This is a genomic window from Bacillus sp. TCT6, from assembly GCF_056033845.1.
Genome location: NZ_JBVYHX010000002.1, coordinates 115343 through 173013, shown reverse-complemented (window position 1 = coordinate 173013; position 57671 = coordinate 115343). Strand labels below are relative to the sequence as shown.

The 57671-nt window shown below is 33.2% G+C and carries 40 protein-coding genes, 6 pseudogenes and 1 riboswitch (1 of these 47 cut by a window edge); of the genes and pseudogenes, 32 read left to right on the top strand and 14 right to left on the bottom strand.

All coding sequences use genetic code 11. From position 1 onward, the window contains the following. Nucleotides 1-157 precede the first annotated feature (157 nt). Entirely contained in the window at nt 158-319 is a 162-nt protein-coding gene (locus AC0ONG_RS27765; RefSeq protein WP_061667301.1) for an aspartyl-phosphate phosphatase Spo0E family protein, read from the top strand. A gap of 285 nt (nt 320-604) precedes the next feature. Here AC0ONG_RS27765 and AC0ONG_RS27760 read toward each other — a convergent pair whose 3' ends face one another. Continuing rightward, nucleotides 605-877: an HU family DNA-binding protein gene (locus tag AC0ONG_RS27760; protein WP_474204947.1), complete on the bottom strand. Its 273-nt coding sequence runs from the start codon at nt 875-877 to the stop codon at nt 605-607. 990 nt (nt 878-1867) lie between these two features. Here AC0ONG_RS27760 and AC0ONG_RS27755 point away from each other — a divergent pair. From AC0ONG_RS27755 to AC0ONG_RS27745, 3 genes and pseudogenes are all read left to right on the top strand, one after another. Then, nucleotides 1868-3034 (top strand): serine hydrolase domain-containing protein, encoded by a 1167-nt coding sequence (locus AC0ONG_RS27755; protein WP_474205140.1) that lies wholly within the window; start codon nt 1868-1870, stop codon nt 3032-3034. A gap of 93 nt (nt 3035-3127) precedes the next feature. Next, complete coding sequence (locus AC0ONG_RS27750; RefSeq protein ID WP_474205138.1) at nt 3128-5212, top strand: serine hydrolase domain-containing protein; 2085 nt, start codon at nt 3128-3130, stop codon at nt 5210-5212. A 342-nt stretch (nt 5213-5554) separates the two neighbouring features. Next, nucleotides 5555-5722, top strand: a pseudogene (locus AC0ONG_RS27745) (GNAT family N-acetyltransferase); the annotation flags it as partial. A gap of 76 nt (nt 5723-5798) precedes the next feature. Here AC0ONG_RS27745 and AC0ONG_RS27740 read toward each other — a convergent pair. Next, entirely contained in the window at nt 5799-7292 is a 1494-nt protein-coding gene (locus tag AC0ONG_RS27740; protein ID WP_000411727.1) for a peptide MFS transporter, read from the bottom strand. Between the two features lie 226 nt (nt 7293-7518). Between AC0ONG_RS27740 and AC0ONG_RS27735 the strand changes: the two genes are divergently transcribed. After that, on the top strand, nt 7519-8505 hold the full coding sequence (locus tag AC0ONG_RS27735; RefSeq protein WP_098438124.1) for a DUF4046 domain-containing protein: 987 nt from the start codon (nt 7519-7521) through the stop codon (nt 8503-8505). A gap of 206 nt (nt 8506-8711) precedes the next feature. Here AC0ONG_RS27735 and pdxR read toward each other — a convergent pair whose 3' ends face one another. Next, a complete protein-coding gene (gene pdxR, locus AC0ONG_RS27730; RefSeq protein ID WP_098438122.1) occupies nt 8712-10103 on the bottom strand; it encodes a MocR-like pyridoxine biosynthesis transcription factor PdxR in 1392 nt (463 codons plus the stop codon). 110 nt (nt 10104-10213) lie between these two features. Between pdxR and AC0ONG_RS27725 the strand changes: the two genes are divergently transcribed. From AC0ONG_RS27725 to AC0ONG_RS27715, 3 genes are all read left to right on the top strand, one after another. Then, nucleotides 10214-11119: a DMT family transporter gene (locus tag AC0ONG_RS27725; RefSeq protein ID WP_474204943.1), complete on the top strand. Its 906-nt coding sequence runs from the start codon at nt 10214-10216 to the stop codon at nt 11117-11119. Nucleotides 11120-11736: 617 nt separating this feature from the next. Further along, nucleotides 11737-12417 carry a hypothetical protein gene (locus AC0ONG_RS27720; RefSeq protein WP_474204941.1) on the top strand — a complete coding sequence of 227 codons (681 nt, stop codon included), beginning with the start codon at nt 11737-11739 and terminating at the stop codon, nt 12415-12417. A 1-nt stretch (nt 12418) separates the two neighbouring features. Next, nucleotides 12419-12595, top strand: coding sequence for a hypothetical protein (locus AC0ONG_RS27715; protein WP_153600683.1), 177 nt, complete (start codon nt 12419-12421; stop codon nt 12593-12595). 351 nt (nt 12596-12946) lie between these two features. Here AC0ONG_RS27715 and AC0ONG_RS27710 read toward each other — a convergent pair whose 3' ends face one another. Beyond that, on the bottom strand, nt 12947-14323 hold the full coding sequence (locus AC0ONG_RS27710; protein ID WP_474204939.1) for an erythromycin esterase family protein: 1377 nt from the start codon (nt 14321-14323) through the stop codon (nt 12947-12949). A gap of 922 nt (nt 14324-15245) precedes the next feature. Between AC0ONG_RS27710 and AC0ONG_RS27705 the strand changes: the two genes are divergently transcribed. The 6 genes from AC0ONG_RS27705 (at nt 15246) to AC0ONG_RS27680 (ending at nt 22056) form a co-directional block, all read left to right on the top strand. After that, nucleotides 15246-16412: a DUF7018 domain-containing (lipo)protein gene (locus AC0ONG_RS27705; RefSeq protein WP_474204937.1), complete on the top strand. Its 1167-nt coding sequence runs from the start codon at nt 15246-15248 to the stop codon at nt 16410-16412. Nucleotides 16413-16731: 319 nt separating this feature from the next. Beyond that, nucleotides 16732-17436: a response regulator gene (locus AC0ONG_RS27700; protein ID WP_001092337.1), complete on the top strand. Its 705-nt coding sequence runs from the start codon at nt 16732-16734 to the stop codon at nt 17434-17436. Further along, on the top strand, nt 17436-18422 hold the full coding sequence (locus AC0ONG_RS27695) for a sensor histidine kinase (RefSeq protein WP_098438114.1): 987 nt from the start codon (nt 17436-17438) through the stop codon (nt 18420-18422). The genes AC0ONG_RS27700 and AC0ONG_RS27695 overlap by 1 nt, the downstream gene beginning before the upstream one ends. 142 nt (nt 18423-18564) lie before the next feature. Beyond that, nucleotides 18565-19335, top strand: coding sequence for an ABC transporter ATP-binding protein (locus AC0ONG_RS27690; RefSeq protein ID WP_098438164.1), 771 nt, complete (start codon nt 18565-18567; stop codon nt 19333-19335). Next, entirely contained in the window at nt 19310-21280 is a 1971-nt protein-coding gene (locus AC0ONG_RS27685; protein WP_474204934.1) for an FtsX-like permease family protein, read from the top strand. Before AC0ONG_RS27690 ends, AC0ONG_RS27685 begins: the two co-directional genes overlap by 26 nt. Nucleotides 21281-21312: 32 nt before the next feature. Further along, nucleotides 21313-22056, top strand: coding sequence for a lipoprotein BA_5634 family protein (locus AC0ONG_RS27680; protein WP_474204932.1), 744 nt, complete (start codon nt 21313-21315; stop codon nt 22054-22056). A 14-nt stretch (nt 22057-22070) separates the two neighbouring features. Here the strand turns inward: AC0ONG_RS27680 and AC0ONG_RS27675 are convergent. Further along, nucleotides 22071-23477 (bottom strand): annotated as a pseudogene (locus AC0ONG_RS27675) (IS4 family transposase); the annotation flags it as partial. A 137-nt stretch (nt 23478-23614) separates the two neighbouring features. On the opposite strand from AC0ONG_RS27675, the gene AC0ONG_RS27670 reads away from it, so the two are divergent. Both AC0ONG_RS27670 and AC0ONG_RS27665 read left to right on the top strand, forming a co-directional pair. Continuing rightward, nucleotides 23615-24052 (top strand): GNAT family N-acetyltransferase, encoded by a 438-nt coding sequence (locus AC0ONG_RS27670; RefSeq protein ID WP_474204930.1) that lies wholly within the window; start codon nt 23615-23617, stop codon nt 24050-24052. A gap of 277 nt (nt 24053-24329) precedes the next feature. Then, nucleotides 24330-24683 (top strand): SdpI family protein, encoded by a 354-nt coding sequence (locus tag AC0ONG_RS27665; RefSeq protein WP_000640557.1) that lies wholly within the window; start codon nt 24330-24332, stop codon nt 24681-24683. A gap of 180 nt (nt 24684-24863) precedes the next feature. On the opposite strand, the gene AC0ONG_RS27660 is transcribed toward AC0ONG_RS27665, so the two are convergent. Together AC0ONG_RS27660 and AC0ONG_RS27655 are read right to left on the bottom strand one after the other, a co-directional pair. Then, nucleotides 24864-25178 (bottom strand): DMT family transporter, encoded by a 315-nt coding sequence (locus tag AC0ONG_RS27660; protein WP_098438108.1) that lies wholly within the window; start codon nt 25176-25178, stop codon nt 24864-24866. Next, nucleotides 25178-25519: a DMT family transporter gene (locus tag AC0ONG_RS27655; protein WP_000031243.1), complete on the bottom strand. Its 342-nt coding sequence runs from the start codon at nt 25517-25519 to the stop codon at nt 25178-25180. The genes AC0ONG_RS27660 and AC0ONG_RS27655 overlap by 1 nt, the downstream gene beginning before the upstream one ends. A gap of 1258 nt (nt 25520-26777) precedes the next feature. Between AC0ONG_RS27655 and AC0ONG_RS27650 the strand changes: the two genes are divergently transcribed. The 4 genes from AC0ONG_RS27650 to AC0ONG_RS27635 all read left to right on the top strand — a co-directional run bounded on the left by AC0ONG_RS27650 (nt 26778) and on the right by AC0ONG_RS27635 (nt 31459). Continuing rightward, nucleotides 26778-27464, top strand: coding sequence for a response regulator transcription factor (locus tag AC0ONG_RS27650; RefSeq protein WP_000444090.1), 687 nt, complete (start codon nt 26778-26780; stop codon nt 27462-27464). Beyond that, nucleotides 27461-28537 (top strand): sensor histidine kinase, encoded by a 1077-nt coding sequence (locus AC0ONG_RS27645; RefSeq protein ID WP_474204925.1) that lies wholly within the window; start codon nt 27461-27463, stop codon nt 28535-28537. The genes AC0ONG_RS27650 and AC0ONG_RS27645 overlap by 4 nt, the downstream gene beginning before the upstream one ends. Nucleotides 28538-28818: 281 nt before the next feature. Further along, nucleotides 28819-29580, top strand: coding sequence for an ABC transporter ATP-binding protein (locus AC0ONG_RS27640; protein WP_474204923.1), 762 nt, complete (start codon nt 28819-28821; stop codon nt 29578-29580). A gap of 16 nt (nt 29581-29596) precedes the next feature. Beyond that, nucleotides 29597-31459, top strand: a complete 1863-nt coding sequence (locus tag AC0ONG_RS27635) for an FtsX-like permease family protein (RefSeq protein ID WP_427339963.1) — start codon at nt 29597-29599, stop codon at nt 31457-31459. A 161-nt stretch (nt 31460-31620) separates the two neighbouring features. On the opposite strand, the gene AC0ONG_RS27630 is transcribed toward AC0ONG_RS27635, so the two are convergent. After that, entirely contained in the window at nt 31621-32214 is a 594-nt protein-coding gene (locus AC0ONG_RS27630) for a TasA family protein (protein WP_000053762.1), read from the bottom strand. 908 nt (nt 32215-33122) lie between these two features. Here AC0ONG_RS27630 and AC0ONG_RS27625 point away from each other — a divergent pair. Together AC0ONG_RS27625 and AC0ONG_RS27620 are read left to right on the top strand one after the other, a co-directional pair. Continuing rightward, nucleotides 33123-34118, top strand: coding sequence for a VanZ family protein (locus tag AC0ONG_RS27625; RefSeq protein WP_098438238.1), 996 nt, complete (start codon nt 33123-33125; stop codon nt 34116-34118). Nucleotides 34119-34173: 55 nt separating this feature from the next. After that, nucleotides 34174-34383 carry a hypothetical protein gene (locus AC0ONG_RS27620; RefSeq protein ID WP_223837305.1) on the top strand — a complete coding sequence of 70 codons (210 nt, stop codon included), beginning with the start codon at nt 34174-34176 and terminating at the stop codon, nt 34381-34383. Nucleotides 34384-35136: 753 nt separating this feature from the next. On the opposite strand, the gene mmuM is transcribed toward AC0ONG_RS27620, so the two are convergent. Both mmuM and mmuP read right to left on the bottom strand, forming a co-directional pair. Further along, nucleotides 35137-36114 (bottom strand): homocysteine S-methyltransferase, encoded by a 978-nt coding sequence (gene mmuM, locus AC0ONG_RS27615; RefSeq protein WP_097877548.1) that lies wholly within the window; start codon nt 36112-36114, stop codon nt 35137-35139. Continuing rightward, the gene (gene mmuP, locus AC0ONG_RS27610; RefSeq protein ID WP_150190398.1) at nt 36089-37498 is read right to left on the bottom strand and encodes an S-methylmethionine permease; all 1410 of its coding nucleotides are present in this window, start codon (nt 37496-37498) and stop codon (nt 36089-36091) included. The genes mmuM and mmuP overlap by 26 nt, the downstream gene beginning before the upstream one ends. 83 nt (nt 37499-37581) lie before the next feature. Beyond that, nucleotides 37582-37689, bottom strand: a riboswitch (SAM riboswitch). 343 nt (nt 37690-38032) lie between these two features. On the opposite strand from mmuP, the pseudogene AC0ONG_RS27605 reads away from it, so the two are divergent. Then, a pseudogene (locus AC0ONG_RS27605) lies at nt 38033-38283 on the top strand (IS4 family transposase); the annotation flags it as partial. Here the strand turns inward: AC0ONG_RS27605 and AC0ONG_RS27600 are convergent. Then, nucleotides 38253-38444, bottom strand: a pseudogene (locus AC0ONG_RS27600) (IS4 family transposase); the annotation flags it as partial. The pseudogenes AC0ONG_RS27605 and AC0ONG_RS27600 overlap by 31 nt on opposite strands. 397 nt (nt 38445-38841) lie before the next feature. On the opposite strand from AC0ONG_RS27600, the gene AC0ONG_RS27595 reads away from it, so the two are divergent. The 6 genes from AC0ONG_RS27595 to scfB all read left to right on the top strand — a co-directional run bounded on the left by AC0ONG_RS27595 (nt 38842) and on the right by scfB (nt 52278). Then, the gene (locus tag AC0ONG_RS27595) at nt 38842-41313 is read left to right on the top strand and encodes a transglycosylase domain-containing protein (RefSeq protein WP_474204918.1); all 2472 of its coding nucleotides are present in this window, start codon (nt 38842-38844) and stop codon (nt 41311-41313) included. A gap of 740 nt (nt 41314-42053) precedes the next feature. After that, entirely contained in the window at nt 42054-44294 is a 2241-nt protein-coding gene (locus tag AC0ONG_RS27590) for a M60 family metallopeptidase (RefSeq protein ID WP_474204916.1), read from the top strand. Between the two features lie 527 nt (nt 44295-44821). After that, nucleotides 44822-47188, top strand: a complete 2367-nt coding sequence (locus AC0ONG_RS27585) for a putative mucin/carbohydrate-binding domain-containing protein (RefSeq protein ID WP_474204914.1) — start codon at nt 44822-44824, stop codon at nt 47186-47188. Between the two features lie 104 nt (nt 47189-47292). Continuing rightward, the gene (locus AC0ONG_RS27580) at nt 47293-50028 is read left to right on the top strand and encodes a putative mucin/carbohydrate-binding domain-containing protein (RefSeq protein WP_474204913.1); all 2736 of its coding nucleotides are present in this window, start codon (nt 47293-47295) and stop codon (nt 50026-50028) included. Nucleotides 50029-50649: 621 nt separating this feature from the next. Then, complete coding sequence (scfA, locus tag AC0ONG_RS27575) at nt 50650-50811, top strand: six-cysteine ranthipeptide SCIFF (protein WP_098437708.1); 162 nt, start codon at nt 50650-50652, stop codon at nt 50809-50811. A 60-nt stretch (nt 50812-50871) separates the two neighbouring features. Next, nucleotides 50872-52278 carry a thioether cross-link-forming SCIFF peptide maturase gene (gene scfB, locus AC0ONG_RS27570; protein ID WP_474204910.1) on the top strand — a complete coding sequence of 469 codons (1407 nt, stop codon included), beginning with the start codon at nt 50872-50874 and terminating at the stop codon, nt 52276-52278. Nucleotides 52279-52422: 144 nt separating this feature from the next. Here scfB and AC0ONG_RS27565 read toward each other — a convergent pair whose 3' ends face one another. Continuing rightward, on the bottom strand, nt 52423-52818 hold the full coding sequence (locus tag AC0ONG_RS27565) for a DUF3221 domain-containing protein (RefSeq protein WP_053512733.1): 396 nt from the start codon (nt 52816-52818) through the stop codon (nt 52423-52425). Nucleotides 52819-53131: 313 nt separating this feature from the next. Between AC0ONG_RS27565 and AC0ONG_RS27560 the strand changes: the two genes are divergently transcribed. Beyond that, entirely contained in the window at nt 53132-54037 is a 906-nt protein-coding gene (locus tag AC0ONG_RS27560) for an Rpn family recombination-promoting nuclease/putative transposase (RefSeq protein WP_053512732.1), read from the top strand. A gap of 140 nt (nt 54038-54177) precedes the next feature. Here AC0ONG_RS27560 and AC0ONG_RS27555 read toward each other — a convergent pair. After that, nucleotides 54178-55011, bottom strand: a pseudogene (locus AC0ONG_RS27555) (NAD(P)H-dependent flavin oxidoreductase); the annotation flags it as partial. 122 nt (nt 55012-55133) lie between these two features. Continuing rightward, nucleotides 55134-56571, bottom strand: a pseudogene (locus AC0ONG_RS27550) (IS4 family transposase). Between the two features lie 212 nt (nt 56572-56783). On the opposite strand from AC0ONG_RS27550, the gene AC0ONG_RS27545 reads away from it, so the two are divergent. Next, nucleotides 56784-57356: a histidine phosphatase family protein gene (locus AC0ONG_RS27545; RefSeq protein WP_071729429.1), complete on the top strand. Its 573-nt coding sequence runs from the start codon at nt 56784-56786 to the stop codon at nt 57354-57356. A 183-nt stretch (nt 57357-57539) separates the two neighbouring features. Then, a protein-coding gene (locus tag AC0ONG_RS27540) for a hypothetical protein (protein ID WP_000532580.1) crosses the window boundary here: on the top strand, nt 57540-57671 show its beginning. The gene runs 252 nt beyond the window's last position; the window shows 132 of its 384 coding nt (coding positions 1-132); it begins with the start codon at nt 57540-57542; its stop codon lies off the right edge, out of view.

The following is a 57671-nucleotide window of genomic DNA, read 5'->3' as shown; positions in this document are numbered from 1 at the left end:
TCATGGAATAATTTAAATGCATTTATGCATATATATAATTTTATTGTATTATAGGCACGTCTGAATTTCTTTCGATTTCCAAAATTTCCAGTTTCTTTATTTTAATATCTATACTATAATTTAACTGCTAAATCGTAAAAAAGGAGTTCTAATAGATATGGAGATGAGAAACTTACAAAAACTAATTGAAGACAAGAAAGTAGAATTAATTAAACTTGTAGATAAATATGGATTTAGACATCAGCAGGTGCTAAGTTTAAGTCAAGATATAGATAAGTTAATAAATCAGATTATTTATATAAATCACAAATATAAGTAGAACCCTATATTTATAATTGCAGTTTAATGAGAATTACTTTGGAATATTTTAATTTGAAAGCAAAATAGAGAATATTGAATTAGAGGAAACTTTTCATTTTGCACCAAAATATAAAAAATGTATGCTCTAAACCACATGTGCAGAGGATATGCAGCAGAATTTATTATTAATTCGCACCGTGAAATGATTAATAGATATATAATAATTAAACGTACAAAATAGAATTGATTAAATAAGAAACAGGATCTGATATCCATATATCAGATCCTGTTTCACTATATATAATTATTTCACTGCTTCCTTTAGTTCTTTTCCAGCTTTAAAAGCAGGTGCCTTTGAAGCAGCGATTTGCATCTCTTCACCTGTCTGTGGGTTACGTCCTGTACGTGCAGATCTTTCACGCACTTCAAATGTACCAAATCCAAGGATCTGTACTTTCTCTTGATTAGCTAGCGCATTTGTTATCGCATCTAACACAGCTTGTGTCGCTGCATCTGCATCTTTTTGTGTAAGTTCTGATTTTTCTGCTACTACTTTTGTTAATTCTGTCTTATTCATTTTCTGCACCTCTTTATATGTAATTAGGTGACTATTATAACGTGCTTATAATCTTGATGCAATTATTAATATGTATAGAAAAGTCCTAGCAAAAACTAGGGGGACAATTCCTGTGTGATAGTATTAAAAAAGACAATGTATTTATCGGACAATTAATATTTTATAATTCACAAAATCACTGAACTATCCCTAATATCGATATAATAAAAAACAGATATTGTTATAGGTGATGCAACAGGAAAATACAATCTCCAAGAAGTTATAACGAGAGCGGAAGTAACTCAATTTGCTGCTCAGACTGATAGAATGGAGTTAACAAAAGTAATTAGACTAGTATGGATGTCCATTTTAATAATTTGCTTGTGAATTTTTACGCAACTAAAGGATAAACAAAAAAGGTCCTTAACAATTTGTTAAGGACTGCGGAATAAAACCGCAAGTTGGGTTGAGACCCAATCCAGTTTGTAGAAAATAAATTGCAATTATAATAGCAATTGCATTCCCAAAAGCAATGTTTCAAATGAATTTTATCATACCTGTAACTGCATTGGTATCAATAAAATATGGATTGGATTACAAATAGTGGTTTCGAATATTAGAAAGAGTTTAAAAGTTTATTATTCATGAGGAATAGAAGCGATTTTGAACGTAAGAAATTTGTAAGGAAGAGGTAAGAAAAAAGAGATTTTCATTGTGTATGATTAAAATGTAAAGAAGAGTGAGAGGAGGAATAAATACCGTATATTTATATAAGAAAACAAATCAATTAATAAGACTTGTATGAAAGAAAAATTACAAAAGTTAACATACATCTGAAAAAAAGATAGGCTATTTTTTAGGTCAGAAAGTCGTTTGTGAAATAGTGGGTATAAGAATGATTACAAATTCAATATCGCCCTTTTGTCATTAGTTAAGATGAAAGCTATGTGATTAGTTTGAAAACAGTAAAAAACCATTTATACAATATGAATAGGGGAGAGGAATATTTTGATGAAAAAGCACTGTCAAATTACATGTACAGGTTTAGCCCTTTTAATAACTGGGGGTTCCTTGTTTTATACAAATCCAATCTCAAGTGTAAAAGCGGAGTCCATTCAAAATGTATCTAGTTCGTTACAAACAAGCCACCAAAGAAATCGAAATTCCGTCAAAGAGGCAATGCGGAATACATTGAAACTTGGATATCCAGGGATACTTGCTAAAACTTCTGAGGGTGGAAAAACATGGAGTTATGCGGCTGGTGTAGCTGATCTGAGTAACAAGAAACCAATGAAAACAGATTTTCGTTTTCGAATTGGCAGCGTGACAAAGACGTTCACTGCAACAGTTGTACTTCAATTAGCAGGAGAAAACCGCCTAAATCTAGACGATTCTATTGAAAAATGGTTGCCTGGTGTCATTCAAGGAAATGGATATGATGATAAACAGATTACTATCCGGCAATTATTGAACCACACAAGTGGTATCGCTAATTACACAAGGTCAAAGGATTTTAATATGTTGGATACAAAAAAATCTTATACTGCTGAAGGATTAGTAAAGATGGGAATATCCATGCTTCCAGATTTTGCTCCAGGAAAGAGTTGGTCGTATTCAAATACAGGGTACGTATTACTAGGGATCCTTATTGAAAAAATAACTGGGAGCAGCTATGCGGAAGAGATTGAAAATCGAATTATTGAACCACTTGAATTATCGAATACATTCTTACCCGGAAATTCAAGCGTGATTCCAGGAACCAAACATGCCCGTGGATATATCCAATTAGACGGAGCAAGTGAGCCAAAAGATGTTACTTATTATAATCCAAGTATGGGGAGCTCGGCCGGAGATATGATTTCTACAGCTGATGATTTAAACAAATTCTTTTCTTATTTACTTGGGGGCAAATTACTGAAAGAACAGCAACTAAAGCAAATGCTTACAACAGTTCCTACAGAAACAGATGAACTTGGCGATTCCGGGCTTGGAATTTTCAAAATGAAGCTTTCAAACGGTGAATCGATATGGGGGCATGGAGGAACCATTCCTGGCTTTTTAACTTTTGCTGGGGGCACACTTGGAGGCAAGCATACATTGGCCGTCAATTTGAACAGTCTTAAAGCGGATACCCCTGATCCTTTTAAAAATATTTTACTTGCTGAATTTAGCAAGTAGGTCAAAAGGGAAAACGGATAAGTTTTATCATATTTTCATAGTGAAACAAATAAATAATGAAAACGTTCACTTATCGAAGGAGGTAATTCCGTGATGAAAAATAAGCTAACTGGTGTGTTAGCCACTGCATTAGCGGTAACTATGATTCTACCAACAGGAGCGAAAGCATTTTCTGAAAGTGAGACTACAGTTGTAACTGGTGAAGAAGTAGCTAGTCAGGAACTGAAGAAGATTGCAGCAGAGAAGGCGGAGCTACTTACAAAGTCTCATGAAGCGAATAGCGTGCAGTATGCGCTAATTGATAATGGAAAACTTATCTTGTCGGGTCAGGCTGGCAAGAATGATATGGAAGGGGAAAAGCTGCTAACCAAAGATACTCAATATGGGATTGGTTCAGTCAGTAAAATGTATGCAACAGCGGCTGTAATGAAATTGGTCGATGAAGGGAAAGTCGATTTGGATGCTCCTGTTGTCCGCTATGTTCCTGATTTTAAGATGAAAGACGGTCGATACAAACGTATTACACCGCGTATGTTATTGAATCACTCCTCTGGATTGCAAGGTTCTACGTTAGGTAATGCATTTTTATTTAACGATAATGATACCTATGCCCATGATACCTTGTTACAGCAATTGTCAAATCAAAACTTGAAGGCGGACCCTGGTGCTTTCTCGGTATACTGTAACGATGGCTTTACGCTGGCTGAAATTTTGGTGGAAAGAGTTAGTGGTATGGGCTTTACCGAATTTCTACATCAAAGCTTTACAGGGCCCTTAAAGATGAATTATACGAAAACGCCGCAGGACAAATGGAGAGACGAAAATCGGGCGGGACTATATTTCCCGGCGTACCAAGGACAACTTCCAATTGAATCGGTGAATGTAATTGGTACGGGAGGCATTTCTTCCACGGCTGAAGATATGGTGCGATTCTCACAATTATTTATGGGACAGGGAAAAGGGATTCTCTCTGATAAGGTAGTCGAGGCAATGGAGCAAGAGGAATATAAAAAAGGAATATGGCCAGGGGATGGAGATAATATTTTTAACTATGGCCTTGGCTGGGATAGTGTGAGACTATACCCATTTAGTGAATATGGGATCAAAGCATTGGCTAAGGGCGGCGATACGGCACTGCAACATGCTATATTAGTCGTGCTTCCGGAACAGAAAATAGCAGCGGCAGTATTGACATCTGGTGGACGGAGCTCTACAAATCAACTATTGGCAACTGAATTGCTACTCGCTACGCTTAAAGAAAAAGGTACTATTAAGGAAATCAAGCCGAACAAATCCTTTGGTAAGCCGGTCAAAGTCAAAATGCCTCAAGGCGTAGCAAAGAAAGCAGGATTTTATGGCAATAGCGAAAATCATTTCAAAATTGAAATTACGAACAACGGGGAACTGTTCTTACCATCTAATCGAGAAGAAAAATATGTATATACTGCTGATGGAAGCTTTATTAATGAGAAGGGGACTTCCAAGCTCAACTTTGTAACCGAGAAGAATGGAAGGACTTATTTGAAGGAGAGCTCATATAAATCGCATCCAGGTTTAGGGCAAAGTGTGATGACCCACTATTTAGCTGAGAAACTAGAAGACAACGTGCTATCGAAGAAAACCGCTGCTGCATGGGCAAAGAGGGAAGGTGTCAAGTTCTATCTTGTAAACGAGAAATTTAGTTCTATTCAATATCTCGTTCAACCGAAACTTCTTAGTACTCAAATTACTCGCGAGAAAGGCCCGGCAGGCTATTGGGATGGGAGAAAAATTACAGGTCCGAATACCGCAACGCATCAGCTCCAAATTCCCGTAATGAATGGCCGTGATACAACGGAAACACACTTCTATACAGAAGGTGGAAATGAATATATGGAGATGGCTGGGTTGCTATACGTAAGTGAATCAAATGTAAAACCAATTGATATAGGCCAATCATCCCAAGTTACGTTGGGAGCAAATGGGCATGCGAAATGGTTTGCAATTCCGCAAGCGGCAGCAGAGAAAAGAATGACCGTGACGTTGCCATCAAAAGGTTCGTTTGCGGTGTATGATGAGAAGGGAGTTTGCGTCAACTTTAGCATCGTGAGTGGCAATAACAAGGTGAAACTGCCAAAGAACGGAACAATCGTATTCGCTGGGGCACCGAACTCAGAATTTGCAATCTCGTTGAATTAGCTACAACTCAGATAGACTTCAATAAAACGGTACGACATGGAAAAGATGTGTTATTTGAATCTTAAGTACTCCCTTTATAAAGAGAAATTCTACGAATGATATTGCACTTAAATTCTTAGCCTGATGGGTATGGGGTACTATTTCAAAAAAATTCAATAACAATACTTTGAGTTTTAGAGACCACTCATGTTGGAGAAACAAAAGAATAAGTATGAAATTAATGTATTAACCTTATAACGTATAAAAGACACTTTATAAAGTGTCTTTTATACGTTGACATACTATGAAAATGAAAGAAAATGTAGTTATTAATCAAAATATGTTGGATGCTTCTTGGTTGATTTTATAATGAGTTCTCGGTTAATTTTTTCTCTCTCAAAAGTAAATAAAAGGATAGAATATACAGTAGAGGACGATCAAAGTTATTAGAAAAGCTATTTACATAATCAATATGATGATGAACTAGCATACAAAAAATATATAAATAATTATTATCAATTTATTTATATATAAATAAATCCAATGTCTATTCAAAAAGACTGTGCATAAAAACTTGCATTATAACAAGTTTTTAACACAGTTTTTTTTATTTTATGCCTTTCATTAAAACTTGAATCTTTGGGGCCATAAAATATAAAATTACACTTAAAATGATTGAAAGGCCACCAATTACACCGAAATAAATAATTTCTGTTTCAGGATTATATAATCGAACTATTTGAGCATTTATAGCTTGTGCAGCTGCACTAGTTAAGAACCACAGACTCATTGTTTGAGCAGAGAAGGCAGCTGGTGCTAATTTGGTTGTAATTGATAAACCTACAGGTGATAAACAAAGTTCCCCGATTACTACTAACAGGAAGCTAATCGCTAACCACATAGGGCTTACAAGGGATTCTGTACCATGTATATATGCAGGGATAATCATAACTAAGAAGGATAAACCAGCAAATAATAAACCAATAGCAAATTTATTAGCCGTACTTGGTTGACGTGAATTAAGCTTTACCCATAACCAAGCAAATACTGGTGCTAACAAAACAATATAAATAGGGTTTAATGATTGAAACCATGAAGATTGAAGTTCAAACCCGGCCAACTTTAATTGAGTACGCTGATCAGCATATGAAGCTAAAATGATAGCTCCTTGTTCTTGAATGGCCCAAAACATTGTAGCAGCGATAAATAATGGTATGTAAGCAATTAAACGAGACTTTTCAATTTTTGTAGTTTTCGGACTACGATACATAAAAATAAAGTAACCAGTTGGAATGAGAATACCTAAGATACTTACTAATAAAGTGAATCGATTAATAGTTAAAATACCTGTTGGTATCGTTAAAATACAAAATAGTACTATAGCTATTGTGCCAATACTAAACTGTATAATAACTTTTTTTCTTTCGATGTCTGTTAAAGGATTTGGTACTTGTGTTCCTGCTAAACCAAGATTTTTCTTTTTTGTAAGAACGAAAATAATTAAACCTAATAGCATACCAATTGCAGCGACACCAAAGCCTAGGTGGAAGTTATACTTTTGACCAAGTGTTCCTATAACAAAAGGAGATAAAAGCGCACCTAAATTAATACCCATATAGAAAATACTGAAACCTGAGTCACGTCGAGTATCTGTTTCACTATATAAATCACCAACAATGCTAGATACATTAGGTTTTAATAAACCTGTACCAAGTACTAAAAACACCATAGATATGAATAAAGTACTTATAGTTCCTGGTAGTGCTAAAATCAGGTGACCTATCATAATTAAAACTCCACCCCAAAAAATTGTTCTACTTGAACCTAGTAGACGATCTGCAATCCAGCCACCAATAATGCCAGACATGTAAACGAGAGATCCATAGATGGCCATAATTGACGCTGCGGTCGCATGGTCCATCCCTAAACCACCTTGTGAGATTGAATAATACATATAGTAAAGTAATATTGCTCTCATCCCATAGTAAGAGAATCGCTCCCAAAACTCTGTAAAGAATAGGGTAAACAGCCCCTTAGGGTGTCCGAAAAAACCGCTTTGCGGAACAGTACGAATAATATCGCTTTTACTAATCTTCTCCATACGAATACACTCCTTATATATAAATATAATAATACTAACTTAGTATAAACTAATAATTAGAAAATTAAAATAAACATTTACTTGGTTAATTATTAGAAATTTTCCAAAAAATAATTTTCTTGTTGATTTTAATAGGTATTTTAATTATATTTTTTAATATAGATATATTGATTGAAGATGATGATAGTGTATAAATATTAATACAAACTGTAGGAGGATTTATATATTGTTAAAAAAAGAAGTTTCTATAGAAGATATTTATCAGGAAATATTAGATGGGAAAAGAATTAGATTTCCTCCGAATACATGGAAAGAAGATATAGATAATAAAATGGCGCGGAGGGTATTAACATATTTGCTTAACAGTATTTTAAAATGGAATAAGGAAGACATAAGAAAAAAGTGGAACACAAAATTACTTGTAAAGTATAAATTACGAGGATTACTCAAACATAGATACGAAAATAGCCCTTTTAAAGCAATAAATGATTTATACCCAAGTGAGTTTAAAGAATGGGAGTTTGGTATGACTCCTTTAAATTTTTGGACGAAAGAAAAGGCATTAACGATTTTGAAATGGATGATTGAAGAAAAAAAAGGTCTATCAAACGAAAAGCTCTTACGCGTATACGGCAAAAAATGGTTGGAGAAAAACAAACTTAGTGCCCCTCTGGCTATGTACTGGAATAGTAGTCCGTTTGCAATGATTAACGATCTGTACCCTAGTCGTTTTAAAGAATGGGAATTTCTTATGACGCCCAATAACTTCTGGACAAAAGAAAAAGCATTAGAAGCATTGAAATGGACCATTGAAGAAAAAGAAAAATTAACTCCCGAACAAATACTGGATGTATACAGTATAAAGTGGCTAAAGACTCACAGATTAGCGTCTCCATGTCAATTAATGTGGGGAAATAGTCCATTTAAAATGATAAACGACTTATATCAAGGTCGCTTTAAAGAATGGGAATTCAAAGTTACACCAGTTGGCTTTTGGTCCAAATGTAAAGCACTAGAAGCCTTAAGATGGACCATTGAAGAGAAAGAAAAACTGGATGAAAAACAGCTATTAAAAGTATTTAATCAACGATGGCTCATAAAACGAAAATTACGGACACCCTTACAACGCTATTGGAAAGGAAGCCCCTACGGGATGCTTATTGCTTTATATCCAAATCGTTTTTCAAAAAATATGTTAAAAGGACATATTTAAAAGTAAAGATTAAATTAATAATTATTGAGAAAGTTTATGATATAACATGCAGTTATTAATTTGGAGGAAGACACCTTTAAGGTGTCTTTTTTTATGCATAAAAAAATAAAATATCACTTAGTGTAAAAAATTTCGAAATACTAAAGGGATTTCTATTAATACTTAAATAAAATCATTCATTGATTAATTATTCTATCTTTTTCCTATTAGAACCAAATTTTTGCTAATTGAGACACTCCTTTTATTATCTCATCTTCACTTAAATCCCCAAATCCAAGTTGAATATGAGGATATTCTGGTAAATATTCCGAGAAATATTTTGAGCAAGGATAAACTATAATGCCGTGATCATGTGCTCTTTCAATTAGCATTTCTTCACTCATTTTTGTTTTCACTTCAATAATAACGAAAATACCGGAGCTACCACCTTTAATCCTGACATATTCTTTAAAATGCTTTGATAATTCCTTATTTAATAGATTCATTTTACGTTTATACAAAGCTTTCATCTTCCTTAAGTGCGAGTACCAATATCCTTCATTCATAAATGTTGCCAATGTTCGCTGATGAATAGATGAGGATGTTTGTTCAAGTAAAGGGAGTATCTTTTTATATTCATTTATTAGCCGCCTAGGCAAAACCATATAACTGACACGGATAGAGGGGAGGAGTGCCTTTGAAAAAGTTCCTAAATAAACCACCCTATCATTTGAATCTAAACTTTGAAGAGACGGTATAGGTTGATGGATATATCGAAATTCACTATCATAATCATCCTCAATAATATAGCCTTCCACATTTTTGGCCCATCCAATTAACTTTAGTCTTTCATTGACAGGGATGGTCACTCCATACGGAAAGTGGTGAGTAGGAGTGACATATAAAAGTCTAGAAGGCGATTTTAAAAGAAAATCGCCTTGAATGCCTCGTTCTTTTACAGGAAGTGGATCAATAATAAATGATTGAAGAACAAAAAGCTCCCTTGCCACGTTATATCCAGGATCTTCTACTGCTATATAATCATAGTCTTGCTTTAACATTAGTGACAAAATTAATAACAAATGTTGTGTGCTACTGCCAATAATAATTTGTTCTGCAGAAGTAGTAACTCCTCTTGATTGAAATAAGTAATCTGCTAGTGCTTTCCTTAATTTGATGTCGCCTTGTTTTTCACCGTATGAAAACATGCTAGAGTCTTTAAGAGTTTTGTTTGTAATCATTCTCCACTTTTTTAAAGGGAAGTTTTCTTGATCCACTGTCCCAATCTTAAAATCAATAGTTTTCATGGTAGTATGATTTGTTTCATGATGCTGTTCTCTAATAGGTTCAAAATTAAGTGTTTCATCCGATGTAATAGCCTCTATAAAAAAACCTTTTTTGTTCTTACTTCGAATATACCCCTCTGATTGCAGTTGTTCATAGGCTACTTGAGTTGTGTTTCTGCTGACCTCTAATTGGTTAGCAAGTTGTCTAATTGATGGCAACTTTTTACCTTGTCCTAATTTACCAGATAAAATCTGAGTTCGTATATATTGATAAATTTGTTGATACATAGGATTTTTACTTTTTCGATTTATATTAAATATAAGTTCCTTCATTATTTTAATACCCCATCTGTCATTTGTATTTATTGTAAACTGTACCTTTTAGAAATGACAGTATAAATAAATAATGACTTTATAAAAAAATTTAATCAAGGAGGTGAATTATGACAATATTTATGTACATATTTTGTTTGATTGTATGGGGACTCAACTTTATTGCAGTGAAAATTCAAGGAACTCCTGTCAGCTTAGAGTTATCTTTAACTTACCGTCTGGTTATGACAGCTTTTTTATTTTTGATGCTTGTTTGTTTTCTTCGACCAAGTGGGAAGCCAACAAAAAAAGATATCCCATTTGTAATAGTTTTTGGTATATGTAACTTTGCAATAAGCTATTTATGCCTTTATTACGCTACAATTTTGAGTTCTGCGGCAATTGTAACATTGATTTTTTCATTAAAGGTAATTTTGACTCCGATTGCACTTCGAATTTTTTTAAATGAAAAGTTGCATTCACGCATTTTGTTTGGAGGGATTTTAGGGGTATTAGGAGTATGTATTCTTATCTATCCGAAATTGAATGATTCTCAAGGGTTCAATGATATAAAAGGAATTATGGTTGCAATTTTAGGTACGCTTCTTACAGCAATAGGTGATGCGAGCTCGGCACGAAATGCAGGCCACAAGGTGAACCCGATCTATGCAAATGCTATTGGATTTACAGTAGGTAGTTTATTGATGGGAGTAATTGTACTATTTCAAGGACAGGAATTTGCATTTCCTACATCGTTTTCATATGTATCTATGTTGATATACTTAACTCTATTTGCTTCTTTTGTAGCATGGTTATTCTATTTGAAGCTTGTAGAAAAAATCGGAGGAGCTCGAAGCGGATATATGGTTGCGCTATTCCCTGTAATTGGGGGGATAGCTTCCGTTTTAATCGGCGAGTCAGATCCATCCCTGTATTTGTTTGTTGGATGTTTTTCAAGTTGTATTGGAGCGGCTATCGCATTAGGGTTTAGAATTCAAAAGCATGATCCGAAATTAACTCTAAAAAGAGTTAATTAAGAAAGGAATAAGTGTAATGGACTTGAAAATAGATCCTATATATTTTTTATTTTTAATGTATGAATTGTACACGTTCTTTTGAAGAAAAGACAGCATCAAATAAACTATTTTGTCTTATTGGCAAATCAAAAGTTTACATAATATTTTTCTAATAAACAATTATGGATTTAATAGTGTGATCAATAAAGGAAGGAAATCTTTCATAAAATCAATTAAGTTATTTAGTGCTTCTTTCATTATAAATATCTAAAACTACATATTCATTAAGTTTTATTTATAAGAGCCATTCTCAGCTATGAGGTTGGCTTTCTTAATTTTCTTTAAATTAACTAACAAGGTTTAAACGAAGCTAGCGATGTAGAAAATTTTCGTTATGAGGATAATTTAAAACCTTAAGCTGATTGTTGTGTGGTGAGAACTCAGTAAGTAGAAACACGCTGTAGTCATTAAACAGTGGCAAAATACGCGTATATTATCACTATATTAAATCCTTAAACAAATGACTAATTGTCTAATATAGTCAACTGGACATACGATGTATAGTTGTGTAAAATTTCACATGTAACTAAATCGTTATAATTAGATAAATGAGTAACTTGAGGGAGAGACTACAAATTATGGAATCAAAAAAATCTACATTTACCGAGAAAGTACAATCTATTAAAGGAAAGACAGCTGCAAAGTATGTGGCAACAGTTCTTCTATTCTTTGGGCTGACATCTTGTTATAACCAAAAAACCGATAGATTATCATCACAAGTAGAACATTATCAAGCAGAGTCAGAGAAATTAGCCAAAGAATATGATGAATTAGAAATTAATTACATTAAGCTGAAGGCTAAACTAGATGCGATAGAGAATCTACCCGAGGAGAAACCTGCAGAAGTTGATGACACTGAAGAAAAACCTGTTGAGAAAGTGGAAGAGATGCTGATTCAAGATAAGGAGCCAGAGAAATCTGAAGAGGAAACACTCAAAGAGGAGCAATATGCAACCCGAGAAAAGAAAGCATATGTGAATCTCAATTCTCTTGGAAGTTCAGAAGCGCAAGAGACATACAAAGAACTAATTAAACCGAAGCTTTCGAGATGGGCTAGTAAGGACATGTTACAAGTAGCTAAGGAGGGTGTAAAATTTCGTGAGATAGATGATAGTAACCTACCTTGGACAGATGCTACTGAGCCGAATGGAACGAGTACGAAGCATATCTATAAGAGTGGTTATGACCAATTAGAGATTACATACAACTTTGACGGAACCATTACAAAATCTGAATGGAAAATAGGAGTGAACAAATAAAGTGAAAAACTTAATGTCTACACTTACATCGTTAAATTTTGATAAAACTGTTATCGCATACTCGAACGGGGTTCAGGTCTTTAAAGGAACATTACAGGATTACTTATTTATGTCTCACCAAGAGAAGCAGGCGCTAAAGGTAACGACATTAAGTATTTGTGCCAAAGATGGGAACTAATATGTCTACATTTGAAAGATTAAAAGAAGTGTAAACTCCTAGCAGTAAGTAACATTGTGAAAGTTTAATCGTAATATAAATTTGTGAAAAAAGAGGCATTCTATAGCAGGTATCATACTTGTGTAGAATGCCTCTTTTTTCTCTTGTACAGAAGAATCTATATACAGTGATGAGGAAAGAGAAGGTAGGAATAATAAGATAGAATAGGAAGTGAAGTCAATGACAAATGAACCTGAATTTGAACAATGGGAGATGTGAGGAGTCGATATTGTTTAACAAATTATCCGGTAATTGAATAAAAGAATATGAATAGAAAAGAGCCCCCATTAATTTATCGGAGGCTCTTATTTTTTACTTCAGTACAGAAGGCGTCGTCTTTTCTAACCATAGAATGCCATCATATTGTTCTGTCGGAATCATGATTTCTTCTTTTAATTTATTTCCCCAATAACTTGCTGCAGTAGGAGTAAACATCCATGAAGTTTCTGGTCGGTTACTTTCTCCTTTTAAGTTAACGAAAACATGGGGACTTCCTACAGTGCTGATGATTTTTTCAACGCTTTGTTCTTCATGTTCATTATGTACAGGAATAACATTTTCATTAACATCATCCCAACTGCTTCCACTATACGCAAATACACCAATTGTGTACATTTGATCTTTGATACGCTGTGGAAGATAATCCATCATATTTGGGCCAACATAATTGTATTGCTGCACCTTTGTAAAGTCTAATATCATTTTTGAATTTTGTTTTCGAATATGATAATTATGACCCCACACAATGATATTTTTGTTTTTATACTGCATTTCAGTTAGCCATGCGAAGTTTTGTGCCATTTTTTGATCTCGGATATAAAAAGAATAGTCTGTCAGGTTAGGTGAGGAGATGCCACCTCTGACTTTCATATCAGCATCTAGATGCGTTTTAATCGCATCAATCCGTATACTGATTGATTTCTCAAACAAATTCACATCAAACGTAGGATGTGGTGCAACTTGAATCAATTCAGATTTATGATTCTGAATAAACATTCTAACCTTTTCAAACTTGTTAATTACGGGCTGTATTTCCATTTTAAATCGATCATAGGGATATGTTTTATTTTTATTGTAATACCTATCCAGTTCAATCAACTCTGACACTGCAGTATCAAATTCACTCGCCACTTCAGGATTTACTTTTTGCAACCATTCTTTTGCATAAGAGCGGAATGAAGATTTATAAAACAAATTCATATCAAAACCAGCTAATGTGAGTGGCTTTCCTTTTTCTTTTTGTTCTTTCATATAGGTAAATAATTGTTCAAGTTCCGTAGTTTGCCATACAGGGTATAAAGATTGTTTCATCGCTTCCGTAGCGGTTAAGTTATCGAAATTTTGCTGAACAGCTGCTGCTTCCCCAAGCCCTGTTTCAAATGCAATCACATCATATCCCATTTCCTCATGTAAGTACTTAATCATACGTATTTTGGATTGATTCATTTCCTTTGCACCATGCGTACTTTCACCAAGTACAACAATGCGCTTGTCCTGTACGGCCTCTTTAAGAAATGATAAATCCTCTGTTGTTTGGGAAGTTGGTTCATTTAATATTTTTGCATGTCCGTTTAACCATTCCTCCCATTTGGGTTGATCGGCTGGTTTTTCTGCTGCGAATGCAACAGATGTAAAGGTGGTACAGGCAAGAAGGGTACTCATTAGTCCAAGTTTCCATTTATTACGCACAACAACGCCTCCAAGTATCATAGTTTACAAGCTGAAAAAATAATACCAAAATTTACCGATATAACATTATTTATAATAATATAGATGATAATCTCTAACAATACTAATATTGTGAAAATTCAAAGGGTTCCTTCAGTGTAGTGAAGAAACCCTTATTTCTATGTCACGTCTTGTAATCAAATATACATATTGCATGTACGTTTTCTGCATTCCTGTTGTGTTAACATTTCTCTTAGCATTGTTTTACTTTCCACAAGCAGTCCCATTACCTCAGGATCTTGTGTGGAATCTGGAATGATTACATGAATTTGAAAGTTCATTTTTATCCAAAAGGGTCAAAAATTGATAATTTACATAATGTATTTATCATAAACTTATTAGTTTGAACAAATGTATTAATATTCATATTAAATATATAGATATTATGTTATAATGTGAAGTAGAAACTCGCGTGTTTCAAATACAACATTTTTATCTTCTTGATGGCCTCTTATCTTTCCGTAAGAGGTCCTTTTTTTATCCCTCCATATTGCATAGTCGTTAAAATACTATGAAAAGATACTAGAGACTACTAGATTACTATATTCTCTAGTATTTTTTCTTTACCTAGATTATCTACTGTTGGGCAAACGATGATTTAAGGGTTTTTTGTATAATTTTCACAAAATCACTTTGATTCATTATTTATTTCACTATAAAATAATAAAAGGATATATGGCCAACGATTATAAGAATAGGTATGTCCTTTTTTGCAATGCTAATCCGAATTGAAGCCTAATACTGAAACGGTAAATGAGTAGAGTTAGGGCCGAAACAGATAGTAAGGAAAGTAAAACAATAATAGCAAACAATATTTATAATGAAAACTTTCATAATGGACTGTCTATCGATGGAGAAAGAATACGAAAATATAAAGGGGTAAATGAATATGAATAGATCCTTCAAAGGTATTGCATTAGCAGGGTTAAGTGTTAGTTTCATGCTAGTAGGTTGCACATTAAATACATATGGACTTACACAGTCAGAGTATAGAAAAGTAGATAAGTATTATGATGCAGATAAAATGGTATCTGACCTAAAGAAATTGCACTATAGTGATGAACACATTGAAAACCAACTAAGAAACGCATTGTCTAGAATTGAGTATGAAAAGGGAGGTAAGGAAGACGAATCACGTAGTAAAGAAAGTGAATCAAATGTATCAGACACAGAAGGTGAAAAGAAGGTAAAGGTATCTGAAAAAGATTACCCTTATCGTTTGACTGAACTACACTTAGAATTCCAGTATCATTTAAAAAAACTAGAAAAGAAAACTGATAAATTATTTACAGAAGAGGGTGTCTACATAGGTGAGATAGATTCCTTAATTAGTCACATCAGTTTGGATATAAACCGTTTTGAAAAAATCAAGCCACCTAAAAAGTATGAAGATTACCAATTCTTAATACAAGAAGGGGTAGAAGAGATTAGAAAACACCTAATAAAAGTAGAAGATGCAGTTAGACAGTATGATGGTAAATATGATAAGGATAAAGCAAAAGAAATCATACAAAACGGTATGTTTGGGATTGATGATGGTGCTTCTAAATGGGAGACAGTATTTAATGAGATAAACGAAAGATACCCTGATGTAGAGCAAAAGGTAAAGGAAGAGAATCAGAAACACGCGAAAGAGGGGCATCGTAAGGATGATTTAAATGACAAAGTTAGTGGTTCAGACGTTGATAAATACAAAGCAGACATCGTAGGAAATACAAATAAGATCGATGAAGTTATCAGACTGATACAAGATATAGGACATTCAGATGTAAAGGATGATGAGTCAAAGAAAAGTGAAATCCAACTGAGTTTGGATATGGCAAAAACACACGTAAGAGATATGAAATACCTTGAGGCACCTAAAGGGTTAGAAGTTGAACAAGAAAAGATAAAACAGGCAATGGATAATTACTGGGATGCTCTGCAATTACTTTCAGAAGCATTAGAAGAACAAAATGATAGTAAGTTGGAACAGGCAAATAACAAAGCAGAACAGGCAATGAAACTATTTAAAAAAGTAACTGAGAGTATTAAAAGTAAAACGAACTAATCAAGAAAATGATCAAGTGGCGGTATCACTATTATAAATTAATAAATAAAATTGTAATTAGTTATTAATATTTTCCCGTTTATCCGTCACAGTATTGTGACGGTCTTTTTGTGTATTTTAAAAAGAGTCTACTTAAGTAAAGAAAAAAGATAGAAACAATCCCTATTGAAATTATTAATTAAGTAACAACAAATATAAGGTTTATTGGATACTTATTGCATTTAAGGGGAGAGGTAAGATATCATCTTTTTTACATAAGTAAAATATTAAATAACAAATGAACTTTAGAAATTGCACTTAAATTAAAGGAGAGTACGTTATGAATACAATCATGATTGTAGAAGATGATATGAAAATTGCTGAATTACTAGGAACGCATATTAAAAAATACGGATATCAAAGTGTTATTATAGAGGACTTCGAAAATGTTTTAGATATATTTCAAGAGATAAAACCAGATATAGTGCTATTAGATGTGAATTTACCTAATTTTGACGGTTATTATTGGTGTCGTAAAATACGAGCTATTTCTACTTGTCCAATTGTATTTCTATCTGCAAGGAGTGGAGAGATGGATCAAGTTATGGCTTTAGAAAATGGTGGTGATGATTACATTACGAAACCTTTTTATTATGAAGTTGTTATGTCTAAAATCCGTAGCCAACTCAGAAGAGCATACGGTGAATATGCTCCTAAAGTAAAAGAACGAATAGTTGAGCAATTAGGGTTAATCCTGTTCCCAGAAAGAATGGAACTTCAACTAAATGATAAGACAATTTTACTTACTAGAAAAGAAACAACTTTATTAGAAATATTGATAACAAAGTCTCCGCTCCTTGTAAAACGTGAAGTAATTTTAGAACAACTATGGGATAGTTCATATATAGACGAAAATACATTGAGTGTAAATATAGGTAGAATTAGAAGAAAACTGCAAGATTTAGGTATTGAAAATGCGCTCGAAACAGTTCGTGGCGCTGGATATCGTTTGCATGCTACTTGGGAGAAGGAAGGAAAGGAATAATGAAATTATTTTTACAAGAACATATTCCACTTATTTTTTATACATTTGCCCAATTGCTTATCATTCTTTTTATATATTGGTTTGATGGCTATCCACATATTTTGACAGCATTATATTCAGTATTTTTGGGTGTTTTTTTATTGATGGGTTATTTAATCTATCGTTATTATAGTCATCGTTCATTCTATAAGCGTCTATCAACACCAATGGAAACTTTAAATGAGTCAATAAAAGATAGTGATTTGACTCCATTATCAATGGCCTTAGAAACATTACTACAATCTCAATATCAATATTATCAAAACCAATTAAAAAAATGGGAACGAAAACAACAAGAGCAAATGACTTTTATGAATCAATGGGTTCATCAAATGAAAACACCTATTTCTGTTATTGAGTTAATTACACAAGATGCAGAAGACTCACGATTTGACAGTATTAATGAAGAAACGGAAAGAATCAAAAAAGGACTAGAAATGGTCTTATATGTTGCTCGCTTAGAAACATTTGAACAAGATTTTCAAGTGAACAGATTGCAGTTATTGGGAATGATTGATTCTGCTATTCATGAAAATAAACGTCTATTTATACGTAGTTATGTGTATCCAGAAGTAAAAGTAGATCCAAATCTTATTGTAGAAACAGATAAGAAATGGTTTCGATTTATATTCAATCAAGTACTGTCAAATGCAATTAAATATTCGTCAAGTAAGAAAGAAAAAGTAATAGTATCGGCGTTTTCAAAGGGACGAGCAATTATTTTGGAAGTAAAAGATTATGGGGTTGGTATTCCTTCTGCTGATTTACCACGTGTTTTCAATCCATTTTATACTGGAGAAAATGGTAGGAAATTTAAAGAGTCTACGGGAATGGGATTATATCTTGTTAAAGAAGTATGTGAAAAATTAAATCATAAGATTGAGCTAGAATCTGAGGTAGGTAAGGGAACAAAAATTAGAATCATATTCCCGTATGCATCTCGTTAACCGATGAAAGGTATACCTTTCATCGGTTTTTCTTTTGAATCTTACAAACTTGTTAGATAAATGTTAGGGAAATCGATATGAGACATACTATATATAAGTTACACTTCATATATCGAAAAGAGAAATGGAAGGTGAAATACTTGTGGAGATACTACATGTTTCAGATTTAGGGAAAGTTTATTCTGGGAAAATTTCTTATACAGCATTATCCCATATTGATTTAAAAATAAACAAAGGTGAATTTGTAGGAATTATGGGACCATCTGGGAGTGGTAAAACAACGCTATTAAATATGGTTTCTACTATAGATGCTCCAACATCAGGAGAAGTATTAATTCATGGAGAAAATCCACATCTGTTATCTCCAGATCAGTTGTCTTTATTTCGAAGACGTGAATTAGGATTTGTTTTTCAATCATTTAATCTCCTTAATACATTAACAGTGAAAGAAAATATTGTTCTTTCACTTACGCTTGATGGTGTAAGCCCTAGAGAAATGGAAGGTAAAGTGGAAGCTATTGCTGAAAAACTAGGGATAACTGAAATATTAGATAAACGTACGTATGAAATCTCTGGTGGGCAAGCACAAAGAACAGCTATCGCACGAGCTACAATTCATAATCCGAAATTATTACTTGCGGATGAGCCTACAGGAAATCTGGATTCAAAATCTGCTAGTGATGTGATGGAATTATTGACAAAGCTTAATAAAGAAAATAGCACAACGATGATGTTAGTGACACATGATGCAATGGCTGCAAGTTATTGTGATCGAATTGTGTTTATCAAAGATGGACAGTTATACAATGAGATTTATTGTGGAGATAATCGTAAAGTATTTTATCAAAAAATTCTAGAGGTTTTAGCATTATTAGGAGGAAATGCAAATGACTTTTCGACAGTTCGCATTTAATAACGTCATTCGAAGTAAACGAACATATTTGGCTCATTTTTTAAGTAGTACGTTTGCTATTATGATTTTCTTTACTTATGCATTACTTGCATTTCATCCTAATTTACAAGGGGATCTTGCTGCCAGTATAACAATCAATACATTTGCAAAGTCAGGATTACAGATATCGCAGGGGTTAATATTTTTCTTCTCATTCTTCTTTATCTTATATTCTGTAAGTGCATTTTTAAAAACAAGAAAAAAAGATTTTGGAATTCTAATGCTACATGGGATGTCGCGTTCACAGTTGAATAAATTAGTATTTATTGAAAATATAATAATTGGTACCGCTTCTATTTTAACAGGAATTACAATTGGAATGGCGTTCTCTAAGTTTATCTTAATTATGAGCAACAATCTGTTAATGATTGATAAAGGACTTCCATTTTACATGCCATTTAAAGCAATTGGGATAACATTTGGAGCATTCTTATTACTATTTTTATTTATTTCACTTTTTACTTCTCGACTAATAAATGTAGAGCAATTAGTAGAATTAATAAAAGCAGAAGAAAAGCCAAAGCCTGAACCAAAAGCATCCCTTTGGCTATCTTTGTTCGCACTAATTTGTATTGGATTAGGATATACAGCTGTTTTCCATAGTGTTAACGCAATTCATTACAAGGATGTGAAATATGTATTATCCATGATGGCGACAGGGGTGAGCTTTGTTGTACTTGGAACGTACTTCTTATTTACACAACTCAGTGTGTATGTGTTACGTGTATTAAAGAAAAGGGAAAATATTTTCTTTAAGAAAACAAACATACTCACGATCTCAGATTTAGTGTATCAATTAAAAGATAATGCAAAAATGTTTTTTATGGTAACTATTATTTCTGCTGTTGCCTTCACTGCAGTGGGGACTTGTATGGGATTAGGAAATTCATCCATGGCTGAATCGGATAGCCCTTTTGCATTTTCTTATCGGTCTTATAATAATAACAATTTAGAAAAAGAACATATAAAAAGGATTGAAAGTGAACTCAATGATGGCGGGTTTAATTTCAAACGAGTGACTTATTCAATCAAACAAATTTCGGATACCATTTATAACAGTAATGTTTTATTAAGTGTTATAAAAATAAGTGATTATAATAAGTTAGCTGAGGCATTTGATTTTGAAAAAGAAAGCTTAAAAGATGAAAATGAAAGTTTTGTCATACCATCAAGAAAAGTCACTAATACAAAATCTAATCAAAATAACTTCCAATTGTTGCATGGAAATATAAAAAAAGCTATGCATGTAAATAAAATACTAACGCCAAAAGAACTACAAGATACAAACATAACGACAATTATTATTCCGGATTCTGTATATAATCAAATGATTGTGGATCCAGAGAATCAATACGGTCAATTCACTATCAATGGTTTTGTTGTGAAAGATTGGGAGAAAACAAAAAAAGTTGCTGAAAAAATCTTGGCTTCCTTACAGAAAGGGAATAAAGATATAAATGATCCTAGGGTATACAACGAATCATATCAATTTTCGACTTTAATTTTTACATGGATAGCTATGAAGCAAGGGTTTGGACTTGCATCTATCATGAGTGTATTAATAGGTATTGTTTTCTTTACGTTTGCTGCAAGCTTTTTATATTTCCGGCTATACACAGACTTAGAACGAAATCAGCAGCAATATAAAATGATAGCAAAAGTTGGTTTAAGTAAACCTGAATTAAAGAAAATTGTGACACGTCAACTTGCATTACTATTCTTTTTACCCATAGTGATAGCAATTACCCATAGTGCCGTAGCTTTTATGGCCTTGCAAAAGTTAGCTAATTTTTCAGTCTTGGATAGTTCCGTTATAGTATTGGTTTGTTTCTTAGTTTTACAAATTATATATTTTTACTTTGTTCGTGCTCAATATTTGAAAAAAATGTATAAAACGATTTTTTAATTTAAATATAATTAAATGAAGGAGAATATAGGTTGAAAAAAAGAATTGGATTATTAATAGTAGCTGGTATTTCAATTACCATGTTAGGAGCATATTCATTATTTGGTACAAAAGACTCTCCAGCAAATGGAATTTCAATAGAAGTAGGAGCGATAAACGAACAAACAAGAAGCTCTATAATTGACTCATACAAAGATATAACAAGCTCACAAGACCTATATCAATTAAAAGAAGGGACGATAGATAATAACAAGCTCGACATAAAGCTACCGACTAATTTTGGGGATTCTATGGGTACTGCTATTAGTAATTTACTATTTATTAGTAGAACAACTGCTGAAAAAATGAATAAAAAGGGATTTATACGTGAAAGGGATAATAACGAGGGGCTCCTATCTTCAGACCCTCTCGATTCGTTACCGAAAATAGGGAAAAATGAAACTATCATATTTGCAAATAAAGAATATAAAGACTTAAAAGAATTAACATTCGATAACAAAAAAATGAATGTTCAATACAAAGGGGATGTATGGCTATCTCCATATCGTGGTGGACCCAACGAAATCCTATTAATTGTAGATGATACATTATTTAAAGAAATAAATGGGAAAGAAAAAACTAGACAGATTCTATCTTTTAATAAATCTTTTGGGAATCTTAATTTAGTCAATCAAGGGAAAGCACCAGAATTAAGTAAGGAAATAGATAAAGTGAATATGGTTTTAGGAACTAAGGACAAGGGAGCCGTTAATTTTGTAAATATCACAGAAAAATAAATATATCCATATTCACTATACTCATAGACAACACCCATAATATCAAAGAATGTTTTCTTCTCATATCGATGAGATTTTCGTCCATTTTTCTGTAGTAGGTGGAATAGGCGGATTAGAATCTTTCTTATTTCTTGGGTGTCTTTCTGTATAGCTTGATATAACAGATATAAATAATCTTGGATCATGCCTATCGCTTTATATTCGCTTAATTCTCTTTTCTTCTTTTGCAAAAGAAGTTGACGCATTTTAAACATAGTAGAGGAGCACAGGAAAATAGCGATTAGCTTTCCATATAAATGACACTCTAATCGTTCCTGTTTTACATGACGATAATGGTCTATTTTGAAGAGTGATTTCCACGTTTTAAAGACAATCTCTATTTGCCAACGCAAAGTATATAACTCATGTACTTGTTCCATCGGAACCCATTCCCAAGGTATATTCGTCACGTACACGTTTAACCCAGTTATAGTTTTACTTTTCTCTGAGTACATTCTATTTTTTGATTTTTCTTTTTCAGTGATCTTCGCTCGTCGTTTTTGAAGCTGTTTTTCTGTTAATCGATTAAAAATGACGCGTGCAAACAGTTGTTGTTTATCACCAATATAAGCATTTTTTAATTCAAATGTCTCTCCAGGCTGTAGTTGTTTCAAAATCTGTTTTACATCGATTTGTATGTATTCCGATTGTTTCTTAATTGCACCATTTTTAAAGTACTCTGGGTTTGAATTTTTCACATATACATTCGTGTTTAATTTTAAATGAGAAATATAGTATGTACCTCGTTGATTCATTTGATCTAAGTCTTCCAATGAAAAGTAACCCAAATCACGAATACATAAATCTCCTGGTGGTAAGGTGTCTAAGCATTCCGTACCGAATGTTTTGTCATTATTTTTTCCAAGTCCAACTTGAAAGTTAAGAAATTCCCCACTGTGCAGGTCATATTCTAATTGAATTTTGATTCCGGCTGTTTGGGCACATCCTCCAGAGCCTGGATATACATTCTCTAAAGCATTTGGCACTTGAAATACGGTGGCATCTAGGATACGGATTCGCCCAAAATAGGAGAAGAGATGGTTAGAAATTTGTGTTTGTTCACATAATTTTTGTTGTAACAGTAAAGAAAAAATCTGTTTTAAAAACAAAACTGCTTTAGCATTTAAACGTTTATTTAAGCCCTCAGGACTGAGTAAAGTAACAGTAGCTGCATGAAGCCTACTACATAATCGGACTAAGGAATCACTTGCCACCCGTTGACTAATCCAAATACAAATAGTAGCTAAGTCTGATCCAGAAAACTTACGTTTTCGCTTTATAAATCCGACTTTTCTCGCAAGTTCTTCTAAAAATACAGGTGTAACATATCGTTGTAATTCTTCCGCAAATGGTTGTAGTCCATCTTGAATCGAGAGATTCATATAAAAGTGCCATCCTTACTATTCTCTTTTTATCTAAATTGTACTAAAAAAGTATTGTTTTAGGATACAATAGAGTCAAAAGGTGCAATATTAAAACAATCCAAGTCATTGATATTCTAATAAAGGTAGGTAATTTTATGATTCGTGAAGCTGAACCAAAAGATAGTAATGTAATCGAAAATTTATATAAAAAATTAGCACCGCATAGTAAAAATATTAAAGTTTTACCAGAAAGAATTGAACAGATAAGAAATGATTCTAATAATTTCTTATTTGTCTATGAGGAAGATTGTAAGGTTAAAGGAAGTATATTTATGACCTTTTGTCTTGATCCTGGATACCAATTTAGACCATATACCGTTCTAGAGTATGTGATTGTAAATGAAGATTTTCGAGGTAATGGAATAGGTGTAAAGTTACTAAGACATATTGAACAAATATCGATTGCAAGGGGATCCACAAGAATTATCTTATTAAGTAGTGCAACTAGAATAGAAGCACATAAATTCTTCGCTAAAAATGGTTATAATGGAACTATAAGTAAGGGTTTCAAGAAGTATATACCAATTAATTAAGCTTTATATATAGGTGTTTTTCCTATCTCCCAAAAGGGAGGACTAAAAAAAGTTTAATCAAAATGGATTCCTCTCTTTTGGGATGAACTTTCCCCTTTAATAAAAAGTCTAATTAAAAATACCTTGGAATTCTTTAATTAAAAGAAGCACATTAACAAACATCGTAACTTTATTTTAAAGCCACAAATAGCGATTTTATAAATGTCAAAATGCCGACACAGAACCCCATTAAAATGGTATAATTAGCTTATAATAACATTTTATGGAGATGATTAAAATGATATACAGCCTTGTGAATATAGGAGTAAGTCTGTTAATTGGGATTATCTTTATATTAACTTCATTACTATTGAAAAAAAGACCACCAACAGATATTAATGCAATATATGGCTATCGAACAACTAGGTCTATGAAAAACATGAAACTTTGGGAAGCTGGAAATAAGTATAGCGCTGAAATCATGACACAAAATGGATTTATAATTATTATACTAGGAAGTATTATCAGCCTATTTTTTAATAGCCCTTCCACTGCAATACTTTTAATTATGGGATCTATGCTATTACTAATAATCAGTATGATTATTAGGGTGGAGAATAAGCTAAAAAAACTGGAAGAACCATGTAGCTAAAATTTTTGTATGGAGTATTTATGAATCTTTAAAAAAAGTTCGATTAAAAATACTTTGCAAACTTATATTGTACGATAAAAAACGAATCTATTTTGAAAAAGGATTCGTTTTTTTTGCACTTAGGGTCTTAAGTTGATGGGCATGTATGGTGCACCCTCATAGTACAATCTAAAAAAGCATTTATGAAACGAGTTTTAGACCTATTGCAGCACCTAAAACCATACCTATAAAGACAAGTCTTCTCCAGTCTTTTGATTCTCCATAAAAAATCATGCCTAAAATTGCACCTCCAGACGCACCAATTCCAGTCCAAATTGCATAAGCTGTTCCCATAGGTAGTGTTTCCATTGCGTAAGCAAGAAATATAAAACTTAATCCAAATCCGAGAATTAACAAAGCTAATGATTGCCAATTTTGATCTTTATGCAGTTTATTTATCATAGCAACACCAAACATTTCAAAAAGCCCTGCTAAGATTAAAGAAATCCATGCCATTAGGATTCATCACCTTTCTGAACTCTGTCATCTGTAACTAATTTCAAGCCAATTACTCCAGCTAATAAAAATAAAATCAAGAGTACTTTTCCCACTTTAAATGGTTCACCAAAGAACAGGATTTCAGAAAAGACAGTTCCAGCTGTACCTAACCCAACAAAAACAGCATAAACAGTTCCCACGGGAAGTTTTCTTCCTGCCATGATCATTAAATAAAAGCTTAAAAATATAGCAATGATAGTCCCCGTCCAAGTCCAAAAGTCATCAGCATTTTTTAAACCAATAACCCAAAAAATTTCAAAGAAAGCAGCAATAAATACTTTAATCCAGTCTTTACTCATCTAAAAGACACCTCCAATTTTATTCTTACCAAAAAAAACAAAAAAAGCCTAAGAGAAAACTGTTAAACAGTTTCTCCCAGGCTTTTATACTTCCGTGACACAGTAAAGCTGTGAGTTTTCTCTCGGACAAGACCAAAACTAAATATACATACACACATGAAAGCAAAATAGTTTACCTAAAGCTGTACCGATAATAGAAAATATAATTGAGCGGTACTTTTTTCTTTGTTATATAAAATTCATATAATAAACGTGGGATTTAACAAAGCGGACCATTGGCCTCCGTAACTCATTCCATATCTCAAACATTGTTTCATCGCTAAAATATTATAAATAAACGTTTGTATAATCTTCCTATACCTAATTTCTTTATCACATAAATAAAAAAAAGATAAGACAATTCCATTTACATATATTCAAGAATTATAGTTAGTTATAACGTAAAACTCATTTTCCTAATTCGCATAATTTTCAAATATAAAAAGGACATATATTAGGATTCGGTATATAATAAAATTAACCCGTGGTTATAGTGTTTGCTCCGATTCAAATTATGAGATAGTTTGTTTTAACTTTTTACATTATCTAAAAAAGAACTTGTAGAGATTCCTACAAGTTCTTTTTGTTCTTCGGATTGACGAATAGTAAGTGTTATTGGGGATCCCGCTAACATTTCAAGAGTCGTCAAATATTCTTATGACAAAATGCTGTAGAAAGCTTAAGAATTCTTAAGAACTTTTGCCCCTTTTTCTTAAGGTTCGGACTCTAGAGTATGATTATGAGTTCAAACCTGTGGGATGATTAGGTATGAAAACAATTCGCTTTCTTATTTCTGTATATAATTCACTAAAAATCAATTGGTGCAGCCAGTCCAAGTTCAAGGTTTCTTAGAGACAAAATAATTGAAGGAATTGATTTGAAGAAAGTAAATTATATTGTCAAATATGGACTGAGTACAGGTGTATTCACAGAAAAATTAATTAAAAGAAGAAATCACAAGACAATTATTTTATTAGTGAAAAATAATAAGAAATTTTATTTTTTTACTAAAAGCAAAATTTAAAGAAAAAGAGAACGTATTAATTATATATGGTTCAGCAGTAAATATTGAACAATATATTAGGAGAACGATATTACTTATATCTATTATGTTATTTCTTATCTTCCGTTTGCAAGTTTACAATAAAGAGAAGATAAAAATGTCTCACCTGCTTATGTCTTTAGCTGTTTAATACGAGAAAAAATATGGAGGAATCCTATGGAGTCAAAAATTCTTATTGTCGATGATGATAAAGAGATTAGAAATCTTATCTCTGTTTATTTGGAAAATGAAGGTCTGAAAACTCAAAAGGTAGAAGATGCTATGGAAGCTTTACAACTGTTAGAAGAAAAGGAGTTTGATTTGATTATTTTAGATATTATGATGCCAAATATGGATGGTATTGAAGCGTGTATGAAGATTAGGGAAGACCGCAATATACCTATCATCATGCTATCTGCAAAATCTGAGGATATAGACAAAATTCAGGGTCTAGCCTCTGGTGCAGACGATTATTTATCAAAACCGTTTAACCCATTGGAATTAATCGCTAGGGTAAAATCCCAATTAAGAAGGTTTAAAAAATACAATTCATCAATAGAACATAATAAAAGCATTCTAGAAATTGGTGACTTAACCGTGAATACAGATACACGTCAAGTATGGATAAGAGGAAAAGAAACAAGGTTAACTCCAAAAGAGTTTGCTATTCTCGAACTACTTGCCCGCAATAAAGGGATTGTCCTGAGTGTAGCAAAAATATATGAAGCAGTTTGGGAAGAGGTTTTTTATAAATCAGACAATACCGTCATGGTGCATATTACAAAAATAAGAGACAAAATAGAAGAGGATTCTAAACATCCCATTTATATTAAAACTGTGTGGGGAATTGGATATAAAATATGAAGAATGTTAGGTTTAGAAATAAGATCATTATAAAACTTCTTTGTGCTGTTGCAGTTAGTTTTTTTATTTCATTTGGTTTAACAATCCTCATTTTGGTATACGTCATTGATCCATTATTTGTTAAACACGAAGAATTTGGTATGTTTGAAGCCAATTTGGCATTGTTTTTCTTATTCGCGTTCGCAATCTTTACCTTTATCATACTTTTTTTGATATTGGTTCGAAAGAAAATAGTATATTTGAAGCTCATTTCGAATAATGTAAATGATATTGCCAATGGAAAACTGGGTTTGACAATTGGGATTAAGGGGAAGGACGAATTGACCCAACTTGCCCAAAATATCAACTATATGTCTAAGGAATTGGAAAATACATTTGAACAAGAAAGACGATTAGAACGTACAAAAAATGAACTCATAACTAACGTATCTCATGACTTACGCACACCGTTGACATCTATTATTGGTTATATAGATTTATTAAAAAGAGGACAATACGATAGTGTAACACAATTACAGGAATACCTTGAAACCACTTATTTAAAATCAAAGAGATTGAAATATTTAATTGATGAACTGTTTGAATATACTCGTTTATCAGGCATCGATGCTAAGTTAAACTTTAATGAAGTTGATTTATCAGGTTTGTTGGAGCAAATAGTTGGAGAATACATTCCTATATTTGAAAAGAAGAGTTTAATCGTTCAAAAATCAATAACGGAAGAAACAATACCTATTTTCATGGATGTAGAAAAAATGGTACGTGTATATGAAAATCTGTTTATGAATGCGATAAAGTACAGCATAAAACCTTCCAAATTATCCGTATGTCTTGAATTAGTAGGTAACAAAGCAATTTTGAAAGTGTCAAATAAAGTCGAGAGACCGCCTGTTAGCGATCCAAATAAATTGTTTGAAAGGTTTTTCAGGGGGGACAAGGCAAGAAAAGATGACCAGGGAAATGGTCTGGGGCTTGCTATCTCAAAAAGAATTGTTGAACTTCATCATGGTAATATACATGCAGAATATAAAGAAGGTTGGATATCCTTTATTGTTGAACATCCGATCAAATAGATTGGCTTATGGAATTACAGGTTCCATAAGTCTTTTTTTATAAAACTTAAGAATTCTTAAGGATTTTACAGGGTGTTTCCTAATTTTCATAGTTTATCATGTATGTATTCAAAGCAATGAGGTAAGTGGAGAAATTAAAAAAAAAATTTTCTTTACGGCTTTCAATTGGATACATCGTAACAGCCTTATGAAAAAAGTAGATGCAACATGACTATTTTGTTAGTGGCAAATATGAATAGAAACTTATTTTAAAGAAATGAAAAAAACGTAGGAGGATATATATGATACAACCAGTTGTAGACGTGAAAAACGTCCAAAAAGTGTACGGTAAAAAAGGTGAGAACCAATCACATGCGTTAAAAGGTGTTTCATTCTCAATTCAAGAGGGTGAGTTTGTCGGAATTATGGGACCATCTGGTTCTGGTAAAACGACATTATTAAATGTAATTTCAACGTTAGATAAAGCAACGGACGGCGTTGTTGAAATTGCAGGAACAGATATTACGAAAATGAAACAAGGTGAGCTTTCTGATTTCCGTTCACAAAAGTTAGGATTCATTTTCCAAGACTTTAACTTATTGGAGAACTTATCTATTTACGAAAACATCACTCTTCCACTTTCCCTTCAAGGTGTTTCATCACGAAATATTGGACAGAAAGTAGAAAAAGTAGCTGATATGTTAGGTATTACAGCGATACTTCAAAAGTATCCTTCTGAAGTATCTGGTGGACAAAAGCAACGTTCCGCAGCAGCACGTGCGTTAGTTCATGAACCAGCAATTATTTTGGGGGACGAGCCGACTGGAGCTCTAGATTCTAAAAATGCATCGAGTTTACTTGAGGCTATGACAAGCTTAAATAAAAAGCAAGGTGTATCCATTATGATGGTTACACATGATCCTTACAGCGCAAGTTACTGTCAGCGTATTTTATTCATTCAAGATGGTGAGTTATATAAAGAAATTCATCGTGGTGGTACCCGTGAAGAATTCTATAAAGAAATTTTAGACGTGCTTGCAAACTTAGACACACAAAAAGAGTAAGGAAGGAAGTTCAATCATGTTATTTAAGCTTTCTATGTCAGGCCTAAAAAGTAAGTTGCAAGATTACATTGTTTTACTTATTGGTCTGATTGTCTCTATTTCAACTTTTTATATGTTTCAAACGTTATCACTAAATAAAGCGTTCCTTGAATCCAATCCACATGCTGATACGGTTGCAATTGCATTCCAAATCGGTTCCTTTTTATTAGCGATTGTAACGTTTTTCTATATTTTATATGCAAATTCCTTCTTATTATCTCTTCGCCAAAAAGAATTTGGTATGTACATGATGTTAGGGGCAAAAAAGTATAAAGTTACCTTACTTATGTTTATCGAAACAATCGTAATAGGTGCCGCATCTCTTGCAATCGGAATCGCAGTTGGTGTAGGGCTTGCAGAAGGTATTGGTCAGTTATTAATGAAGCAGTTGGAATTCTCTGGTGAAGATTATAAAGCATTTTATATTCCATCTATGATTGTTACTTGCCTCTTTTTCTTTACACTATTTATAGTATCAGCAATCATGAATAGTATGAAATTATCTCGTATTTCTGTATTACAACTTGTACATGCAGATGCAAAAACAGAGCGTATCGCTGTAAAAAGAAAAATGACAGGTGTAGTTACATTCCTTGGTCTGATTTTGCTAGGTATTGGGTATGCATCACTGATCCATATAGCACATTTACAGGAAAAAGAGCTATTAACCGTACCTAGATTCATGGGTATTGGATTAATCACAGCAACAGTCGGTACTTACATGTTATTTGGATCACTTCTCCCAGTTATGCTTAACAAGATAAAGAGTAATAAAAAACGTCGTGAAAAAGGGCTGAATGCTTTTACTTTTGCACAATTGAATTTCCGAATTAATAGTCTAACACGGGTGCTTGCAACGGTAGCAATCCTAGTGGCTCTTGGCGCTGGTGGAATTGCGTGTGGTATGGCATTTAAAAATAACGTTCTAAAGACGATTGATAAAGAAAAAATTTACGATTCAGTCATTCATAATCCAACAGCGGAAGAGAAGAAAATTTTGAGTGACATCTTATTTCAAGAGAAGTTTGAATATCGCTACAAAGTAGATGATCAATATGTGTATTATATAAAAGAAGATGTAGAGAAAAATCGTCCTTTAGCACAAGATAGTGAAAATAGGAAGAAGATGAAAGTTTCAGAGGAATTTCCTAAGGATGCATTTACATTGCCAAAACAACTGTATAAACTGTATAACGATGATACGAAAACAAAACAATGGAAAGAAGCTTTCTTCATAATCCAGCCAACCTATATGTATCCTGATCATGAAATAAAAATTATACGCCAAAACTTATACGATAGTATGAAGAATAAAGAAAATACTGTGTTTATTGGGAAAACAGATGATTTTGGAGCACACTTAAAAGAATGGAAAAAACTTGATGAATTACAGGTAGCGAAATATAAAAATGTGAAAGCGGAAGAATTAGGTAGTACGTATCAAATGTATAATCAGAGTCATGGTATGGCCAGTGGATTCATGTTTATGGGCTTCTTCGTTGGAATTGCGTTCTTAGCAATGATGGCAAGTTGCCTAATGTTTAAAATTCTATCTGGCGCATCGAAAGATAGCAAACGCTATCAAATGCTTCGTAAAATTGGTGTCCGCCAGGAGTTATTAACACAATCGATTTATAAAGAGTTATTCTTCATATTCTTAGTACCGGCAATTGTTGGTATTGCTCATATATTAGTTGGTATGAACATGTTCGGTCCGCTTTTGATTGATCCGTATTTTCGAATTTGGTTGCCACTTGTCATTTTCGTAGTGATTTACTTAATTTACTACTTGATTACAGTTCAATTGTATAAAAGAATTGTACTTCCGAAAGAAAAATAGTTTTACAAAACATATAAAATGTTATACTCAAAAAAACCGGTGATATTATACACATGTACTAATATCACTGGTTTTTTATATGGATATTTGATGGTCAATTTTACAAATTATAAAAAATTATAAGCTCAGTTTTACATTTTCACAACAATACTTTTGTAATATTATCTTTCTTTTCCCTCTGTTTGATTGGCTTGGAACTCCATTTTTAGCGCAATACTATCCCCTTGGAAAACGTTTTGATCTGTTCCGTTATCCTCAAATATAAACTTTATCCAAAACCAATCCATTTTCCCAGGTTTTAACCCCCCTGTTTCAGTCCACTTAGAATGAAATACTTTTTGGGAGACAATCTCTGAACTTTGTGATTTTAGTTCTGCAAGGGTTGTCTCGTATGCAGGGCTTTTTGCAGGATCCCAATCCCAAAGAAATTGTACTTTAATATGTTTACCGAAATCTTCTGTAGTATTATTTTGTTTTAAGTCGTTTACAGTATAGTCTATTTTCATCATGATATCTTTAATATCTAATGTACCACTATTTTTTAAATTGAATTTCTTTAATATTTTGTCCCCAGGTTTTAAATTTTCTAAGTTAAGTGAAGTAGTTGGTTGCATAGCTAAATCCAATGTACCTGCAGCAAATGTATTATTTGTTACAACTTGATCGCTAAAATATGCATAAGTTCCCCCACCAATTAAAGACATACCAAGAGCGGCTGAAACCACTCCAACACCTAATTTCTTTTTCAATGACATTTTTTGTTCCTCCCATATCATTTTTACAATTTTTCTCCCTAATTAACTAAAACGCTCCCCTTAATACAGGTATAGCATCAATTGTAAGAATTTTGTATTGAAATAAGAATATTACTTATTGAGAAAATTATGTTATTATCTGTTTTCTATAAATTAAACGTACCAAAAATAGAAAGTTTGAATCCAGAATTTTCTTATTATATAGCGCTTAAATATGTTGTCAAAACTTTTGCAAAAAAAAATTAAGATTAAATACCCTTTATAAGGGGTAGAACTACATCGATATCAAGCTAACAAGACAAAATAACCCCTAAAAAAAAGACGTTATTCTTTCTGAGAAATCAATAGAAAGAATAACGTCTTTTTGTATGTAACATATAACCCTTCCTTATGTAGCCTATTTCATCTTATATTTAATTATTTTTTTGTAAATGTGGAACAACTTTATTGTTTAGGTTGTCTATTAAGTATTACAGCATGAAGAAAGGAATAATTAGTATGAAAAGTTACTAACAAGTCTATTTATAAGTTTAATATGAGTCATTATACAGTTTAGCATTTCTAATGTAAGCAACAAAAAAATAGAGAGAAAAACAAGAAAGGCGATTTATCAATTACTGGGCTGTACCCTATGCCCATCAAGCTAATATTTTCAGGAACCCCCAAAACAAAAATTTTATCTCTTGACAGTTATTTATGTAAATTCAGCTCGTATTTTTAAACATTATCGTTTTTTTTAACGGCATGAAAATTTTATCTTATTCAGCCTTGTTTAAAATTACTTCCCTAACGAATAAATCCTACATCTTTTGCGAGCCTTTGAAGATTCAAAGCTCGATTGTTGTATTAGTAATCACTATATAAAATGCATATGTACAAAATTATATTCATAAAAACAGAGGTGTAAAATGAACGTTATTTTCAATCTAATCGCTAGTTATGCGATTCCTACGATACTACTCACACTCTTGTTACTACTTGTATTTGTTTTTAGTTATTTTGTAGTATACAAAAAGATATATAAAAGAGAAAAAAAACTAACTGTAAAACAAATTATATTGTTTGTTTTAATAACAGGATACTATTCCCTTGCATTATCAGCTACTTCATTTGGTCGTTCAGATGATATGGCCTTTGCAAGAACCATTGATTTTGATGTACTTAGTGTTTATAAAAAAGCATGGAATACATTTTCATTTACTTCCTTTTTCCATATCATTGTGAATATAGGTATGCTTTTTCCTTTAGGAATTTTATTCCCTTTATTTAGTAAGGTTTTTCAAAAAACAAAATGGATGTTAATTATCTCAATTATAGCAAGTTTATTGATTGAAATTCTTGAATTTACACTGCAACGAGGAAGTATGGAACTAGCAGATTTACTTCATAATACTTTAGGCATGATGCTAGGATATTCTGTGTTAAACATAGTTCTTATATTTTTGAAAAAAAATGAAACAGATACAAAAATAATCAAATATTTATACCTTCCCATTACAGTAAGTTTCGTCGCACTCGGAATAATAATTTCGTATCAAATAAAGGAATTTGGAAATATGCCTATTGATCCCATTACAAAAAATGATATGTCTCAAGTTACTATAAAAACATCAATAGAGTTAAAAGACGCAGAGAACAAAATGCCTGTTTACAAATATTACGGTACAAAAAAATCACATGTTCGAGATGTTGAAATTCTTTCTCCAAAGGAAGCATTTCAAAAACTGAAACAAGGAGAATTTGATCCTATAGGATCTTTCAAAGCAGGTGATACATTATTCATCACAAAATATAATATAGATTACTATACTGATACAAAAGGCTTCTCACAGCCTATATATGTTTTTGAAGTTCAGTTAAATGATAGGGATAGTTGGTTTCAACCTATTTCCGCAAAGAAATAACGTAAATTTGGTTTAATTGCCAAGCTATTTAAGAAATAAACAGAGACCTGAATGTATGAAGAAATATTATGAAGGGCATGAGGATTGGTATGAAAATAAGACGGAAGCAGTTAAGCAACGATATGAGTGGTTAGAAGAAACTTGCCGACTTGAAATGAAATCGTTTAAAGAATTGCAATATAAACGAATTACTGGAACGGATGGAGAAAAAAGATTCACTAATGACTTTGGTGATTATTTTAAACATTATGGTATAGAAACTTAGGATATGGATTCGGTAGAAAAAGAATGTGTAAACGTGACGTTCTTCTTCATTTTAGATGAAGCTAAACAGTATCAAAAATATTATCCTCATAATCTTGGGAAATCAAGAGTATCTTGTACAGCTCTCCTTATACCTAATTATAAATGTTTATGTTCAATCTTAGATTTCCTGCTTGGAGGAATAAAATGATCTTGAACAAAGTTTATATAAATAATCCCACAAACCATTGCAATATAAAATACTGCACAAAAGAAGATTAAAATGTATTTAAATGTCTTGTTCATATTGGTACCTTCCTAAAAGGAACTAATTTGGATTTTAATATTGTATGTAAAAAAGGATAGATGAACAGGAGAGTATACCTGTTTACATCTATCCTTTTTTACAACAATATGACTACATTTACTACTACAACAAATTTTCATATAGTTATTGAACTATTTTTTGAATAACTAAATTAACCTCTTCGTTAACTTTAATTACGAATAAATGGTCCCCTTCACCTTCAATTGGACCAACTACATCTTCATTAAAAGATTCAGCATGTTGTCTACCATGTCTATTAAACTAGCAGTTTTTATTTTCCCTGATTCTTTTCCATACCTAAGGTACCCAAAAGTCCACTGGATTCCCGAGGCTACTATCCACAATTGTGTCTCTAAAAAGACTTTTTGTGCCACTAGACGTAACTGTAGATTCCTGAACAAGAAAAATCATGAAAATACACACAAAGTTAGATTATCATCCATTACATTACTGTTTTGCTTCGTTCGAATAGAAAAACTCGGAAGAACGCCACTTGTTCGATATCTCCTCAATGTGATAAGGTGTCGTTCTGCAGCATCCGCCTATTAAACGTGCACCTGCTTGGTACCATTCTTCAGATTGAATATCCAACGTGTTACATTGTTCATGACCATGCCATGTTTTTGTTTCTGGATTATAAGTTTCTCCAGAGTTTGGATAAACAATAATTGGTTTTTTTATGTTTGCCCTCAACTCTTGGATTGCACCAGTCACAACAGTTACTGGTGCACAATTGATGCCTATTGCTACAATTTGTTCACTTTTCTCAAAAACTCGTGCACACTCCACTAGTTTCATACCTTCACTAATCTCTTTCTCATTTTTTAGCGAAAAGGAAAGCCACGCATATGTTTCTGGAAACTCACGCAATAATGTATCTAATACTCTTGCTTCTTGCAGGCAAGGGATCGTTTCAAATGCCAATAGATCTGCACCTGCTTCGATTAACGCAGACATTCTCGAACGGTGAAAGTCTGCTAATGTTTTATCTGTCACAACATAGTTACCTACATACTCTGAACCATCTGCAAGGTAAGCTCCGTACGGCCCAACTGATGCAACAACCAATGGTTTAGGCCTATTTGTTTGCGTATTTTCCTTCCAAAAATCATCTCTTGCCCTTCTTGCAAGTAACACCGTTTTCTTAATTAATTCCAAAGCTTCCTGTTCTTGTATTCCACGCGCGGAAAACCCACTAATAGTAGCTTGATAGCTTGCTGTTATGGCACAGTCTGCTCCAGCACGAAAATAGTCCGAATGAACCTGATAAATTAGTTCCGGATTTTCTAGTAACACACGTGCCGACCAAAGGGGATCGTCCAAATTACATCCATGCGCCTCCAATTCAGTAGCTAATGCTCCGTCAAGAAGCATAATGGAATGTTGGGATAAAATAGCATCAATTGGGTTGATTTTGTTCGACATAATCTACACCCCTCTTTTTTAGATTTTTTGTTAGATAATAACTTCCATAGCAAAACAAAATAAACGGTATGCCGCAATATAAGGCAATTCTCTGTGTTGGATCGAATGCAATTCCAATACACGATGCCAGACAAAGGATAAAAGAAGCAATTGGTACTAATGGATATAGTGGTGTGCGATAAATCAAGTCCTTTTCAGAATTTCCTTCTTTCAAAAATTGTCTGCGAAATAGGAACTGGGAAGCGCTAATACTCATCCAAACTATAACTACTGCTAGACCGGAAATGGAAACAAGTACGATATAGACAGTATCTGGTGCCACAATACTTGAGAGCAAAGCCAAAGCTCCACCCATCATACTGAAAATGACGGCGTTGATTGGAACACCTTGCTTCGTCATTTTCCCAAAAATCGGGGATATCGTATTCTTATTAGCAAGCGACCAAAGCATTCTAGAAGAGGCATAAAGGCCTGAGTTTGCCGCAGATAAAATGGCTGTTAAGATAACGAAATTCATTATGTCAGCTGAATATGGCACCCCAATTCGTTCTAGAACTGCAACAAAAGGGCTCTCTAATACCCCTGCATCGGAAATAGGCAATAACGCAGATAAAACAACAATCGTTCCTACAAAAAAGATGATCAATCTCCACAGAGTAGTTCGAATGGCCTTCGGTATCATTTTTTCCGGGTTCGCTGTTTCTCCAGCTGCAATGCCTATTAATTCTGTTCCCGAAAAAGAAAAATTAACCGCAAGCATGGTCATCATAATGGCCGTAGCACCATGAGGAAATAAACCTCCACTTGTAAAATTAGAAAAGAATGGTGCTGCTTTTGAATAAGTCATTGGGAGAAAACCTAGCATTGCCGCTACTCCTAAAACAATAAAAATCGCAATAGCTATAACCTTTATCGATGAAAACCAAAATTCGGATTCGGCGAAAAATTTAACAGTCAGGATATTTAATACAAAGATCAAAATGGCAAAAAGAGCACTCCATACCCAAATATTAACCGATGGAAACCATCGCTTCATAAGTAATCCTGCGGCTGTAAATTCAGAACCTAAAGCAACAGTCCAAGTTAACCAATACAACCAGGCTACTGTATACCCTGTACCCGGTCCAATGTATTTAACTGCATAACTATGAAATGCGCCCGTTTCAGGCATATGTACGGAAAGCTCGCCTAAACATAGCATAACTAGATAAACCACTAGCGCACCAATCAGATAGGATAGAATTGTTCCAAACGGTCCAGCTTGTTGAATAGTGTAACCCGAGCTTAAGAATAAGCCAGTTCCAATCACTCCACCAAGTGATAGCATGACTAAATGACGTGCTTGCATTTTCCTTTGAAATTCTTGCCCATTTTTGTTCTCCATTTCTAATCTCCTTTAGTTACTATCCAGAAAAAACAAAAGCGCACTCTAAAAAAGAGGGCGCTACTGACAAATAAAAACGGAAGCTCTCATCTATCAGGATTATCACCCGCTGGAATTAGCACAGTGTCTACTTAAGCAGACCTGTTGCTGAGGTTTCATAAGGCCAGTCCCTCCACCTCTCTGGATAAGAAATATTTTTTTATAACCTTATCAATCCATTTAATAACTGTCAAGATAATTCTGTTTTTTAAAAAAATATCTATTATAGAAATACCAAAAATAGAGTATTACTATAACTGCAACCCACTCCTTCTCGGGTATTATTTAAAAATCGAACATACAAAACCTGATTTATTTATGATACGGTTCACAAGCACTTCCTCAAAATTTAATGCACTTCTAAATATCTTCTTACTTCTTTGGTTATGGGGTCACCATACATAACCATCAACTCAGGTGATTTTAATACCCTCAAATATCAAAAAAACGTTACCTTTTCTAAACAAGCTAAATTAGAAAGGATGATGTTTTCTTATGAATCTCTCGATTCAAGATGAATTATTACCATTTGCAGAATAATTACAACGATATGTTACACCTGTATTCTTAGAAGAACTTGCAAGAGAAATAGGATTTATAAGGCGAAGACTTAAGTTTTCTGGATCAGAATTAGCTGCTATTTTCATTTGGATTAGTCAACGGGCGGCAAGTGATTCCTTGGTTCGATTATGAGTGGGCTTCATGCAGCGGCAGGGCTTAGCCCTGAGGGACTTAATAAAATTCTTGTTGAAGTTTCTAATTGACTACAAAGTTGAGTAATAGAGGTAGTAGCGATTTGTTGATTTAACCATATACACAAATATAAAAAATGATGCCCATGGCACTTGCGTTTTCATTTCATTCCGCCTGCTTCTATAGCTAATTGATTAAGTGTAGTGGGAGACATATATTGATATAACTCTTTAGCAAATAAAGACAACTCTTGTTTTGATAAATATTTATAAAAAGCACGTCACCTTTTCTCATTAACATAAGTGAATAGTAACGTGCTTTTAACTTCAAGAATAGTCTAAATCCTTAAGTTGGCGGATTTGTAGCGAGACCCCATTATTATCAAGCTAAAAATGGATTTTCTATGAAATTCCATTTTTTTGTTGTGCCACTATTACCTTTTCTGTTTCGTTATCAGATAAGTTAAAATTTCTTCCTCATCTTAAAGTGGAACAAATTTATTACTTAAATTGTCTATTTAGTACACTTATTAAATATGAATATATTTCTTAAAGTGACTTCAATAATTTTAAGTAAATCAACAGGAGAATTGAAAGGCAGGAGAAAGTAGCATGTCAGAAAATTATCGTTTTCGAGAGGAGCGACGACAAGTTAAAAAGAAAAAACAGCCTACTGCTAAGAAACAAAATGCAAAAGGTAAAACATCATTTTTTCGTAAGTTTTTAGTTAGTTTTTTATTACTTGGTATTGTGGGGTTAGTCGCAGGGGTTGCTACTTTTTTCGTTATGATCAAGGATGCGCCAAAACTCGAGAAAGCAAAACTTGTTAATCCGTTATCCTCAAAAATTTATGATAAAGATGGGAAATTGATATATGAATATGGGAAAGAAAAACGAACGAATATTATGTATGGTCAAATTCCTAAGTTAGTAGAAAATGCGTTTTTAGCGACAGAAGATGCACGTTTTTACGAGCACAGTGGCGTAGATTTTAAAGGTACTGCACGTGCAGTTCTAGTCAGCCTAAAAGGGGATTACGGCTCTCAAGGTGGAAGTACGATTACGCAGCAAGTTATTAAAAATTACTTCTTATCGATGGAAAAAACGTCAAAGAGAAAGGCGCAAGAAATATACTTAGCATATAAGCTAGAACAACAGTATTCAAAACATGAAATTTTAGAAATGTATTTAAATAAAGTTTACTTAGGTAACCGTTCATACGGAATCGCAACAGCAGTACAAAATTACTATGGTAAGGAATTAAAAGATTTAACACTACCAGAAGTTGCAATGCTTGCTGGTTTAATGAAAGCTCCTAATAACTATGATCCAACGAAAGAACAAAATATCAAAAAAGCAACAGAAAGAAGAAATGTTGTACTTAAATTAATGAATCGACATGGTTATATTACAAAAAAAGAAATGGAAGAAGCATCAAAAGTTCCAGTAACAGAAGGACTTAAGAAAGCAACTGAACAAAAAGAAATGCCCTATCCAGCTTTTATGGATGCGGTTGTGAAAGAAGTTGAAAAAGAGTTGCCAGATGTTAATATAGGATCTGACGGTTTAGAAATTTATACAACATTAGATCCAAAGGCACAGGATTTTGCGGACAAACTTTTAAATAAAGATATTATTAATTATCCAAATGAGAAATTCCAAGGGGCTTTCACATTTATGGATACGAAAACAGGAGAAGTACGTGCAATTGGTAGTGGACGTGGTGAAAATAAAGCTGTTTTTAAAGGACATAATATTGCAATTGAATTAAATCGCTCAGCAGGTTCAACGATGAAACCAATTTTTGATTACGCTCCTGCAATTGAATATTTAAAATGGGCTACTTACCATCAAATTGATGACTCTCCATTTAAGTACTCAACGGGACAAGAAGTTAGAAATGCTGATAGAAAGCATTTAGGACCAATTACAATGCGTGATGCATTGAAAACGTCCCGAAATATCCCGGCAATAAAAACTGCAAAAGAAGTAGGGATTAATAAATCAAAAGTTTTCTCTGAAAAGCTAGGTATTACATTTAATGTAGCACCGACCGAATCAACAGCGATTGGTACAAATGAAGCGTCACCGACTGAAATTGCAGGTGCTTATGCGGCATTTGGTAATGATGGTAAGTATACGAGGCCACATTTTGTTAAGAAAGTCATTTATTCAGATGGTAAATCAAAAAGTTTTGAGCAAAAGCCAAAACGAGTTATGAAGGATTCTACAGCATATATGATTACTGATATGCTTCGTACTTTTGTTTCATCTGGATTAGGTACAACAGCTAATATAGGTTCTTTAGATATAGCGGGTAAAACAGGTACAACAAACTATTCTTTAGAACAAATAGCACAATATAATCTACCAGAAAGTGCAACTCGTGATAGTTGGTTTGCTGGTTATACACCACAATATACGATGGCAGTATGGACCGGATATACAAAGGATAGTAAAGATGATTATATTAGTAGTAAAAATACGAAAATAGCTCAATTGATTTTTAAAGAAATGATGAGTAAGTTTGCTACAGATAAGTCACAATTTAAAATGCCGAACAGTGTAGTTCAAGAAGGTAGCGAATTACGTATTAAAGGTGAGAAGCGTGATTCTTCTCCAAATACGAAAATAGAAAATACGACTGAACAGCCGAGTGAAAATAAGCAAAAAGAAAAGCAAAAGAAACAAGAAGAGCAAAAGCAAAGTGAGCCAAAAAGTGGTAGTGACCAAGGAAATACAACACCACCAAACAATGGTAATGGCCAAGGAAATACAACACCACCAAACAATGGTAATGGCCAAGGAAATACAACACCGCCAAAAAGTGGTAGTGACCAAGGAAATACAACACCACCAAACAATGGTAATGGCCAAGGAAATACAACACCGCCAAAAAGTGGTAGTGACCAAGGGAATACAACACAACCAAACAATGGTAATAGCCAAGGAAATACAACGCCGCCAAAAAGTGGCAGTGACCAAGGGAATACAACACAACCAAACAATGAGGATGATCATGGAACGCTACCGTCACCAAGTAATGATGGGAATACAGGAGAGGCTCCAGCTAATAATGGATAATATGTAATCATATAATTAAAAAACGCAATCCTTTTTGTAGAAATATACAGAAAGGATTGCGTTTTTATGTATTCTAAAAGACATAGTCAATTAAACAAACTATAAATGAGATATATCAGAGACAAAGGTTATCACAATCTACATGTTTGAACAAGTAGGATTCTTCTCTTTTGGGATGTACCTTTTCTTTTTATAAAAAATTCAATCAAAAAAACTTGAAAGTTTATGTTATACGTAAAAAAAGCGAATCTATTTTCAAAATAGATTCGCTTTTTCATCTCCTAATAACTTAAAAACTTAAACTTAAAATAGAAAAAATGAATGAAGTATTCGGATGATAGTAAATGCCTGAGTGATTTCAATGTATACATGACGAATCAGTTTGTATTTATTTCCTTGATAGGATTTTACATAATATTAATTTTTTGTGAATTATTAATCTGAAAATAATTTGATTTAAGGTATTATTCACACAAAATGAATACCTTTATGTAATTTATTTAATTTATAAGGTAGTTAGGAATACCAAATCAAAACATAAAAGCTCATTATTGATTGATACTTTATAAAGTTGTATTAATATGTGTCATAAAATAATATCAAAATATAATTATAAACAGAATAAGGGAGGACTATGTAAAAAAGTAATAAATACAAGGTCATAAACTGTTTTTGCACGTAAGTACATGCTAAAGAAACCAAAACTATTAAATTGATCAAGGAAATGAGAGGGAGATACTATGGGGAATAAATCAAATTATAAAACCAAAAGAATACTAGTAGCTACTGCAACGTTAACTATAATTGCTTCTGGAATGGCTTCTTCATCAGATGTCTTTGCAGAGGAAATGCAGCAGCAAAAAAATTTATCGCCATCACTGCAAAGTGAAAAGTCAGTTAAATCAGAAAATAGAACATTTACAGTCCCAGGAAAAGGGGATGTTGAGGTACTAAAACAACAGGAAAGAAAAAATATGGCATTTAGTCCATATGAACCAACTGGTTTATATGCAAAGCCAAATGAACAAATAACGATTAATGTAGAAGGTAATCAAGATATTGAGGTATATATTGGAACGTATTCATATGATGCTTCTTGGAGAGAAGATTCTAAGATAAAATCATTTACATTAAAACCTGGTATAAACACAATCCAATCTCCAAATGGGGGGATGATTTATTTTTATAATAAACAACAAGGAGGTAGCATTAGAACAACAATTACAACAGGTGGAACGACTACGCCTTTCTTTGAACTAGGAAAGCATACAAAACAAGATTTAATAAACATGCTGGACCAGTATCCTAGTGCACATGCAGTGGAGTTAAAAGGCGAACGTGTATTAATTACGGCCAGCCCTGCACGTGTTAAGAAATATTTGTTGGGTTCTAATACAGATCCTGTACAACTCTTAAAAAAGATGGATGAAGCTACTCGAATTCAAGACAAAGTAGCTGGATTATCTGAAGAACAAGTAGATAAACATTATGTTCATTACGTAGAAGAAAATCATTCTCCTGATTATTATATGTATGCAACTTCTTATCGAACAGCATATGTAGGAGACGCAATCCAATACGTGTTAGATATTAATAAATTTATAACAGATGGCTGGGGCCCTTGGCATGAGGCAGGACATTTGAGACAACAATCGCCCTGGAAGTTTTATAATATGACAGAAGTACAAAATAATATATACAGCCTTTCTGTAGAAAAAGCATTTAATCAACCATCCAACTTAGAGAAAAGTGGAATTTATCCAAAAGCATTTCAATATCTAGAACAAGTGAATAAAAATTATGATGAAATTAGCGATGTTTTTGTAAAGCTTGTTATGCTTTGGCAACTACAGTTAGCGTATGGAGAGGATTTCTATCCTAAATTGCATCAATTGTATAGAGACATGCCTTCAAGTGAACTTCCACAAACTGATGAAAATAAAAAACAATTATTTATGATTTCAGCATCAAAAGTAGCCAAACAAAATTTGATTCCTTTCTTTGAGAAGTGGGGATTACATCCAAACAACGATACCATTCAAAAAGTAGCTGCATTAGGATATCCAATTTTAACAGCAGAGATTTGGAAGGGTACAGATTCTAATCCAATTAAACCAGATATGCCTAATGTAAATAATATTTTAGAAGGAAACCAGTTTGCATGGTCGCTGAAAGGGATTGGAGATTTTGAATTCGCAAAAGTAAATTTAAATAAATCAACAGAAGAAATGCAAATAGATTTAAAAGCAGGTGTACCACATAACTACTTTGATAGTACATATGCAAGTATTAAAGTGCAAAACACATCAGGAAAAGTGGTCTATAACAAAGAGATTTATGGAAATAAACAACAAAATGCTGAATCGCAAAAAGTCTCGGTTAAGGTAGGAGACTATATAGAGTTAACACATCTAGAAGGTGTGCATAGAGCTACTATTACAAATGTGGAAAAAAGCATCCAGGAAAGTTTTGGGAACAAAGTGGTGTATGAGATTACAAAAGAGGGATTGAAGAAAGCAGATAAAATTGTTAATCCGGAACCAGATACAGAAGCTCCCACACAGCCACAAGGATTATATGCAAGCAACCTTACTTCTAACAGTGTAGAGCTAAAATGGAATCCGTCTACAGATAATGTAGGTGTAAAAGAATATCAGGTATTACGTGATGGACAATTGATTCAAACCGTACAAGGAACGACATTTACTGATCAAAACTTAACAGTTAATAAGGAATATAAATATGCAGTGAAGGCTGTAGATGCAGCTGGAAATACATCAATTCAAAGTGAAATTCTTCTGGTAAAAACAAAAGATCAAAATGTATCTTATGAGAAATGGGATCCAAAGAAGGCATATACAAAGGGCGATAAAGTTGAACATCAAGGGACAGTGTATGAAGCGGTTCAAAGTCATCAAGGAAATGGGGACCCGAATTGGATATTTGCGTTATCTTTATGGAAACCAATTACAATCAAATAACATGTAAGAATCAGATGTGAAGATAGAACAACATAAAATTGGGGCAGTATTTTAAAGATTTACTGGATGTTGCTTGAATTTTGATAGATTTCTCTACTAAGTTATTATTCAATATTGAACTACTGACCACTTAACGCCCTTACGGACTTTTTGAAGTGGGAGATTCCTGCGAACACCGGTGTATCCACTGGTTATCTTAGCAGGCTCTACCCGTAGTCCCTACGGTGAGAACATAAGTATCTTGTACGTTAACGCACCACACTCCCTACTTTAGCTTGGTTTTCGCAACTTCGGTAAGCATGGGGCGATAGAACGTTGAAGATTTTACGGTTGCAACGTTTTTCTGCAACCAACCCCATATCTTCAGTTTTCAATGAGCAATCTGTACAAGTAAATGATAACAAACATGTTGGCTTATGCCAACCGACATTCATCTCCCACCTAAAATTGGTGTTTCACACCTTCACATTTTTGAGGAAGGAGTCTTCTGTCGGGAAACAATAAAAATTAGAAAAGGATGTAGATTAGTGATTAGTCAGAAAACGAAGAAAAGATTTAATAAAGTTATTATAATGACCGCAGCATGTAGCATGTTTTCTATGTTTGGAACGTCTATGTTGCACACTAAAGCTGCAACACATTCAGCTGCTCCAGCAGTTTATGTGAGTCCCCAAAATATACCTGTCTCAGATATTATTAGTATAGACTGGTCACCAGTTCAGACTCCACCTTATACGTACTGGGCTGTACACAACTGGAATGCAGGTGGTGAAGCTGGAGGATATGCTGGTTTTCAACAACAAAGTGGGTTTGATGAAAATGGAAAACGTACTTTACATTTTGCCTTATGGGATCCAATTTCCTCTAAAGAAGCAATAAAAGCCGAATACTTATCTCCGAATTCGCAAGCTGGCCCCTTTGGAGGAGAAGGAACAGGAATGAAGGTTCAAACAACTTATGGTTGGAAAGACAACAATTGGTACAGAATGACAATGCGTTCATGGCAAGAAAATGGTCATACCAAATTTGGACAATGGATGAAAGATGTAACAAAGAATAAATGGCATCAAATTGCAATTATGGACTTTCCGGTTGCTAATGTTGCATTTAATCATGGATTAGGAATGTTTCAAGAAGACTGGGCTGATAGTGGACAGAATGTTCGAGAAGCGCGCCTAAAAAATGGTTATAGCCGAAAATTAGTTGATAAACAATGGAGTTCTTGGAATAATCAAAGTATTTCTGGAACGCATGATAATACTTATCAATATGATGGAGGAGCTACTTCAGAATATGTATGGGTCAAAGCAGGAGGTAATACGCAGTCTACTATTGGGTCAGGAAAAATATTCACGCTAAATCAACCTACTCAACCTGAAATAGGAAAATTAGATTTTGATATCCAATCTATATATTATGAAAATGAAAAATTAAATGTATCTTGGAAACTAAAAGAAAATAGTACACCGCAATTTAAGGGGAAAATTGAAATTTATAACAATGAAAATATGACGGGCCAACCTATTAACGTAATTGATGATATTAAATCTTATCAAAATGGATTCAGTCAATCTATATCATTACCAACAAATGCTTATGCAAAAATTGTATTAACGGATATATTTGATCAAACTGTTGAGAAAAAGGTACAAATCAAAAATGAATCTCCAAACATTTTTGAAGGTAATGAATTTGCTTGGTCGCTGAAAGGGATTGGAGATTTTGAATTTGCGAAAGTAAATTTAAATAAATCAACAGAAGAAATGCAAATAAATCTAAAAGCAGGTGTACCACATGACTACTTTGATAGTACATATGCAAGTATTAAAGTGCAAAACACATCAGGTAAAGTGGTCTATAACAAAGAGATTTATGGAAACAAACAACAAAATGCTGAATCGCAAAAAGTTCCAGTCAAAGTAGGCGATTATATCGAGTTAACACATCTAGAAGGTGTACATAGGGCTACTCTTACAAATGTAGATAATAGTAAACAAGAGAGCTTTGGAAAAAAAGCCATATATGAAGTTACAAAGGAAGGCCTGAAGAAAGTAGAAAAAATGCCAGAAGCAACAATTTTAGAAGGAAACAAGTTTGCGTGGTCATTAAAAGGATATAGTGATAGAGAATTTGCAAAAGTAGATTATGATAAAACGGTAGAAGAGATGAAGGTCAAACTAGAAGCAGGTGTACCACATTCCTACTTTGCTAGTACGTATGCGAGTATTAAGGTCCAGAATTCTTCTGGCAACGTTCTGTACAATAAGGAAATCGTGGGAAATAAACAACAAAATGCTGAAAGCCAAATTGTGCCCGTCAAGGTAGGGGATTACATTGAATTTACCCATATAGAAGGAGAAGCAACAAAGGAAAAAACGCGAGCGACTTTAACTAACCTTGAAAATAACAAAAATGAAACCATTGGAAAGACAGCGAGGTATCAAGTTACAAAAGAAGGCTTGAAGAAAGTAGAGAAAATGCCAGAAACAACGGTTTTAGATGGAAATCAATTCGCTTGGTCATTAAAGGGATATAATGATCGAGAAATCGCGAAAATAGAATATAACAAATCAACAGAAAAAATGCAGATTAAATTAGAAGCGGGTATCCCCCATTCTTATTTTACTAATACGTATGCAAGCATTAAAGTCCAGAATTCATCCGGTAATATTTTGTACAATAAAGACATTATAGGAAATAGACAACAATCTGCTGAGAGCCAAACCGTTTCAGTCAAAGTAGGGGATTGTATTGAGTTTACTCATATAGAGGGAGAAGCACAAAAGGAAAAGACACGCGCCACACTTACTAATCTTGAGAATAGTAAACAGGAGTATATGGGAAAGAAAAGAATATATCAGGTTACCTCTATGGGATTATTAATAAAGTCATAGATTTTACTACAAAAGTTAAATTATAGATTTATATATTATATAAAAATTTTAACCATTATACGCATTAAAAAAATCTCAAGAGAATATAGATTGGCGGGTATAGTATGAACATATTCAAAGGGTTTCTAATTTCATCAATTGCAATGACAACTTTTGTAGGAACAGATCTAATCCTACAAAATGATAGTATTCATAATAAAGTTTATGCTGAATCTTATAATGTCACATACAAGGAAAGAGATTCACAGGAAGAAAGATTAATTGTAAAGTTTAAAAATCAAATTGACTTACCTTATGAAGATGGTATTGAGAAAAAAATAAAAAATGGGGATTATGATAACAATTTAAAGGAGTTATTTTCTGAAAATAAAGAACTTACTTTGAATCGTCTGTTCTCATCAGTAAATCCGATAGAGATTGAAAAGTTATCAGTACACTCTAAATCATTTGCTAATCAATCAGCTAATAATTTATTAAATTATTATATTGTACAAGCTCCTAATAACATAGAAATAGAGTTGTTACTGAAAAAATTTGAAACATCACCTCTTGTAGAGGAGGCTTATATACAAGAAAAACAAATTTTGACACCCCCTGAAATACAGTTACAAGATTTATCTGTTAATCCGTACGATGATCCTAGATTTAAAAATCAAGGATATCTTGAAGCGGCACCAAAGGGAATTAATGCCTCGCATGCTTGGAGCATTAAGGGTGGTGACGGGAAGGGTACAACTTTTGTGGATATGGAATATGGGTGGTTATTGAACCATGAGGATTTAGTGAATAAAAATATAAAGCTTATGTCTGGACAAAATATAAGCCAGCATAGAGCTCATGGTACTTCAGTTTTAGGAATTGTTTCATCCGAAGATAATCAAATTGGAAATATTGGAATTGCACCAAAAGCAAATGTAAAAGTAATATCCCAAATTAGGGATAATGGAATTTATAATACAGCAGATGCTATTTTAAGTGCTGTACATAATTTACAATCAGGGGATGTTCTTTTATTAGAGGCACAAGCTTCATATGATGGGTATGGGGATAAATATTTACCTGTAGAAGTACATCCAGATATTTTTGATGCAATTCGTGTTGGTGCAGATAAAGGGATTATTATTATAGAAGCTGGCGCAAATGGTTCAAACGACTTAGATAATTTTAAAGATCGTAATGGAAAAAAGATCTTAAATCGAAATAGTCCAGACTTCAAGGATTCAGGTGCTATTATGGTTGGGGCGGGATCATCAACTGTTCCACATAAACGTTTATGGTTTTCAAATTATGGAAGTCGATTAGATGTATATGGATGGGGAGAAAATGTTGATACAACATCAGCAAATCCAAATCAAAATACTACAAATTTATATACATCAACATTTAGTGGAACATCAAGTGCTTCACCAATTATTGCCGGGGCAGCAACCTCGATTCAAGGTATTGCTAAAGAACATCGAGGTTCTCCTTATACACCAGCCGAATTAAGAAATATTTTAAGTAATCCAAATACAGGAACACAATCTCAAGATCCTTGGAATGATAGAATAGGTGTTTTACCTGATTTAAAATCTATATTAAATAACTTAGGTTTTAATTCAGATATACCGAACTCTTCTAGTATTTTAGAAGGAAAGCAGTTTGCATGGTCACTAAAAGGAATTAGTGATTTTGAGTTTGCAAAAATTAATTTCAATAAGTCAACAGAAGAAATGCAAATCGACTTAAAAGCAGGCGTACCGCATCATTATTTTAATGAAACGTATGCGAGTATTAAAGTACAAAATGCAACAGGAAAAGTAGTATACAATAAAGACATTTATGGAAACAAACAACAAAATGCTGAATCGCAAAAAGTTCCAGTCAAAGTAGGCGATTATATCGAGTTAACACATCTAGAAGGTGTACATAGGGCTACTCTTACAAATGTAGATAATAGTAAACAAGAGAGCTTTGGAAAAAAAGCCATATATGAAGTTACAAAGGAAGGCCTGAAGAAAGTAGAAAAAATGCCAGAAGCAACAATTTTAGAAGGAAACAAGTTTGCGTGGTCATTAAAAGGATATAGTGATAGAGAATTTGCAAAAGTAGATTATGATAAAACGGTAGAAGAGATGAAGGTCAAACTAGAAGCAGGTGTACCACATTCCTACTTTGCTAGTACGTATGCGAGTATTAAGGTCCAGAATTCTTCTGGCAACGTTCTGTACAATAAGGAAATCGTGGGAAATAAACAACAAAATGCTGAAAGCCAAATTGTGCCCGTCAAGGTAGGGGATTACATTGAATTTACCCATATAGAAGGAGAAGCAACAAAGGAAAAAACGCGAGCGACTTTAACTAACCTTGAAAATAACAAAAATGAAACCATTGGAAAGACAGCGAGGTATCAAGTTACAAAAGAAGGCTTGAAGAAAGTAGAGAAAATGCCAGAAACAACGGTTTTAGATGGAAATCAATTCGCTTGGTCATTAAAGGGATATAATGATCGGGAAATCGCGAAAATAGAATATAACAGAGCAACAGAAAAAATGCAGATTAAATTAGAAGCGGGTATCCCCCATTCCTATTTTACTAGTACGTATGCAAGCATTAAAGTTCAAAACTCATCGGGCAATATATTGTACAATAAAGAAATTGTAGGAAATAGACAACAAAATGCTGAAAGCCAAACCGTTCCAGTTAAGGTAGGGGATTATATAGAGTTTACTCATATAGAGGGAGAAGCACAGAAGGAAAAGACCCGTGCCACACTTACTAATCTTGAGAATAGTAAACAGGAATTTGTAGGCAAGAAAAAAACATATCAAGTTACTCCTACAGGATTATTAATAAAATAGATAAAAAGGATGTCTAAAAAATAGAATTTTTTTAGACATCCTTTTTTATTATTAAAAAACGCTAATTATTAATAGTGATATAGGATGAATTCTATAGCCCACTAACTATTATATATACTCAAAAAATTAAGTTATAGCTAATGTTCCAAGGATTGACACATCTATTCTTAGTTAATCATGTTATACTTTTCACAAGTGAAATGCTACAATATCAAATCCTAGTTTTATGACATCCTTCTGTTGCCACAGTTTATAAAAGGTCAATTCCAATGGGATTGACTTTTTATAGTTGTAGCACAAAGTTATAAACGCCCATATTTATTATAAGATAAATATTGTAATTTCACGTACCGTATTTATGAATGTATAAATAATTACAATAAATATTATTCTATATGTAGCTTTGCGATATGTAACTGTTAAATAGATAATATTTAACCTTCTCGTGATATTTTAAATTAAGGTTAAAAGAAAGGAAAGTAAAATAAAGTAGTTCGTTAATATATAAGTATATTAGTAATAATTTGTGGGAAATTGAAGAACTAAGGTATATGATTGTGAAAAAAATCACAATCATATACCTTAGTTCTTCAAAATTATTTCAAAAGGAGGTTATAAACAATGAAAAGAATTATAACACTGAGCACTTGTAAACTGCAAGATACTATAAAACATGGTGGGTGTGGTGCATGTCAGACATCTTGCCAGTCTGTTTGTAAAACCTCATGTGGAGTTGCAAATCAAAAGTGTGAAAATACAATAAATAGGAAACAAGAAGTATAGTATTCAATTATATTTTATTTAGGTGGCCATCTTTATGAAAAAGGAGTTTGGTTATCCAGTATGATTCATCAATATAAATTAAATGGATACAATATCGTGTTAGATACTTATAGCGAATCCGTACTTGTCGTTGACGATCTTGCTTATGAAATAATTATGCTATATCAGAATACTACTAGGGAAGAAATCCTGTCAATAATGCAGGAAAAGTATAAATATGATTTCCACGTTTCCAAGAAGGAAATTCGAGAAACAATTGCGGATATTGAAGAACTAAAAAGAGATGGGAAGCTTTTTACCGAAGATGATTATAGGGACCTTTCAATTGATTTGATAAATCGTCCCACTTATGTAAAGGCTCTTTGCCTTAATGTCGCGCATACATGTAATCTGTCGTGTGAATACTGCTTTGCTAGCCAAGGAAAATACAATGGAAATAGAGCCATAATGAGTTTTGAGGTTGGAAAAAGAGCCATAGATTTTCTATTAGAAAACTCAGGTAATCATCGAAATCTTGATGTTGATTTTTTTGGTGGGGAGCCACTCATGGCGTGGAAAACTGTCAAACAGATTGTCGCCTATGCAAGAAATAAAGAAAAAGAGTACAAAAAAACTTTTCGTTTTACCTTTACTACAAATGGTATGCTGCTTAATGATGAAATTACTGAATTCTTAAATCAAGAAATGCACAATGTTGTATTAAGTCTTGATGGAAGAAAAAAAGTTCATGATTATCTTCGTAAAACTATCAATGGGAAAGGTAGCTATAATCATATCGCTCCAAAGTTCCAGGAGTTTGTTGAGAAGCTTGGAGATAAAGAATACTATGTACGTGGAACCTATACCCATAATAATGTTGATTTTACCAATGATATTTATCACATCGCTGACTTAGGTTTTAACAAAATCTCAATGGAACCTGTTATCTGTAATCCCCAAGAACCATATGCGCTCTGTGAAGAAGACCTGCTGGAAATTTATAATCAGTATGAAATTCTCTCGAAAGAAATGCTAAACCGTGAGGAAAAAGGAAATGGTTTTACATTTTATCATTACATGCTCGACCTTTCAGAAGGTCCGTGCGTTCAAAAAAGAATTTCTGGTTGCGGTTCTGGGACTGAATATCTAGCTATTACCCCGTGGGGGGAGATATTTCCTTGTCATCAGTATGTGGGAGAAGAAGAATATAGTATGGGGAATATATGGGATGGCATTACAAAAGCAGAGATACAGTCTCAGTTTAAGGAAAGTAATTGCTATTCAAAACCGGAATGTCAGGAATGTTGGGCACAGCTTTACTGTAGTGGCGGTTGTCCAGCTAATACAATACATGCAACGGGTTCTCTTAAGGGAACACATGAGTTCAGCTGTAAAATCTTCCGAAAGAGAATAGAATGTTCTATGATGGTTAAAGTAGCTCAATCCATTAGAGCTATGAAGAAGGAAGAACAAGGCATAGTTCAGTAAATAAAAAAGTGCACAAGTGTTGTTATAGCATAAATTTATAAAGATAGTTACAAACAAGAATTCTTTAGTCCAATTTAGAATAAATGAGTTTAAAAGAAGATAGCCATTTGTAATGGCTATCTTCTTTTGTAAAAAATATATAATTTATTCAATTATTTTTTCGATAACAGGCATAACAGCGATTGGTGGAATAGAGTGAGTCCATCCTACGGAAAATATATTTAGTTTTTCACCTACGCTATAGTTATCCTTGCTAGTAATAGGAACACGTAAAATTTTATTCTGAGAAGCTAATTCCCACCAATTATTTTGATAAGAAAGTGCCTCCTCTTTTGTATTAGTGTCAGCTATAACTAAATAATTATCATCTGCTGAAATAACATATCCAGTAAAAGGTATCTGTATTCTTACTTGTTCTTCCTTAATAGGAGTAGGATTACTTATAGAATCTGCAGAAGTAGGAGTTAATCCGAAAACTAATCCACATCCTAGCGTCAGAGTGGTAACCACTGTTACTAATTTTTGTTTTTTTGAAAACATAATATAAATCCCCCTTATATTTTATCCGTACACCATCACCTTTCTATTTTTTATATAGAAAGCCTTTTTATATCCCTAAATTTAACAATTGTGTAACAAATAATCCATTGTTTTTTCAAATGGGTATTATTTAAAGATAATATATGTTATAATTCACCAAATTAACTATTAATTTTACCTCTATCTTCTAATGAATATATATTTTTGAAAAGAATGATAGCGCTATCTTTTGTAAATGTTCCTATTTGCATGATTACCTAATTTTTATGTACAATAAAGAAAAGAGAATTTCTTAGACAGAAAGAGGAAAGTCATGACCATGTCATTAGTAAATTTACGAATTGATTTTGCTTTTAAGCAATTATTTGGGACAAGTGGTAGTGAGGATATTCTTATCACATTTTTAAATGCCATGCTAAAGAATTCATTAGAATCACCTATTATGTCGCTACAATTAGAGGATCCACATTTACATCGAGAACATGAGGATGATAAATTATCAATCTTAGATGTCTCAGCCACATTAGACACGGGTACTAAAGTAAACGTAGAAATTCAGCTGAATAATAATCACGACATGATTAAACGAAGTTTGTATTACTGGGGGAAATTATATACTTCACAGTTACAAAAAGGGATGCCGTACAGCTCTCTTCGTAAAACAATTACTATTAATTTGTTGAACTTCGTACTTTCCCCTGAATATGAGGAATTTCATACAACGGGAAAGCTATGGAATATACAACAGCAAAAGCAGTTTAGTGATGATATAGAGATTCATGTTATAGAGCTTCCTAAATTAATGGAACAATGGCGGGAAGAGAAGGTTAATCCGTGGGAAGATTCATTTGTTCGTTGGCTGTTATTACTTCCGGCAAATGAAGATGAACACTTAACTCAAACATTGGAGGACATTGCGATGAATCAAGATCCGATTTTACAAAAAGCAATGAATAAGTGGGAGCGAATGAGTCAAGATTCGACTTTCAGACAAGCCTATGAAGCGAGGGAAAAAACCCTAATGGATGAAGCTGCAAAGTTTGCTCATGCAGAGGAGCAAGGAATCAAAAAAGGTATTGAAAAGGGTATTGAAGAAGGAAAAAAAGCCGAGCGTATACAATTAGTATGTGGTATGTATAAAAACGGAATGTCTGTAGAGGATATTGCGAAATTTACGAAGTTACCTATAGAAGAAATAAGAGAAATTATCCAATTATAAATAAAAAAGAACACCTACAGCATTTGTAGGTGTTCTTTTTTATGATCAATAATGCCCATAATTATTAGTTGATGTATCGTCAGGAAAATAAGAATTTAAAACATTAAATATTTTTTAAAGAACTATACATGGATGCTACCTTAAATACATGCTCTATATTCCATCATAATATTGTTAATAATTGTTTGGACGGGCAAAATCTCTTTGACTTCATTTACTCGTGCACCTGCGAAAACAAGACCGTTTTCACAATCACCATCCATAGAGGTTATCAAAGAATCTAGCGTGCAGAAACGATAAGAACAGTTTTTTAAGCAATTTATACACTTTTTTATTTTTTTATTATTATCAGCTATTAATTTAGTAAAGTTATTTTTAACCGCACGACCTTGGAGACCGACAGTTGTTTTGACTAATATAGTATCTTCTAATCGAGCGTTTATATATTTTTCCTTAAAGGATAGTGGTGCGTCACACTCATTACTTGCAACGAATCTTGTACCCATTTGCACACCAGATGCACCCATCTTTAAGGCACGAGCAATATCTTTCCCAGTCATAATTCCTCCAGCAGCAATCACGGGAATTTCGACTGCTGCCACTACTTCTGGTAATATATCGAATAGAGGTCGATCGGTACCCAGATGTCCTCCTGCTTCATGTCCCTCTACTACAACAGCGGCCGCACCCAAGCGTTCAGATAATCTAGCCAGTTTAGCTGAGGAAACTATTGAAATAACTGATATGTCAGCATTTTTCCCCCAAGTATACATATCTCGTGAAATACCAGCACCAGATATGATGAAATCAACTTTTTCTTCAATGGCTGCTTTCATTTTTTCAGCAAAATCATTCATTGCAAAAAGGACATTTACTCCAATATAACCAGTATTCCGAATCTTTTCTTTCGCCTTCCTAATATGCATTCTCATTTCATCTATGGAAATACCAGTTCCTGATATAATCCCATGCCCATCAACTTAAGAGTGTAAACAAATTGAACTCTTGTTCAGCCGGGTTAAAACATTGTTAAAATAAAAGTATACTCTTAAAAATGCGCATACCAAATAAACCCTAATGGGTCTCACTTTTTTAATTATGCAATTTTCTTTTGTTTCCTCAATCCACTATACTCATACACAACACCCATAATATCAAAGACAGTTTTCTTCTCATATTTGTGAGATTTCCGTCCGTTCTTCTGTAGAAGATGGAACAGGCGAATTAAAATTTTTGTTATTTCTCGGGTGTTTTGCTGTATAGCTTGATAAAGAATGTATAGGTGGTCTTGAATCATTCCAATGGCTTTATATTCGCTTAATTCTCTTTTCTTCTTCCTTAAAATTAACTGTCGCATCTTAAACATAGTAGAAGAACATAGAAAAATAGCGATGAGTTTTCCATAAATGTGGCATTCTAATCGCTCTCGTTTGATATTGTGCCAATCATGAATTTGAAATAAGGATTTCCAAGTTTTAAAGATAATTTCAATCTGCCAGCGGAGGGAATAAAAATCATGTATTTGTTCCATCGGAACCCATTCCAAAGGTGTATTGGTAACATAAATGTTCATACCAGTTAATCGTTTGCTTTTCTCTGAGTACGTAATACCCTTTTTCTTTTCCGTATACACTTGTTTTTTCTTACGCTCTCGAAGTTGTTTTTCAGTTAATCGATATATAATAACTCGTGTAAATAGTTTTTTATCCTTTCCGATATAAGCATCTGATATTTCATAGACCTGTCCCGGTTTTAAGGTATTCATAATGTGTTCTAAATCAACTTTGATGTACTGAGACTGTTTTTTTTTCTGTTCCATTTCGAAAGTATTCAGGAAACTCATTTTTGATATACACCATGTTATTGAGTTTAAGTCGCGATATGTAATACACGCCTCGTTGGTCCATTTGATCTAAATCTTCCAGTGAATAATAGCCTAAATCCCGAATACATAAATCGCCAGGTCGTAATGTTGCTAAACATTCTGTTCCAAAGGTCTTATCATTGTTCTTACCCGGTTCAACTTGAAAATTTAAAACCTGTCCACTATGTAAATCATATTCTAATTGAATCTTTATACCTGCTGTTTGTGCACAACCACCTGATCCAGGATACACACTAGCTAAATGTTTTGGTACTTGAAAAATCGTCGCATCTAAAATACGAATCCGTTGAAAATAGGTAATTGAAGAGCTTGGAATCACTGATGTTTCACAAATTTTATTTTTTAATAATATAGAGAAGATATGTTTTAAAAAGCAAACAGCCTTCTTATTGAAGCGTTTATTTAGTCCTTCTGGACTCATAAGAGTTCCTGTAACAGCATGAAGTTGACTACACAGTCGAACTAAGGAATCACTCGCTACACTTTGACTAATCCACACACAAATAATAGCTAAATCACGTCCTGAAAATTTACGCTTTCTTTGTACAAAAGCTAGTTCTCTAGCGAGTTTTTCTAAAAATGATGGGGTAAGATGTTGATGTAATTCTTCAGCAAATAATTGTAGCTCGCTTCGAATTGAAAGATTCATAAAAATCTCATCCTTTCTAATAATCAAGCTTGTTTAGAAAGAATAACGTTTTTTTATACCTGAGGATAGTGAAAACTTCGAGTTTTTCTTACAAATATCGTGAATTTATTTCAAATTCGCGCGTTTTTCTGTTAATTGAAAGAGAAAAACTTGGATATATATGCTAATATCAGGGAGGAATTGTAAAGAAAACTGAGAAAATGGAGGCAATTATGAAAACTTTCATATATATGGTGAGACACGGGGATTCACCGAAATTTGGAAAAGAAGAGACAAGAGGATTAACTGAAAAAGGAAAATCAGATGTTCAACGAATAACAGATGCATTACAAGGTGAGGAAATCGACGTTGTTATCTCGAGTCCATACAATCGCTCAATTCTAACTGTTCAGCAGTTAGCGAAGCAAATAGGACAAGAAGTTATAGTATTTGAGGACTTAAAAGAGAGAATTTTTATTGCTGAAGAGGAACGAATGTCGGATAAAGAATTATTCCCTTTGATAGAAAAGTCATTCATAGATCCCGACTTTGCTTTAAAGGGAGGAGAGTCGAATGTCGACTGTCAGAAACGTGCTATAAAAGTTTTAAAAGAATTATTAAACACCTATCGAGGACAGAAAGTAGTATTAGGCACTCATGGAGCTGTAATGACTTTGATGATGGGGTATTATGACAGTAAGTATGATTTGAATTTTTTACTACAGACATCAAAACCAGATATATATAGAATGGAATTCAATGGGCAGGAATTGGTGGAAGTTAAAAAATTGTGGGAAATTTCATAGATTGACTTTATTCATCCATAGCTTACCTAAATGACGTGTATTATAAGAAAAAGGGTTACTGCGGTAACCCTTTTTCTTATGGCATTGACGGGGTGAGTTCAACAATATAAAAATTCGGTTTCTTAACGTACAAAACTCACGTTTTGTTCTTGCTATCCTGAGATGAAATGGGAGGGAATGTTTTTGGGCAGGATATTTTTAAAGTTATTTTTTAAATCAATTCTATTTGTTTTCTTATGCGGTATTGTTGTTTTTTCTATATTTCAGATTATTTTTGTCTGGAGTGTTTCGACAGGATTAGGAAGAGATGATATA

Excerpts from the sequence above, each read along its gene's own strand:
- AC0ONG_RS27630 (WP_000053762.1), bottom strand. The coding sequence starts at position 32,214 with ATGTCATTGAAAAAGAAATTAGGTGTTGGAGTGGTTTCAGCCGCTCTT.
- AC0ONG_RS27620 (WP_223837305.1), top strand. The coding sequence starts at position 34,174 with ATGAAGAAATATTATGAAGGGCATGAGGATTGGTATGAAAATAAGACG.
- AC0ONG_RS27700 (WP_001092337.1), top strand. The coding sequence starts at position 16,732 with ATGAATACAATCATGATTGTAGAAGATGATATGAAAATTGCTGAATTA.
- scfB (WP_474204910.1), top strand. The coding sequence starts at position 50,872 with ATGATTCATCAATATAAATTAAATGGATACAATATCGTGTTAGATACT.
- AC0ONG_RS27545 (WP_071729429.1), top strand. The coding sequence starts at position 56,784 with ATGAAAACTTTCATATATATGGTGAGACACGGGGATTCACCGAAATTT.
- AC0ONG_RS27750 (WP_474205138.1), top strand. The coding sequence starts at position 3,128 with ATGAAAAATAAGCTAACTGGTGTGTTAGCCACTGCATTAGCGGTAACT.
- mmuP (WP_150190398.1), bottom strand. The coding sequence starts at position 37,498 with ATGGAGAACAAAAATGGGCAAGAATTTCAAAGGAAAATGCAAGCACGT.
- AC0ONG_RS27595 (WP_474204918.1), top strand. The coding sequence starts at position 38,842 with ATGTCAGAAAATTATCGTTTTCGAGAGGAGCGACGACAAGTTAAAAAG.
- AC0ONG_RS27565 (WP_053512733.1), bottom strand. The coding sequence starts at position 52,818 with ATGTTTTCAAAAAAACAAAAATTAGTAACAGTGGTTACCACTCTGACG.
- AC0ONG_RS27590 (WP_474204916.1), top strand. The coding sequence starts at position 42,054 with ATGGGGAATAAATCAAATTATAAAACCAAAAGAATACTAGTAGCTACT.
- AC0ONG_RS27755 (WP_474205140.1), top strand. The coding sequence starts at position 1,868 with ATGAAAAAGCACTGTCAAATTACATGTACAGGTTTAGCCCTTTTAATA.
- AC0ONG_RS27705 (WP_474204937.1), top strand. The coding sequence starts at position 15,246 with ATGAATATGAATAGATCCTTCAAAGGTATTGCATTAGCAGGGTTAAGT.
- AC0ONG_RS27635 (WP_427339963.1), top strand. The coding sequence starts at position 29,597 with ATGTTATTTAAGCTTTCTATGTCAGGCCTAAAAAGTAAGTTGCAAGAT.
- scfA (WP_098437708.1), top strand. The coding sequence starts at position 50,650 with ATGAAAAGAATTATAACACTGAGCACTTGTAAACTGCAAGATACTATA.
- AC0ONG_RS27560 (WP_053512732.1), top strand. The coding sequence starts at position 53,132 with ATGACCATGTCATTAGTAAATTTACGAATTGATTTTGCTTTTAAGCAA.
- AC0ONG_RS27655 (WP_000031243.1), bottom strand. The coding sequence starts at position 25,519 with ATGAGTAAAGACTGGATTAAAGTATTTATTGCTGCTTTCTTTGAAATT.
- AC0ONG_RS27670 (WP_474204930.1), top strand. The coding sequence starts at position 23,615 with ATGATTCGTGAAGCTGAACCAAAAGATAGTAATGTAATCGAAAATTTA.
- AC0ONG_RS27765 (WP_061667301.1), top strand. The coding sequence starts at position 158 with ATGGAGATGAGAAACTTACAAAAACTAATTGAAGACAAGAAAGTAGAA.
- AC0ONG_RS27640 (WP_474204923.1), top strand. The coding sequence starts at position 28,819 with ATGATACAACCAGTTGTAGACGTGAAAAACGTCCAAAAAGTGTACGGT.
- AC0ONG_RS27725 (WP_474204943.1), top strand. The coding sequence starts at position 10,214 with ATGACAATATTTATGTACATATTTTGTTTGATTGTATGGGGACTCAAC.
- AC0ONG_RS27625 (WP_098438238.1), top strand. The coding sequence starts at position 33,123 with ATGAACGTTATTTTCAATCTAATCGCTAGTTATGCGATTCCTACGATA.
- AC0ONG_RS27740 (WP_000411727.1), bottom strand. The coding sequence starts at position 7,292 with ATGGAGAAGATTAGTAAAAGCGATATTATTCGTACTGTTCCGCAAAGC.
- mmuM (WP_097877548.1), bottom strand. The coding sequence starts at position 36,114 with ATGTCGAACAAAATCAACCCAATTGATGCTATTTTATCCCAACATTCC.
- AC0ONG_RS27660 (WP_098438108.1), bottom strand. The coding sequence starts at position 25,178 with ATGGCATGGATTTCTTTAATCTTAGCAGGGCTTTTTGAAATGTTTGGT.
- AC0ONG_RS27650 (WP_000444090.1), top strand. The coding sequence starts at position 26,778 with ATGGAGTCAAAAATTCTTATTGTCGATGATGATAAAGAGATTAGAAAT.
- AC0ONG_RS27760 (WP_474204947.1), bottom strand. The coding sequence starts at position 877 with ATGAATAAGACAGAATTAACAAAAGTAGTAGCAGAAAAATCAGAACTT.
- AC0ONG_RS27580 (WP_474204913.1), top strand. The coding sequence starts at position 47,293 with ATGAACATATTCAAAGGGTTTCTAATTTCATCAATTGCAATGACAACT.
- AC0ONG_RS27645 (WP_474204925.1), top strand. The coding sequence starts at position 27,461 with ATGAAGAATGTTAGGTTTAGAAATAAGATCATTATAAAACTTCTTTGT.
- AC0ONG_RS27665 (WP_000640557.1), top strand. The coding sequence starts at position 24,330 with ATGATATACAGCCTTGTGAATATAGGAGTAAGTCTGTTAATTGGGATT.
- AC0ONG_RS27720 (WP_474204941.1), top strand. The coding sequence starts at position 11,737 with ATGGAATCAAAAAAATCTACATTTACCGAGAAAGTACAATCTATTAAA.
- AC0ONG_RS27695 (WP_098438114.1), top strand. The coding sequence starts at position 17,436 with ATGAAATTATTTTTACAAGAACATATTCCACTTATTTTTTATACATTT.
- pdxR (WP_098438122.1), bottom strand. The coding sequence starts at position 10,103 with ATGAAGGAACTTATATTTAATATAAATCGAAAAAGTAAAAATCCTATG.
- AC0ONG_RS27685 (WP_474204934.1), top strand. The coding sequence starts at position 19,310 with ATGACTTTTCGACAGTTCGCATTTAATAACGTCATTCGAAGTAAACGA.